Genomic DNA, 57,671 nt, shown 5'->3' with positions numbered 1-57,671 from the left:
TTTTTCTTTTTCACAATTTTCTACTTCACAATAATGACCAAGAAGAGCCAATGAATGATAAAAGTTGAGAATGACAACCTGCATAAAACCAAATGCAGATCCTGCCATATCCTCCGCCAACTTCACTTGTTTCAAAGCCTGGTCATAATCTTTAAAATGGTAAAGTATAATTGTTTTGGCTACATAAAAAATGAATAGCACCGTGCCACTTTTAGCAGCAATTAAACGAGGTAGCATTTGAGATTCATCAAAGCTATTACCAATCAATAAACATTTATCCGTAGATAATCCTTGAAAATTCAAACCTAGTTGTTGCCATACTTGAGAAAAATAGATGGGTATTTCTTGTTTTATTTTTATGCATATATTTATATATATCGCTTGTTGCTGAACAGCTAATTCCAGTTTGTCTGTGGAGAAAAATAGGTAACTACATAGGTTAGCAGCACAATAACCGCCCCACTCAATATCTCCTGTATCCAATCCACTTTGTACCCCTTCTTTTAGGGAAGCAATACTATTTTTAGTATGTTCTTTCCAGGTTCTAATATTGGAATTAAACAAATTGTAAACTCTTGCTTTGAGTTCTCTAGCATCAAACTTATCCAATATCTTTAAAGCAATATTTCCAGCATGATATCCATCGTTTAATTTGCCCATTCCAGATAGTAACAAACCATAAAAAGCATAGGCAAACGAAGATAAAGCTGAATTACCATGTTCAATACAGAGATTGACCATTGTGATGATGATTTGTGGAAAGATTTCTGGCTTGACCATAAAAACAGGCGCACACAGAATTTTTAAAACCTGCATTGCTGATAGTTTATAAGGATCAGTCATCACCAATATTTCTTCAAGTTCAGCTATATTTGGCAATTCTATAACTAAGCTATCATCACCTGGTAAATTTACCAGAAAGATCCCTAACTGTTCTAAAACCATCAGCCCAATTTCGACAGCTTTAACCATCTTTAATTGAGCAATATAAATCTGCATTTGAGCTTCATATACTTTAACCTTGTCAAGCATAGTTTTTGTATTTTGTAGAGCAACTTTAGTCAGATTACTTGAGCGCTCAAAGTTAATATTTAAATATTCTACTTCTATAGTTTCGACATAGAGATTTATTGTTAAGTCATACTGATGCTGCCAACTATCTGCTGCTAAAAGTCCTAAACCTAGATTTAAATATTTAACAGCAGCTTCATAAGCTGTAGCTGATTTAGCCTTATTTACTGCGAGTAGATTGAGTTTAGCCAGTTCATATTTTTCTAACTGGCTGACAATTAGATCAGATCCCATATTTAACTGGTTGACAATCTCAAAAAGATTTTCTCCCAATTTTGCTAGAGTGGTATTTTGGAGAAGAAGCTGACCAATTTTCAAATGGGTAACTTGTTTATCGGCTTCTGGAATTAGAGAATAAGCCGCTTGCTGTACACGGTCATGGAGAAATTTATACCTAAGTGTTACTTGTTTATCCGTCGGTTTCCAGTGTTCATCATCCCTAATAACTGAATCATCTTGATAAAGCTTATAAACTTCATCTTTAGGTAAAATTAACCCTTCTTGTAAAGCTTTCCACAAATTAGCTGCCGTTTCTGATTCTGATTTTTCACAGACGATAGACAAGGTATATAAATCAAATTGATTGCCAATACAAGCTGCTTTTTTTAATATGTTTTTGGTATTGTCTGGCAATTTTTGCAACTGAATTTCTAAAAACTCCACTACATCATTATTTAGGCAAAAAGGCAGTAATTTGGTAATATCATACTGCCAGTATCCTGTATTAAAATTAAATATAATTAATCCATGTTCATGCAAAAATTTCAATAATTGTTTAGTAAAAAAGGGATTGCCTTTAGTTTTAGGTAACACTAATTTTGTTAAAGGTAATGCAATAGATTCCGGACAAGTTAGAGCATCTGCTATCAGATGATTAAGTTGCAACTCATCTAGGGGTTTCAGACTAATTTGATTAATGGTAGCTTTAGATTTGCCGATGTCATCTAAAGTCATCATAAAAGGATGTCGGAAATCAACTTCATTATCCCGATATGCACCAATTAGCAGCAGATATTGCACATCTGTTTCACTAATTAGTAACTGAATCAACCTCAAAGATACCGTGTCTATCCATTGTAAATCATCTAAAACAATCACTAGAGGATGTGATTTAGTTGCCAATACTTTGATTAAGTTAATGAATAGTAAATTAAACCTATTTTGAGAAGCATTACCTGTAAGTTCGACTACTTCTGGTTGTTTGCCAATAATCTTCTCTAATTCAGGGATGATATCAATCATCACCCGTCCTTGTTCTCCCAACGCTGATAATATATTAGTTTTCCAATCTAGTAATTGGGTTGTACTTTCTGCTAATAATTGCCCTATAAGACTGCGGAAGGCTTGGAGGAATGCAGAAAAGGGAATATCTCTTTGGAACTGGTCAAATTTACCAGAAATAAAATAACCTTTTTGTCTGACAATTGGTTTATGAACTTCATGAACAACAGCAGTTTTACCAATGCCAGAAAAGCCAGAAACTAAAATCAATTCTGCATTGCCATTACTGACACGCTCAAAGGCATTTAATAAAGTAGTAATTTCAGTTTCTCTACCATAAAGCCTTTCAGGAATCAGGAAGCGATCACATTTATCTCTCTGTCCTAATTCAAAAGCTTTTATTTCACCTTGGCTTAACCACATTTGCTGACATATTTCTAAGTCATGTCTGATGCCTATAGCTGTTTGATATCTTTTCTCAGCCGTTTTCGCCATTAATCTCACGATAATATCGGCTATAGTTTGAGGAATTTGAGGATTAATTTCTCTCAGATTTATAGGCTCTTTAGCTAGATGACAATGTACTAACTCTAAGGGATTTTTGCTATCAAATGGTAATCTACCTGTAAGTAATTCATAAAAAGTCACACCGAGAGAGTATAAATCTGTGCGATAGTCTATTCCGCGATTCATTCTTCCCGTTTGTTCTGGAGACATATAGGCAAGTGTCCCTGACAAAACATTGGGATTTTTAATTTCGGCGTTTTCTTTAGCCAGGAGGGAAGAAATACTAAAATCTATCAGCTTAATTTGTTTAGTTTCGGGATGAATGAGAATATTTTTAGGCTTGATATCTTGGTGAATAATTTTATTTTCATAAAGGTATTCCAGGGCATTGCTAATTGATATAGCAACAGCTAAAAAATCTTCTAAAGTCAATGATTGAGAGTTAGCATATTGACTTAGACAGACCCCACCAAAATCTTCTAAAATGAGAGCATAACTATTACCATAACGTTCTAAATTATAGCATTTAATAATATTGGGGTGGTTGAGGTTTTGGGCGATCGCATACTGATTTTTCAACAAAATCAGGTCACGAACTTGGGGATACTCTGCGTTAAGGATTTTGATGATAACTGGGGTCTGTGTCTGGTCTTGGTAAGCACGATAAACTATGGTTCTCGTACTGACATAGATAGACTCGGTAATTCTATAACCCGGAATGGTGATCGCAAAAGTGGAAGTCATAAAATTTTTTGACTAAATTTCCGGCGTTGCTGATGACAGATATGAAGAGGTAAATTCACTTGGCTATGTTCAAGAATTAAGAGCAAAGCTTTCCGTAGAATTATCAGTAGTTGTTTAAGAATTTATGCAAGTTGGAAAATATCTTTACATTTATTCAAATTCATTTCCTTGCTTCAGCAAAGTTAAATTTTTAGAGGTGTTATCTTAAGTATTATTCCCAGAAATTTAAATCTTGTGGCTATCATTTAGACAAAAAGCTTTTATAGTCATTTTACGTAAGTGACGATAAAAAAGCAGTTTGCCTTTTACAAGACAAACTGCTGAAAAATATTTGATTAATTTGGGAAAGGGTCGATTAGAACATGCCCATGCCGCCCATGCCGCCCATGCCGCCCATACCGCCCATACCGCCCATACCGCCCATGCCGCCCATGCCGCCCATGCCGCCCATGCCACCAGCATCAGGGCCAGCAGCAGATTTCTTCTCAGGCTTTTCGACGACGAGGGCTTCGGTGGTTAAGACTAGACCAGCAATAGAAGCGGCGTTTTGTAAAGCTGAACGCACAACTTTGGCTGGGTCAATAATGCCTGCGGCAATTAAGTCTTGGAATTCCCCAGTAGCGGCGTTATAGCCGATATTGAAATCACTTTCCTGCACCTTAGAGACGATGACAGTACCTTCAACACCGGCGTTGTCTGCAATTTGCCGTAAGGGAGCTTCTAGTGCGCGGGCGACGATTTCAGCGCCAATTTTTTCTTCAGCATCGAGGCTGTTTTTAATGGCCTCTATCTTGGAAATCAGGTGAATCAGGGTCGTTCCACCACCAGGAACAATACCTTCTTCGACGGCGGCTTTGGTGGCGTTCAGCGCGTCTTCAATCCGCAGTTTGCGGTCTTTGAGTTCGGTTTCGGTGGCTGCACCCACTTTAATTACTGCTACACCGCCAGCTAGCTTGGCGATGCGCTCTTGCAGTTTTTCTGTGTCATAGTCAGAATCAGTTTCTTCCAATTGCTTGCGAATTTGAGCAACTCGCTTTTGCACTTCTGGCTTGGTGCTGCTACCGGCGACAATGATGGTGCTTTCTTTGTCAATCACAATTTTGCTGGCAGTTCCCAGCATTTCTAAAGTTGCGGTATCCAGGTTTAAGCCGATTTCTTCAGAAATTAACTGTCCGTCGGTGAGAATGGCAATATCTTGTAACAAGGCTTTGCGGCGATCGCCAAATCCCGGTGCTTTGATCGCAGCTACAGCCAGCACACCCCGTGCTTTGTTGACTACCAAGGTCGCCAAAGCATCGCCATCCACATCTTCGGCAATGATCAGCAAAGGTTGACTATTACGGGCAACTTTTTCTAGGATCGGTACTAAATCCTGGATGCTGCTGATTTTTTTGTCGGTAATCAGAATGCGGGCGTTTTCAAATTCCACCGTCATCCTGTCGTTGTTGGTGATGAAGTAGGGGGAAATGTAACCCCGGTCAATCTGCATCCCCTCAACTACTTCTAGTTCGGTTGTCAGGGATTTGGATTCTTCAACGGTGATGACGCCGTCTTTGGTGACTCTCTCCATTGCTTCAGCCAGCATATTGCCGACTTCTTCATCATTACCAGCTGAGACAGTGGCGACTTGGGCGATCGCACTTCCTTCTACTGGCTTCGCTAATTTAGCAATTTCCAGCACCAAAGCCTCAACAGTTTTATCGATCCCACGCTTTAAGCTTACTGGGTTAGTACCGGCAGCAACGTTCTTTAACCCTTCTCGAATCAAAGCCTGTGCTAAAACTGTGGCAGTTGTGGTGCCATCCCCAGCAACGTCTTTAGTTTTTGACGCAACTTCCTGAATGAGTCTCGCGCCAGTGTTTTCTAGAGGATCTTCTAATTCAATTTCTTTGGCAACAGTGATACCATCGTTGACAATTTGGGGTGCGCCAAATTTTTTTTCTAAAAGGACATTGCGGCCTTTTGGCCCCAAGGTGATTTTCACCGCATCAGCCAAGGCGTTAACACCCCTCTCAAGGGCCCGCCGCGATTCTTCATTAAATGCAATAATTTTCGCCATGTTTCTTTTCTCTAGCGCTTCCATTAGACAATTTAGCACTCACAGGCAAAGAGTGCTAATCGCCCCAGCCACTCAAGTTAACAAATTGAAATAAAAAAATTGATTAATATACAGTTGATGCTCATGTTGGATACTGGCAGTAATGCTTGAATTGGGAGATGAATCTAGACAACTCCCTTAAGTCCCTCGGTATTGCTAACCCTAGCGGCACCGGCTGGTTGGCGGTAGTATTTACGTTTCTCTTGGCTTGGCTTGTAACGTGGCGTTTAATGCCGACGGTACGCAAATTCGCTTTGCGGGTAGGTTGGGCTGACCAACCCAACGCGCGGCGACTCAACCGAGAACCTTTACCCAATGCAGGAGGTTTGGCTATCTATGCGGGAGTGATTGCCGCATTAGTACTAGCTAGCCTTTTACGACCGATCGAACTCCAAAGCGTATTAGCTCAGGTGCTGACGATTCTATTGGGGGGTTCGATATTAGTACTTGTGGGCTTTATCGATGATCAATTTGGCTTACCCCCCTCGGTTCGCTTATGGGCGCAGATAATCACAGCACTGTTGCTAGTTGCTAATGGCATTAGCATCAAAGTCACTTTTGGCACACCTATCGACTCGCTTCTATCAATGTCCTTGACAGTGTTGTGGGTAGTAGGAATTACCAACGCCATCAACTTGATGGACGGTATGGATGGTTTGGCAGGAGGAATCAGCTTTATTACCGCCATGAGTTTGTTAGGGGTTTCCGCCCAGTTTAATAATCGGGCAGCTGCGACTTTAGTTCTGGCAGCTTTAGGAGGAGCTGCACTGGGCTTTTTGCGCCACAACTTCCACCCCTCACGTATCATTATGGGTGATGCTGGAGCGTACTTTTTCGGCTATGTGCTGGCGGCAACTAGCATTTTAGGCAAACTCCAACAAAACACAGTCTATGCTCTTGTACCCACAGTTTTATTTCTGCTGTTGCCAGTGCTAGACACCACTCAGGTGTTTGTCCGGCGACTCATGGCAGGGAAAAACCCTCTTAGTACCCCAGGCAAAGACCACCTACACCACCGCTTGCTTGCTTGGGGATTCTCCCAACGCCATGCCGCCTTCACCCTTTGGTCAATTACCTTAGTTTGTAACTTGTTGGCAATGAGAATACAAGGTATGACTTTGCCAGTGATGCTGACCTGTGCCATGAGCATTATTATCTTTTTAGGTTTTACTGTCTGGCAAAGAATACGCCAACAGTCCTGAGTGGGGAATCTTGAGTGCTGAGTTCTGAGTTGACAACTGGAAACTTTTTTCCACTAAACACTTTTAATTTTCTTGGCTGACTCAGCACTCAGTAAGTAAGCAATATCTAGGCCATGACCATGCCGCCATCAACGTTAAAGACTTGTCCGGTGATATAGGCGGCTGCGGGATCAGCTGCGAGGAAGCGTACCATGCCAGCAATTTCTTCTGGTGTACCGTAGCGACCTAGAGGTATGTAGTTGAGAATCTCATCGGCTTTGAGATCATTTGTCATGTCGGTGGTGATGAAACCAGGGGCGACGGCGTTCGCGGTAATCCCACGGGAGGCAAGTTCTTTGGCGACGGTTTTGGTAAAGCCGATAACCCCTGCTTTGGCGGCGCTGTAGTTTGCCTGACCGGGATTACCCATTTGTCCAGCAACGGAGGCAATGTTGATAATTCGCCCAGAACGTTGCTTAAGCATAATTTTACTGACAGCTTTTGTACATAAGAACACACCAGTCAGATTTAGGTCTATGACTGCTTTCCATTCTTCCAGTTTCATTCGCAAAAGCAGTGCGTCGCGGGCAATACCAGCATTATTGACTAAGATATCGATGCGCTTGAACTTGTCGGTAACGAGCTTCACAAGTGCGTCTACTTGATCGACTTGGGAAACGTCAGCTTGCAGGGCGATCGCAATTCCTCCTGCTGCCGTAATTTCTTCTACTACTTTGTCAGCAGCAGCGCTAGATTGGGCATAATTTATAACTACCTTTGCCCCTTGTGTGGCTAATTCTAATGCGATCGCTCGCCCAATCCCCCGCGAAGCTCCTGTAATAATTGCAACTTGGTTTTGTAAGCTTTGCAAATTTTCTGGCATCAGTTCCATTAAATTATTCCTCAATATTTTGAATTACTGCGCTAATTATCTTATGGCGATTTGTACCAGTAACTGAGATGATTTCAGATTTTAGCTCGCTATCCTCCAGAAAATAGGCTTTTGAGATAGGCGGCAAAATTGCGAAACAATAAAAACAAGATGATGTTGCACCGATTCTATTTACTAAGAATTACCATTGAAACAATCAATTGAAAATTGGTGTGTGTCAAATGACAACTAAAAAGCAATTCAACAGCTTTGAAGAGATGCTGTCTGGTTCTGATGTACCTGTGTTAGTAGATTTCTATGCTGACTGGTGTGGTCCCTGTCAGATGATGGTGCCAATTTTAGAGAAAGTCAATAATCAACTGAAAGACCGTTTGCGTATTGTCAAAATAGACACTGAAAAGTACACGGAGTTGGCAAGTCAATATCAGATTTCTGCGTTACCAACCTTAGTACTGTTTAAGCAAGGTCAGCCAGTGGAGCGAATTGAAGGTGTAGTGCAAGCAGAGCAGTTGGTGCAACATCTAAAAACGCTCATTTAAAATAAAAATCTCTAGTAGGGCGATCAGGATTTTTATCGCCCTCACCTCGCTATGAATAAAAGCCTTTTCTAATATCCAAGCGGCGTCCAGTGGTTGATAACCACTGGCTCAAACCGAATGGCAATGTATTTAAGAGCGTCGTGCGTTCAAGCAACACCATTCTTTCCTTTTCCACAGGGTAGCAACAACCCAGCCATTTTGCTCTAAGGCATCAGCAACAGCTTTAGATTGTTCTAGCAAAATGCCACTGAAAATAGCCCAAGTGGTGAGTTTGACGATCGCACTCATTTCTGGAACTAACTCAATAATCACATCAGCTAAAATATTGCAGACGATGCCATCCACTGGTTTGTCAATCAGCTGCTGCAAAATCTCTACACTCCCCTCAATCGCCACCAAGCGTTCTGGGTTAATATCGTTGAGTGCGCGATTGCTGCAAGTTGATTGCACCGCCAAAGGGTCAGTATCGATTGCATAAACTTTCTCCGCTCCCAATAGCAACGCCCCAATCGAAAGAATACCGGAACCACAGCCAATATCAGCAATTACCAGACGTTCGGGTTTTTCTCCTCTATCAACGAAAGATTGAGGAACTTGACTCAGCCTCATTTCCAGAGATTCCAAACACAGCTGGGTTGTGGCATGAGTGCCTGTACCAAAGGCTACACCAGGATCAAGCCGAATCACCAGCCGTTCTAAGGATTCTGGTAATGGTAGCCATGCGGGGTTAATCAGGAAGCGATCGCCTACTTCTTGAGGTTGCCAGTATTGTTTCCAACTACTAGACCAATCTTCTTCATCAATCAAGTGCCAGTGTAGGGCAGGAGATAACCGTCCTACACAAAGGGCGTCTTGACGCAGCCGCAGGGACAGGGCCGCTAAATCTAGTAGCTGTGCTTGAAATCTTGGTAGATATCCCTTTACAAAGAAGGAATTACCTTTGGTTTCACTAGCTGTACCACGGCAGCCAAAGTCCTCCAGTCGCCAAAAGATAGAATCTTCTAGGTCTGGCTCACATAAAATCTTGAGTTCCCACCAGGTGTTTGCCATAGAATTTTAGATTTTAGATTTTAGATTTTAGATTGGGGACTAGGTAATGGGTAATGGGTAATGGGTAATGGGTAATTGTTTTTTTCCTCTTCCCCAATCCCCTATTACCCATTACCTATCAAAAATCCAAAATCCAAAATCCAAAATTAAAGTGTTACTGTATACGCATCCCGAATCCCAGGTACTTTAGTAATTTCATCCAAAATACCATCGGGTAAAGGGTCATCTATACTCAGAGCCATTACCGCATCACCACGGACGATTTTGCGACCTACCTGCATACTGGCAATATTCACATTGAAACTGCCGAGTAGGGAACCGAGTTTGCCAATAATTCCTGGCATATCGCGGTGCAGGGTGAACAGCATATATTTGCTGGGGGGGACATTAATCGGGAAACCATCAACGTCAGTGAGGTGGATTTCTTTTTCACCCAACAAAGCACCAGTGACAGAGTGAGTACCCAAAGTCCCTGTAGCTTCCAGATGCAACGAGCCGGCATAATCGCGAGCGGAGGCATCCCGCGTTTCAATTACCCGAATTCCCCTTTCTTTAGCTTCTATGCTGGCATTGACATAATTTACCCGTTCCCGCAGGGCTTGGTAAAGTAGTCCTTTGAGGGATGCTACTACCAAAGGCTGGCTCTTGTTGGTTGCTAGTTCACCTTGCAGTCGGACATTAAGTAATTCTACCCGTCCGCCAGCCAGTTGGCCTACCAAGTTACCCAAGGTTTCTGCTAACTGCATATAGGGTTTGAGTTCTTCCAACACATCGGGGCCGAGTCCAGGAATGTTGACGGCTGAACGCGCTGGTAGTCCCAAAAGGACATCGCGAATTTGTTCGGCGACATCTATAGCTACATTTACTTGGGCTTCTGCGGTGGAGGCTCCCAAATGGGGGGTGAGGATCACTTCTTTACCTAGCGATCGCAAATCAGATTCACCCAGTGGTTCTGACTCGAACACATCTAAGGCTGCACCCGCTATTTTACCCTCTTTAATCGCCGCTGCTAAAGCCGTTTCATCAATGATGCCACCACGGGCGCAGTTAATAATTCGGGCTGTAGGTTTCATCTTCGCCAAGGTTGTGGCGTTGATTAAGTGGGTGGTTTCCGGGGTTTTGGGGATGTGTAGCGTGATATAGTCGGATTGCCGGAAGAGCAAATCTAAATCCACTAACTGACAACCAATCTGTTCGGCCCGGTCTGTGGAGATAAAAGGATCATAAGCTAGCAGTTTCATCCCCATCGTCCTAGCTACAGCCGCAACATGGGAGCCAATTTTACCTAAACCAACAATGCCGAGAGTTTTTTTGTAGACTTCCGCACCAATAAAACTATTACGATCCCATGCACCGCGTTTTACTGAAGCGTTAGCATCAGGAATATGACGAGACAAAGATAGCATCATCGCCAGTGCGTGTTCAGCAGCAGCGATTGTGTTCCCCTCTGGAGAATTTACGACTACAATTCCGTGACGTGTGGCAGCGGGCACATCTACATTATCCACACCCACACCAGCACGACCGATGATTTTTAATTGGGTGCCAGCTTCAATAATTTCTTGAGTGACGCGAGTACCAGAACGGATCATCAGCGCGTCGTACTCACCAATAATTGCCACCAGTTCTGCTGGTTTTAAATTTGTTTTGACATCAACTGTGGCAACTTGGGAAAGAATGTCAATTCCAGCTTGGTCAATAGTATCGGAGACAAGAACCTTGGACATGATTACTTCATTTTAAAGTTACAGGTTTTGCTGTAGACGACCTTTAAGTTTAGTCTTTATCAGTAGCCATTCAGCAAAAATTATTTGTTTGCATATCAATCAAGCTCACCTTCATCCACGCTTCGTAGTGTTGGTAATGAGAACGTCAGTTGAAGGGGTGAATTTGGAGAAGTGCCTCCTAGGAGGAGAAGATCAGTTGCTGTTGGCGCCACCCTCTGGGTAAATATAAACGATAAATCGCCCCAACCCCTAGATATTTATTAATAGTTAAGAGTTAGCAGAATTTTTGAGCGCAAAGCGGCTTTCCTACTTCGGTTATAAGCCTTTATTCTTGACTGGACAGCACCCGATGACGATTAACTAGCCTGTTGGCGATTCTAAACTAGCACAAAATCCTAGAACACCAGAGATTCCACCACAGGTGTATCTGTTAAAGATATAAACCGACAGGAATTAAGGTATAAACACGGTATGGCTTGTTATTACCCAGTTACATACAGCTTAAGATAATTTATGTCACAATTGAGGAAACTGCTATTAATCCTACCGTTGCACAAGCCATAACCTGTCTTAGAGTCTGCCAGATGTTGTCTAACAGCTATAGAAACATCGAACTATTCCGTTTTGACGAACAAACGAAAGTTGTATTCATTTTCGCAGGTGAGGAGCTTCAGATTGATGTACTCCCTGATGGAGCTTGGAGGTTTAATTAGATGTCCAGCCCGAATTTTGAACAAATGACAAACAGAGAACTCAGAGCTTATGCGCTTGCACATCGGGACGAGCTTGAACCTCTGCGTGTATTATACAGTCGTCGTACTCCAGACTCGGAAGCTACATTTTATGGGCCAATGGCGACAGAAGACGGTGTACCAATAGAAGAAAATATTAGGTTAGCTGAGAAGGCTATTCAGAAACGAGCCGCGTCAGACAGACAGCATGATCAAGAGGACTTACCAAGAAAAAAACATCAGAAAAAAACATCCCATTAGCAAGGCACAAGGGGGGAAGAAAGAAATCAAATCAATCAAGAATCTCAAAACCAATAAATTATTGGAAATCCTCACGAGAGGAATATTGCTAGTAATAGGTAATAGTTTTATTTAACTATTATCTATTAGCACCAAAATTTCCCAAAATGTAGACTATTATCTGAAACTACTTAAACATAAGCTTATGACCTTAGCCAAATCTCGATTTTGTTGGTTATCCTTTATTCAATAGCCATTATACCTAAATTAATTAAGCAAAATTACATAATATAGCAGCGGGCTTTTCGGCCCGCACTACAAAATTTACAACAATTCAGGATCAACGCCTAGCTCGCGTAACTTAGCTGCTAATACCTCAGCGCGTTGGCGTTCTTGTTCAGCGCGTTGGTGTTCTTGTTCGGCACGTTGGCGTTCTTGCTCTGCTTGTTCGTTACTCCACAACAGCAAATTGCCTTCCTTATCCCACCACCGCAACCAATTTATAGTTTGACACAATCTTTCACCTTGCCAAATTCCCAGAAATAGCTCTAATTCAGGAATCCAAAAACGTCCATTGCTGTCTGCTAGTTGCAAAGTATATTGTCCATTAAGCTCGTGTCGCACTTCCAAACTTGGTTCATAGGGGTCATAGGTAACGTAAGTAGGAACCTTGAGAACCTGTTCGTAGAAATAGAGCTTACCATAAGGCGGAGTGGAACGAACTGAGAGTTCTCCACCTTCTGTATCTGACAGAAATTCCATCACCACAGCAACAGGTGTGCCTTCTAAGTTTGGGGTATAACTCCGACGCACCACATTAGCGGCTACAGGCTGTACTTGAGGCACATAAAACCAGTCGGGAGCTTTGACGATAATTTTTTTGTTAACTGTGGCGACAAGTCCAAAATTAGAGCCAATCAGCATCTGCGGTTGAATGCGTCCTGTAGCTCCCAAAGCATCGGTGAGTGCCGCCGCCAGAGGCGGTTGCTGAATATTTTCCACTGGGTCATCAGGTAAAATAAAGTCGGCCGGGAGTGCTTCCCAAGTGACAATTGGTTCTTTTTGGATGGGGTGAGTTTGTAGAACCATAGAACTACTCCTAAGTATGTTGCTCTTGCCTTAACATTTAGTTGCATTCTACTATTCTGGGAATTTGCGCTCTTTTACTTCCACAGCATAGTCCTGGACGGCTTTGGTAATTGTCTCTCGCAGATTTGTATAAACTTTGGCAAAGGGTGGCTGCTTTTCTGTCAGTCCGAGTAAATCAGAAGTAACTAAAACCTGACCATCACAGTCGGAGCCTGCACCAATCCCAATAGTGGGAATACGGAGTTTTAGAGTTATCTGCAATGCCAACTCAGCGGGGATATGCTCTAATACTATGGAAAATACACCGGCTTGTTCTAAAGCGATCGCTTCATTTAAAATCCTCAGAGACGCTTCCTGAGTTTTTCCCTGTTGTCGCAAACCCAGTTGATGGACTGATTGGGGTGTCAAACCAACATGACCCATCACCGGAATTCCCGCTTGCACCAACCGCTCCACGGTTTCTAACATTGCGGGATGTCCACCCTCTAACTTTACCGCCTGGGCCCCGGTTTCCTTCAACACCCGCCCAGCCGAGTGCATCGCTTGTTGGACACTTTCTTGATAAGTCAAAAATGGTAAATCTACGACGACTAAAGCGCGTTTCACTGCACGGCGCACAGCTTTGGCATGGTGCAGCATCTCTTCGAGAGTAATTGGCAGCGTGGTTTCATACCCCAGCACTACTGCCATAGAATCCCCCACGAGGATTAAGTCTACACCAGCAGCGTCGAGGATTTGTGCGATCGCATAATCCCAGGCAGTCAAGGCGACAATTGCACGTCCCTGCTGTTTCCATTGAATTAATTGCTGGGTGGTAACTGCCATAGCCAATTTTAGATTTTAGATTTTAGATTTTAGATTTTGGATTGGGTAATTGGTAATGGGTAATTGGTAATTGGTAATTGGAGGAGACAAGAAAGAGACGAATTCCCCAATCCCCATGCCCCTAATCCCCAATCCCCAAGCCTTACTTAACAGCCCGACTAAAAGCAAGATGGGTTTTTGCTCTGCCCATATTCGGCATTACCCAAGCCAGACCTTCGCTGGTACCGACCCACAATTTATTGCCAATGTCAGGTGCAACAGCTAGCACTCGACTAGAAGGAAGTCCAGCAACTTCGTCTAATACAGCTCCTGTGTTTGGATTCAATCGTAACAAACCATTGCTAGTACCAACCCAGACACTATTATCTTTGGCAAAACGGACTGATGTTACATTACTTCCACGCAGGCGAGTTACAGACCGCAGTACAATTCCATTTTTCGGGTTAATTACAAGCAAATTATTCGGCATCCCTGCCCAAATTAATCCTTCGGGGCTGATAGCGAGAGCTTGCACAGTCGCCCCAGGTAAATCAGCGATTCGCTTCATGATCAAAGCATTGGCAGTGTTTACTCGCACCAATCCCTCAAGAGTACCAACCCAGAGTTGACCTTCAGCATCTAAAGTCAGGGCATTGGCGCTGACACCAGGCAGATTTTTGACTGTCGTCATCGTCAAGCCTTGGTCGGGACTAATTAAAGCTAAACCGTTATCAGTTCCCGTCCATAAATAACCCCGCTTGTCAAGCAATAATGACAATACCCGTTTAGAAGGCAACAATAAATTTTGTGCAGTGATTTCATTAGTGCGCGGGTCTACTCTTGTCAATCCCTCATAATTTCCCACCCACAAACGCCCTACTTTATCTTGGGCTAATGCACCAATAGCAATATTCGGTAAGCTAACGCGAGCCACAATTTTCCCAGTATTCGGGTCAATCCGCGATAATCCCCGCCAAGACCCTACCCAAAGATTGCCTGTAAAATCTCCTAGCAAATTGCTTACACGGTAATCAGTTTCAATTTCCCTCTCTTGCACTCCCCGCTGATTAGGTAAGGGGACTACTTGCGGTGGCGGTGGAGCCGCTGGATAAGTAGGGGTAGAACTAGCTGGATTCATGCCAGGGGTTTTTTGTGCTGTTGTCGGCAATTCCATACTTGGCAACGCTATCAACCCCAGCAGGAAAGAAGAAATCAAAAAACTAGTACGCCTGTGAAACAATACCACGGTTATATTTCCTTTGGAGACATTACCCATAACTATTACCTAAACTGGCTTCGGCTTAATTGCAGTGTTCCCTTAAACTGGTATCTTTTTAACGTCATGGGCAATTTTTCGCCAATCTCAGTCACCCAAGCCGCCCAACAGCCCCAAAGGAGAACCCTGACCTCTGAGCTACATACAGTTATTGATAATCATTTGTAAATCATTCTTAACAAAATGTTTAAAACTTTATGTAATAAGAAATTTAAATATTTAAGTTAAAAATTTTCAACGAATAACTTATGCAGTTTCTTGATATATTGTGAGACAAGCTACAAATTTACGAGGTGTGCAATTTTTTATCCTTCGCTTACCACTCTCATAAACCTGTGTCAGTTAAATTATTTCCTTGTCTCTTTCCAGTCAATAGGCAAGATAGAACGACTAAGGATGCTTTGAAGGTGAGCCAGCCAGCTCACTCCCCTAAATACGGCGATTTTCAGGGGATTATCTAAAATCCTGACTGTAAAGTGCAGAAGTTTAGATGGAATTGAGCAGGTTTAGTAGGGTACGAAGAAGAGATAAAAATAACTTGTATTGGTGGGACGAGGGAAAAATACAAACGCTAAGTGTAAGTGGTGCGCCCCTAGAAGGGGAGAACACTGCTGATAAGGAAGGGTTAACCTTGCTGCTAAGTGTTCGTCGCAGAAACATTGCTAACCTCTGCCAAAAGCAACCCATAATCAACAATTTTTCCTAATCTTCCCTCTGTCAATGGGGGAAAAAGCGGGGGCGAAGGGAAATTGCACACCATGTGGTTTGAAAGAAACAAAGAGTGACTTCTGGGAAGAAAAATTATGTCTTACGCTCAAACGAAGACTCAGTCAAAAACTGGGTATCAAGCCGGGGTTAAAGATTACAGACTAACTTATTACACACCTGATTACACTCCTAAAGATACAGACCTTCTAGCAGCATTCCGGATGACACCCCAGCCAGGGGTTCCCCCCGAAGAAGCTGGTGCGGCTGTAGCGGCTGAGTCTTCCACCGGTACATGGACAACAGTGTGGACAGACTTGCTGACCGACCTAGATCGCTATAAAGGTCGTTGCTACGACATCGAACCAGTTCCCGGCGAAGACAACCAGTATATTTGCTACGTTGCCTATCCTTTGGATCTGTTTGAAGAAGGCTCTGTAACCAACGTATTGACCTCCATTGTCGGTAACGTGTTTGGTTTCAAAGCTTTGCGGGCATTGCGTTTGGAAGACATCCGCTTTCCAGTAGCTTACATCAAGACTTTCCAAGGGCCTCCTCACGGTATCCAAGTTGAGCGCGACAAGTTAAACAAATACGGTCGTCCTTTACTGGGTTGTACAATTAAGCCGAAATTGGGTCTGTCAGCTAAGAACTACGGACGCGCTGTATACGAGTGCTTACGCGGTGGTTTGGACTTCACCAAAGACGATGAAAACATCAACTCCGCACCATTCCAAAGATGGCGCGATCGCTTCTTGTTCGTTTCTGAAGCGATCAACAAAGCCCAAGCAGAAACCGGTGAAATCAAAGGTCACTACCTGAACGTCACCGCCCCCACCTGCGAACAAATGTTGCAACGGGCTGAGTTCGCTAAAGAACTCAAACAGCCCATCATCATGCATGACTACCTCACCGCAGGCTTCACCGCCAACACCACATTGGCTCGTTGGTGCCGCGATAACGGTATCCTGCTGCACATTCACCGTGCTATGCACGCTGTAATCGACCGTCAAAAAAACCACGGTATCCACTTCCGTGTATTGGCTAAAGCCCTACGCTTGTCTGGTGGTGACCACATCCACACCGGTACCGTAGTTGGTAAGTTGGAAGGCGAACGCGGCATCACAATGGGCTTCGTTGACCTGTTGCGTGAAAACTACATTGAGCAAGACAAGTCTCGCGGTATCTACTTTACCCAAGACTGGGCTTCTCTACCCGGCGTAATGGCAGTTGCTTCTGGTGGTATCCACGTATGGCACATGCCCGCGTTGGTAGAAATCTTTGGTGATGACTCCGTACTACAATTCGGTGGTGGTACTCTTGGTCACCCTTGGGGTAACGCTCCTGGTGCTACCGCTAACCGCGTCGCCTTGGAAGCAGTTGTTCAAGCTCGTAACGAAGGCCGTAACTTGGCTCGTGAAGGTAACGATATCATCCGCGAAGCTGCCAAGTGGTCTCCTGAATTGGCTGTTGCTTGCGAACTTTGGAAAGAAATCAAGTTCGAGTTTGAAGCAATGGATACCGTCTGATCTGAGTTAAGGGTTAAGAGTTATAGAGTGAAGAGTTAAATTAATTCATAACTCGTAACTCATAATTCTTAACTTTTGTGGGCTGGGGTCAAGCATGAATCTAAAGCAAATTGCGAAGGACACAGCCAAGACTCTCCAAAGCTACTTGACTTATCAGGCGCTAAGGACGGTACTGGCACAACTAGACGAAACAAATCCTCCATTAGCGCTTTGGCTGCATAACTTTTCTGCTGGCAAAGTCCAGGATGGAGAGGCTTATATTGACGAACTGTTTCGAGAAAAGTCAGATTTGGCATTGCGGATTATGACTGTCAGGGAGCACATAGCGGCGGAAGTTACTGATTTCTTACCGGAAATGGTTCGCACTGGCATTCAGCAAGCCAATATGGAACAACGTCGCCAGCATCTAGAACGGGTCACGCAAATTAATTTGTCAAACCCCAGTCCAGAATCAGAACAGCAGACAATCTCAAACCCGAATTTGGATAACTTATCCAATTAGTCGATCAATCTAATAGTAAACAATCGCACTACCTTATCAACAGCTATGCAAACTTTACCAAAAGAGCGTCGTTACGAAACCCTATCTTATCTGCCCCCCCTGTCTGACGCTCAAATTGCCAAGCAGATTCAGTACATTTTGAATCAAGGTTACATTCCAGCAATTGAGTTCAATGAAACTTCTGAACCAACAGAATTATATTGGACAATGTGGAAGCTACCTTTGTTCGGCGCTAAATCTACTCAAGAAGTATTGGGCGAAGTTCAAGGATGCCGTTCTCAATTCAACAACTGCTATATCCGCGTTGTGGGTTTTGACAACATCAAGCAGTGCCAAGTTCTCAGCTTCCTTGTTCACAAACCCAACAAATACTAAAAGCTGATGAGCTAATAGTAATTTCATGAATTAATAAGAGAGGTAGAGTTGTCTATCTCTCTTTTTTTAGATATGGAGGTTAGCTGAGTGTTTGTTTTAAGTTTTTGTTGGAGAATAGAATTGTAGGTTGAGTAGCACACACAAAGCTAAAAGTGGTAATTATTTAATAAATAACTCTTTTAATGCAGCATTAAGCTTGACTTAGAAGCAATCTTTAGATGCTATAAGTAGCAATCATATTGAAATAATAATATATGAACGCTAATCAGCTATCGATTTTTACTGACAATAACCCACCGGAAATATCCTCTGCTGTAAATAGCAGTTTACAAAGCTTGACATCCTATATGGATGTCAAGAATACTATCCCAGTTGATTTACCAAATGGGGCATATATTTCTCTTGATAGACTTTCACCTTTAAAGGTTTACTCCCTTGGCTTTCAACCCGCAAAAACGATTCCTGAAATACCATCTTGGTTTTTACAAAAATATACATCTAAAGGTGAAGTCATCTTAGAACCGTTTGCAGGTTCAGGAACTAGCATTATCGAGGCTTTGAAACTAGGCAGAAACGTTGTTTGGTCGGATAACAACCCTCTTAGTCAGTTAATTTGCAGAGTTAAAACTACTCGTCTACCGCTAATTGATATCTTAGAGGAGTCCTACAAAATTGTTGCAGATGCCAATCTTGAGAAGAGTGTGATTAACAGCGTTGATTTTAGTAATAAAGACTTTTGGTTTCAGAAGCCAGTACAAGAAGGTTTGGAAATTATAAAAAACAGAATATTTTCATCAAAACCAGCTTATCAACCTGTTTTACTACTCGCTTTTGCATCAACTGTCAGAAAATGCTCTGATATGAATGATGGTATGATATTAGCAGCACGTCGTTCTAGTGTTAAAGAAACACCTACAAGAACTCGTGCAGATGTTTTTAAATATTTTAAATATTATCTTGATAAAATTATAGAAGCTCTCGCAGACTGGCATCAGTTAAGTTGGGATAATTCTTGTACCAGAGAAGTATCGTCACAAGATGCACGTAATTTAGATGGAGATTGGTTATGTGATGCCGTTGTGACATCTCCTCCCTATATTAATGCAATTGATTATGTTTGGGCTTCTAAATTTGAGCTACATTGGCTAGATTTTGTGAAGAGTAATCAAGACAGATTGGATTTATATTCAAAGGAAATTGGAACTGAAAGAATTTCTAGCTCAAACTATAAACAGTTGGGACAAACAGGTTATAAGTATCTTGATAATTTAATTGCAGAGATATTTACTGGAGAAAAATATCAAGCTAGTAAAGGACAAAATCAGTTGAGAGCGAGGGTAGTATATAAGTATTTTATGGATATGAAGCAACATTTTTATAGTTGTTATCATAAACTAAAAGCTGGTGGTCATTACTGCTTTGCTGTGGGTGATTTTAGTCGAATTTGTGGAGTTGATATTCCTGTTGCTGATTCGCTAACTGAGTTTGCGGCTACTATCGGTTTTCAAGAAGTTTTCAGATTTCACCTTTTGTTGAAAAATCGTAAGTTGAATATCCCCAGAAATGTTAATTGGGCTGGAACTATCAAACATGATACAATCGTAGTCATACAAAAACATTGATTTAAATTTTGGTTATTGTCAGGTGCTACTTATGCAGCAAGTGATTATCGATAAAACATCTATACACTTGGTTGAACTAATTAAAGCAGCACTCAGTGGCGAGATTATGATCATCTAAAGATAATCAACTTGTTGTCGAGTTAACTCCCGTATTCCTAATTAAATTTTTTGATGCCCCTTTAGCTCGACTTTATCCAAAATTAAGAAATTGGTTTTCCTTACCCGGCAAAAACCCTGGCTTTTTAGCAAATACTTTTTCTATGTCACTGATTTTTGTTCAAGTACAAAAACTAAAACTATCGTCCCATAAGAGTTTCTGCGTCAGGTTTTGGGGTTCGTAAAAATGGATAAAGTCGAGTTTAGAGGATGTTTGAAAAGTATCAAAATTGATCGAGATCCCCCCAACCCACGCCACTTGCTTTAAGCCGGGAAACCCGTCCAACGCAGTGGCTCCCCTTAAAAAGGGGGGCAATAAACTCTTAAAATCCCCCTTTTTAAGGGGGATTTAGGGGGATCTACGAGTGTTATATTTATCACAAATAACTTTTCAAACATCCTCTTAGAATATTTTCACGAATATTCTGTAATACAGACCCGAAAAAACTTAACATCATACTTGATAAGTCCTAGCTAGTGAGAATTTTATGAGTTACTATATTGCTCCCCGCTTTCTCGATAAACTTGGCGTTCATATCACCAAAAACTTCTTGCAACTCCCTGGTGTGCGAGTTCCTTTGATTTTGGGGATTCATGGACGTAAAGGTGAGGGTAAGACTTTTCAATGTGAGTTAGTTTTTGAGAAAATGGGTATCGAGGTGACTCAGATATCTGGTGGAGAATTGGAAAGTCCAGATGCGGGAGATCCAGCGCGTTTGATTCGTTTGCGCTATCGGGAAACGGCAGAACTGATCAAAGTGCGCGGCAAAATGTGTGTGCTGATGATTAACGATTTAGATGCGGGTGCGGGACGCTTTGATGAAGGTACTCAGTATACTGTAAATACTCAGTTGGTAAATGCCACTCTGATGAATATTGCTGATAATCCTACAGATGTGCAGTTACCTGGAAGTTATGACTCTACGCCTTTGCATCGTGTGCCGATTATTGTCACAGGAAACGATTTTTCTACTCTCTATGCGCCGTTAATTCGGGATGGACGGATGGAGAAATTTTACTGGGAACCCAGCCGAGATGACAAGGTGGGGATTGTCGGCGGGATTTTTGCGGAAGATGGACTTTCACAGCGGCAAGTTGAACAGCTAGTTGATACTTTTATCAATCAGTCCGTTGACTTTTTTAGCGCTTTGCGATCGCGCATTTATGACGAACAAATCCGTGAATTCATTCACCAGGTTGGTTTTGAGCGGGTTTCGTTGCGTGTGGTAAACAGCGCAGAAAAGCCACCGGAGTTTAAAAAGCCGGATTTCAGTCTGTCTCACTTAATCGAGGCTGGTAACTTGATAGTAGGCGAACAACAACGGGTGGAAACTTCCCATTTAGTTGATGATTACAATCGCTTAAATAGAGGCAGAAGTTATCAAGCTGCGTCACCTGCTGCTGAGACACCAGTTAGCCAACCGTCAACTAATGGATTTCCAAAACCGGAAGCATCGAATAGCCATTTAACCTTAGAGACACAAGAACAAATCCGGCAAATACTGGCTCAAGGTTACAAAATTGGCATTGAACACGTAGATGCCCGCCGTTTCCGCACGGGTTCTTGGCAAAGTTGCACTAATAGCCACATTGATGCACATTCAGATGCCATATCAACTTTAGAATCTTGTTTGGCGGAATATAGCGGTGAGTATGTGCGTTTGGTAGGAATTGATCCCAAGGCGAAGCGGCGGGTGATAGAGACGATTATTCAGCGTCCGGATGGGAAAAATTGAGGCGAAAATGGCGTCCCGCGCCCTGAGTAAGGGACTTCCAAGTAAAAAAATATGCCACTAGCTCTTGTGGGGTGGGCTTCTAGCCCGCCTAGTTTATTGGATAATTTATTTGTTGGAGTTCCCGGAATTACTGCGAAACTAATTTAAATAGAAATATGACCAAGTTGATTGAATACGAAGAAGCCAGCGACGAAGTGCGTGCCGTATATGACGACATCCGCGCCACCCGCCAAACTGAATATATCAATAACTTCTGGAAATCTATCGCCAACCATCCCCCGACTCTGCGGCGAACCTGGGAAACATTGAAGGAAGTGATGGCTAGTCCTGGTGAAATTGATCCACTGATGCGCGAACTGATTTACATCGCCGTGAGTGTGACAAATGGTTGTGATTACTGCATCGCCTCACACACGGCGGCGGCTCGTGCTAAGGGGATGAGTGATACTATGTTAGGTGAATTGTTGGCGATCGCAGCTACAGCAAATATGACTAATCGCCTAGCTAACGGCTATCAGATTCCGGTGGATGAGGTCTTTAAAACCTAGAACAAAAAAGAAAACTCCGATTTGATATTCCAGCGTTTACCATCGTGAAGCAGTAGCGTTAAATTATCAGCCGTAAATTCAAAATGCAACTGACGTTGCCGAAATTCTGGCCAAGCAGCGTGAAAGTTGCGCTTTGTTAAGTCCCGAAACGCCACTGTCATGTGGGGTGCAAAGGGACGGCTTTGAGAAACTTGATCAACAATTCCCAGAGTCCTTGCCAAATACGCCATTAAATTTGCTTGCAAAGTTAGAAGTGCTTGACTTTTAACCACATTAATGTAGATGACGCGAGGGGCAAAGGCATCAAACCCGCTGAGTGTAATTGATACTGATTGTTGCCCACTGGCAAACTCTTTGAGGGATGATTCTAGAACTGAAACGTTGGCATCTGCCCATTCAAAGGGCGGTTGCAGAGTAATGTGGGGTGGAGACTTTTGTGCGCCGCAACTGGCATACTGTTCGGCAAAATGCTGCTTGACTTGGTTGGCGTAGTCTTGAATGTCTTGTGGTGGTAAGAGGGCGATGAAAAAGCGGCTCATTCGATTTGGGATTTGGGGATTCGGGTTAAAATGAGGCGGCTATAAAGGAGCCAATTATTTGATCTCAATCCCAATCTAAAATCTAAAATCGATATGCCTTGGTTTGTAAAGATTGAAGAAGGCAAAGTGGATAAACCCACCTTTGACCAATATGTCCCCGCCCATAAAGCTTATGTTCAAGAGTTGATTGCCAAAGGACACAAAGCAAGTTCAGGTTATTGGGCGCAGCACCGAGGTGGGATGCTACTGTTTGAGGCGGCATCAATGGATGAAGCTGAAGCGATAGTGGCTCGTGATCCATTGGTACACAACGGTTGTGTCGATTATCAGCTTTATGAATGGCGAATTGTTGTTGAATAACACACACAAACTGAGTTTTGGTGTTATACTGTTAGCAGACCTGGATCTATGCGATCTCAACGCCCAAACTTTGTCAGGACCGGAAGGTAGCAGCAATACGGGATGCTTGTGGTAGGCGTAGTCTCCGGGTCGCCCTATTTGTAGGAGCAGTCAGCAGCAATGCCTGGTTTTGGAGATCTTGTTCAAAAAGCTTTTTACCTCGGTGTCGGGTTAGCTTCTTACGCGGGTGAGAAAGCAGGGGGAAAATTAGCCGAAGTGCGATCGCAAGTCCAAAAGCTGGCGGATGAAATGGTGGCAAAAGGCGAAATGAACACAGATGAAGCCCGCCGCTTCGTCGAAGACATGATGAAACAAGCCCAACAGCCCCAAACATCTGCTGAAACCCCAGAAAAAACATCCCCTTCTGAACCTCGCCGCATCGAAATCTTAGAAGATGACGAAGAACCAACGGTGAAAAACACCGCACCGGATAATGTAGACCAACTACGCCAACAAGTGCTAGAACTGCGAGATGAGTTAAATCGACTGCAACGGGATCAGTAAAAAGCGATTTTTTACCCTGAGCATCAGCAAAGGTCGGCACTTTGTAATCGGCGCAATCACACAAACTGGTTTAATATACATTGCCTAGGGTGTTCTCTAGTGCTTCAAGCCAGGTAGCACTGAGCGTCCTGTTTATAGCCAGTAAAGGCGGCAAATTTATGGAACAGTGGCAAAAAGATTTAATTGAGATGATCGAAACGGTGGCTGGTGAGGTAGACCGCTTCTTCCTAGATATGGGTGATGCGGTAGATGCCTTTTTTGAGTTAACTGAAGAAATAACCGAGGAATTACAAAAGAATATTGTCACTGAAGTTGACCAGTATTTACAAGAATGGGCAGAACCAATTTTGGAAATTTACTGGGAACTGGAAGAAGTCGTGACAGATGGAGATCCGGGTTTTCCTTACGAAGTTGAAGCTACACTAGAAAAAAATCCTGCTTGCATCGGTTGCAGTAACTACCACGGTCAAGTTTATGGTGGTAACTTGTTAGTTTGTGGAATGCATCCCCACGGCTGGGATGATCAGAGTTGTCCCGACTGGGAGAAGGAGTTAAGTTAATAGTGGTGAATATCTGTATTTTCCTTGACTAACTTATGAGTAACTCCTCACCGGAAACTTTATCCCAGCCAAGCCAAGAAATGAAGTATGGCGAACGCGAGATTGCAGAAGGACAACTAATTACTTTTCCAAATCCGCGCGTGGGTAGGCGATATGACGTTAATATTACCTTGCCGGAATTTACCTGTAAATGTCCGTTTTCTGGTTATCCTGACTTTGCGACGATTTACATTAGCTATGTGCCTGATGAGCGGGTGGTGGAATTAAAGGCGCTGAAACTTTATATTAATAGTTATCGCGATCGCTATATTTCTCACGAAGAAACCGCTAATCAAATTTTAGATGATTTTGTCGCCGCTTGTGACCCGTTGGCAGTAACGGTGAAAACAGATTTTACTCCCCGTGGGAATGTGCATACGGTTGTAGAGGTAAAGCATCAGAAGTAGGGGAGATTTTAACCGCAAATCCTCTTCCCTGCAAGGCCAAGGTATACACACAAGTTATCCGATTATCCAAAAGCCTTGAAAAACCTCACCCTGTCCTAACAGACATCCCTCTCCTTGCGAAGGAGAGGGACAGGTTTTGCGTAGCATAACCAGGGTGAGGTTTTGTTTGCAGCAAATCCTCTTCCCTGCAAGGCCACGGTGTACACACAAGTTATCCGATTATCCAAAAGCCTTAAAAAACCTCACCCTGTCCTAACGGACATCCCTCTCCTTCACAAGGAGAGGGACAGGTTGTGCGTAGCATAACCAGGGTGAGGTTTTGTTTGCACTGTTCGATTACGTATATAATCTTCTCTAGAAACTATTAATACTACTCGGACGCTCCAGATGGCAACTACTTCTAATGTACAGGTAACGATTTCTCTGGCTGCGTTGAGTTCAGACAATGATGAATTGCAAACAGCAGCAGAGAATTTACGCCCGCAGCTAGAAGAAGTGGATGGAGTAGAAAACGTAGAGTTGGTAAAAGTTGCACAAACTCCAGAGAATGCAAAAGCTTTAGGTGGCTTTTTGTGGGGGTTGTTAAGTGCAGAGGTTAATCCAGCGAATATCAAAACTTTGTTTGGGTTTTTAGGCGATCGCTTTAGCAACAAACCAATTAAACTGGTATTGAAAGCCCCTGATGGTAGAGAACTCAACCTCGAAGCCAGTAGTCGAGTGGAGTTTGAATTCGCGATGCAGCAAGCCCAAGATTTTCTGAAAAATACTAAATAATCTAGATGGCGAAGATAGCATTGCTGATAGGGGTGAGCGAGTATGAGCCAGAATTACCGCCACTACCAAACGCTGTTAATGATGTCGAAGCAATGCAGCGAGTATTGTTAAACCCAGAAATGGGAGGCTTCGACAAGGCTGAGGTGTTGAAAAATCCCCAACGCCAGGTAATGGAAGATGCTATTTATGAGTTGTATGCCAATCGCCAAAAAGAAGATTTGCTGCTTTTGTATTTCTCTGGACATGGCATAACTGAGGACACAGGTGATTTTTACTTCTCCACTCGCTTCACCCGGAAAGATGGGGGAAAACTAAGACCAACCACAGCCGTAGCCGCGAGAAATGTACATCTTTGGATGAACCAAAGTAAGTCAAGGCGAATGGTGGTAATTTTAGATTGCTGCTTTAGTGCTGCTTTTGCGAAAGGTTTGACAGCTAAAGATAGCGGTACCATCAACCTGGAACAGCATTTAGGGGGTGAGGGAAGAGCAATTCTCACCGCTGCTACTTCTACACAATATGCATTTGAGCAGGAAGGGTTGGAACTTTCGGTTTACACTCACTACCTAGTTGAGGGAATTGAGAACGGTGCAGCGGACAAAGATGGAGATGGTTTGATTGCGGTGGATGAGTTGCATGGGTACGCTAGCAGCAAGGTGAGAGAAGCATCGCCAGCAATGACACCAGAATTCTATCCTTTTAAGGATGGTTATCGGATTTTTCTGGCAAAGTCGCCCAAGGATGACCCTAAACTAAAGTATCGTCAGGAAGTGGAACGGCGAATTAATCAGGGTAAGTTTAACGTAATTGCCCGTCGTCTGTTGAATTCTTTACGTCTCACTTTGAATATCGCTCCTGAGGTTGCTGATGCGATTGAAGCTGAAGTTCAACAACCGTATAGGGAATATCAGCGGAAGTTGGAAGAGTATGAAGCGACGCTGATGGAAGCAATTGAAGATGAGGGAAGGTTGAGTGAAAGAACCCTTAATGATTTGAGAGATTATCAGCAACATTTAGGGTTGAGGGATGAAGATGTAGCACCAATTGAAAAACGGTTAATTGGTCAGGAAAAAGACCCCACCCCCAACCCCTCCCCGCAAGCGAGGAGGGGGGAAATTAATCACGATATTTCCATCAACTCATCTCCGCAAACGGTGAGGGGGGACATTAATAACGCTACTTCCATCAACTCATCTCCGCAAACGGGGAGGGGGGAAGTTAAGAGTGGGGAGAGTTTAGCGAATCAGTTTGAATTTGATGTGGTGACTGTGAATGGTCAGGGGAAAATTATTAATAGTCGTCGGGGAAAAGCGGAGTTTTTCACAGAAGACTTGGGTAATGGTGTGATTCTGGATATGGTGGCGATTCCTGGGGGTCAATTTTTCATGGGTTCCCCAGAGAATGAGCTAGAACGAAGAGATAATGAAAGTCCACAACATAAAGTCACCATTCAACCCTTTTTCCTGGGGAAATATCCTGTAACTCAGAGTCAATGGAAAGTAGTTGCGGCTTTACCAAAGGTGAAAATTGATTTAAATTCAGACCCATCTCATTTTAAAGGGGCTAACCGACCTGTTGAACAGGTGTCTTGGAATGATGCAATAGAGTTTTGTGCCAGACTGTCTCACAAGACAGGGAAAATATATCGCTTACCCAGTGAAGCAGAATGGGAATATGCTTGTCGGGCGGGAACTACTACCCCGTTTTATTTTGGTGAAACTATTTCCACTGAGTTAGCCAATTACAATAGTAACTACATTTACGGTTCGGGTTCAAAAGGTAAATATCTTGAGCAAACAACAGATGTAGGAAAATTTCCGCCCAATGCTTTCGGTTTATACGATATGCATGGTAATGTATGGGAATGGTGCCAAGATGGGTGGCACAAAAATTATATAGATGCGCCAACTGACGGTAGCGTGTGGGCAAACGATAATGATAATCGGATGCTGCGCGGTAGTTCTTGGTTCGGCATTCCTCGCTATTGCCGTTCGGCGTTTCGGCTCGACTTCTATGCGGGCGACAGGAAATCCTTCAACGGTTTTCGGGTTGCGTGTTCTGCTGCGTAGACTTAGCAAAAGAGCCAGGGCGAATGGAATTCGCGGCTACACAAACAAAGTCCACCTCCGTGGACTAAGGAAAAATTGAGGGTTTGAAACCCACGGAGGTGGTCACTGAGCCTGCCGAAGTGTGGGTTTTGCCTGTGTAGACGCGGTTTCTAACCGCCCTTTTAACTGTGCCTTTACCGCGTATGCGTGTTGGTACAATTGGGATATTGTTACTTCTGCGTGACCAAGTTCGCTGTTGGGGTTGCTGGCTGGGAACTCAACTGATCTAAAATCTGCAACACCTCTCGCTCAAAAGCCACTTGGGCGCGATTGGTCTTACCACCAATATACAAGCGATCGCCTTTTTGCAAAGCCCAAATTTGGGAATGAGAGAAATAACTCATCACCACACCCAGCATTAGCAAGGCAAAACCGCCGTAAACCAAGGGTATACCGGGGTCAACTTTAATTTGTAAGCCAGTGCTACCGACGACTTCGTGAATTGTTAAATTGACGCCATTGATTTTCGCAGACATCCCCGCACGGATAGTACTAGTCAGCTTACCTTGAGCATCATAAATCAACACCATGCCTTGCAAGTCTTTTGCTAGAACAGAAACACCTTCACTCAAATCCGGTTTCGTGGGAATCCAAGTTCCCCAAATTCTGCCTTTACCGTTGGTGTTCAATTGTGCCATCGGTAGCTGAATAATTGGGCTTTTGTTAAATTGGACTTTAATGCCGGCAATTCCCCAATCAGTCTGATAGAAAGTTACGCCATTGTAGCGCAGAGGTTCGTTGACAAAAATCTTCTTGTGGTCAACTTCTTTTCCCTCTTTATCCAACACAGACATATCTGAATAAAACTGGTCAATTCCCCCTGTGGGTGTGTAGTCAATCCAAAACCGATTAACTCGCAACGACCAATCTTTGAGAATGTCTTTAGATGCCCAAGGGCCAGCATCAATGATATTTTTCACTTCAAATGTATTGCCGCTGGCAACCATTTCTTGAGCGACAAACCCTGTCATTGCCCCCAAAATTCCCCCTAGGAGGATTGTGACGATGCCAATATGGACAATTATCGGGCCGATCCGTCCGACTAAGCCTTTACGGGCATAAAGTATATCATCTTTTTCTTGAAAAATTTTATAACGCTGCTTCTGCAACATTGGGGTGAGGGCATTGAGGGAACCGGTATCGAGTTCTGCACTCAAAGCTAATTTTTGAAATTGCCGGGGTTCTTCGTAATATTTCCAACGTTGGGCAGCTTTTAAAGCTGGTAATTGGCGGGTAAAAGTGCAGGCAGTTAAGCTAGTGCCAAATAAGATGAGTAAGGAGAGAAACCACCAGGTGCGATATACATGGTCTAAACCGACTACCTGAATTACCTTCCAACTTAGGAAACCAAAGAGGGCGGGATGTTCTGGGTAGTTAGATTGGTAATATGCGGGTGATTGACCTTGTTCGATGACGGTGCCGCTGATGCTGAAGAGGGCGATAATCAGCAAAAGGGCGATCGCTAATTTTAGATTTGTGAGTACAGGTAATATCTCCCGCCGCAAGTACCGCCCAGGTACTAACCACCAACTTAATTCTTGAGACGCTGAATTTTCTGAAGTCATTAGTTAAAAACTTCCCAGGGGAATGCGAGAAATTAAGGAAAATACACCAAATCCGACCAACAGCACGCCACTAACTGGGTTTATCCAACCAGACCAGCGGCGCAATTCCAATAGCTTTTTAATGGAAGCAGTAAAAGTACCTGCCAAAATTAAGGGCGCAACATATCCGGCTGTGTAGGAAAGTAGCAGCACAGCGCCTAAAATTAAATCTTGTGTATTGGCAACCCAACCGAGTAAACTGGCTAAAACAGGCGTACTGCAAGGGGAAGCGACTAAACCGAAAGTTAGTCCGATTAAGTAGGAACGCAGTCCTGTCGGTAAATCTGGGGAAATCCAATTTGTTTCACCCAGGGATGGAAATTGCAGAGGTAGTGCTTCTAATAAGTTCAACCCCATGAGGATGGCGATGATGCTGACAATAATTGGTAAACCAATTCCTACTTGACCGTAGACTTTACCAACTAAACCTGCTATAATTCCCATCCCTGCCAATGTAGTTGCTAATCCCAAAGCAAACCAGGTTGATTGGGCAGCGGCTTGTAGACGGCTTTTTGCTTCATAACCGCCGATATAGCCGATGGTAATTGGCAGCATAGAAAGCATACAGGGGGTGAGGCTGGTAAGCAAGCCAGCTACAAAAATGACGCCAATGCTAACGACGCTGAGGTGTGTCAGTTGGTTAGAGACAAGGGTATTGGCGAATTGTTCTAGTTCGTAAATTCGGGTTTGCAGGGTCTCAAGCATGGGTATTCATGAGCGGAAATGCTTACTCTGATTGAATTTTAGCTTATTTTGGGCGGCTTATGTGTCAGAGAGGGGGTTTTGTCTGTTGGAGTAAATTTGCGATCGCCTTAACTAAATTATCAGGATCGACTGGCTTAGAAACATGGCCTTGAAAACCCGCTTCAAACGCTCGTTCTCGGTCGATTTCCCCGGCATAGGCAGTCAAGGCAATTGCGGGAATCTGCCCACCCTCCCCCGGTGTCAGCTTTCTCACTTGGCTGATCAACATATATCCATCAAAGTCTGGCATGCCAATATCCGAGAGCAGTATATCTGGTAGATACTGGGTTAAGGCAGCTAGTGCCTCCCTAGCATTCGGGACGGCAATCACATTTGCCTGTTCCTGCTCTAGCAAAAAGACAATAAACTCCCGCGTATCAGTATCATCATCCACGACTAAAACCTTGACACCATTCAAATCTGGGGATGATTCAGACTTTGTACTTTCTCTGGGAGGCTGTGGTTGCATCGGCATTAGGGGTAGCCTAACGACAAAAGTTGCCCCCTGATCTTCACCCTCGCTTTTTGCCTCGACTGTTCCCCCATGCAGTTCAATTAATTGCCGGACAATGGCTAGCCCTAAACCCAAGCCGCCAAACTTTCTTGTTGTGGTGCTGTTTTCTTGGCGGAAGCAGTCAAACACATAGGGTAGGAATTCCGGATTAATTCCCCTGCCCGTATCTTTAACTACAATCTGGGCAAAAGAGTCGATGCGTTCTAAGCAAATATCCACCCGTCCCCCGCCCGGTGTGAATTTGACAGCGTTTGACAACAGGTTCCAGAAAATTTGCTGCAATCGGCTGGAGTCACCCAGAACTTTCCCTAGATTGGGTTCAAAGGTGGTGTGTATTTTAATTGATTTAGCCTCAGCAGACAAACGGACTGTCTCCAATGCGGCTTGAATTGTTGATGTTAGATTAACTGGGTAGATATTCAGGCTCAGTTTACCCTGTAGAATCCGGGAAACATCTAGTAAGTCTTCAATTAATTGGGTTTGTACTTGGGCATTGCGCTCGATGGTTTCTAAAGCGCGGTCAGTTGTTTTGGCGTCTAACTTTTGTTTGCGAAGCAGCGTTGCCCAACCTAGAATCGGATTGAGTGGCGATCGCAATTCGTGAGAAAGAACTGCCAAAAACTCATCTTTAATTCGATTGGTGGCTTCTGCTGTTTCTCTGGCAATTTGCTCTGCCTCGTATAAACGGGCGCGTTCAATCGCCTGAGCACACTGTTGTGCCAGTGCCAACACTAAAGCACGGTCATTTTGGTTAAACTCCTGATTTTCTGTGAAACTTAGAGACATTCCCCCGACGGCTCGTCCCTTGACCATCAGTGGAATTGAAATCCAATGGTTGTAATTATGTTGAGCATAAAACTTAGCCAGATGTGGATAACGAGCAACCCGTGTGATTTCTGGCTCTTGCCAAATAGGCTGGCCGGTTCTGACTGCCTCTGCCAGTGGTACAGATGCATTGATCGAGAATCGACGCCAAGCATCTACTAATTCCTGTTTGTAACCAATTGCCCGCACAATTTCCAGTTCGGTGGAATTTTCGGTAAGTAATGCGACTAGAGCAGATTTAGCCCCCAAGCTTTCCATACCTTGCTGGGCGATAACTTCAGCAACTTGTGTTGGGGTTAAAGATTCAGAAAGTGCAGCGGTAACAGCTTGAAGACGAGCTGTGCGAGATGCAGCTTGCACCGCCACCTGTTGGGAATACTGTGCTTCTTGGTAAAGTCGAGCATTATCAACGGCTATAGCAGCACGACGCGCTAGTTCTTCGGCTAACATCAGGTCATTACTGTCATAACTACGATGATCATCTGAAGACACTAAAGTAATAGTCCCCAAAACCTGCCCACGGGCGATGAGTGGTACACACATTCCAGATTTCGGAGTTAGCTGTTGCAGAAGTTTTAAGTATTCAATATCAATAGCTGATGATTGCATCTGGTTGGCAGAGACAACAGCGGCAAGTTGTGACTTGCCTGTGCTGATTACCTCAGCAATACCGCCAGATTGTGCCAAATTCAGAGGAAAATTTCGTAGATGTTCTACTAATTCCTGTTTCGACGAATCAGCATGGGCAACTGCAACCCGACAAGTTGATTGATTGTCAGCGACAATATCAACTACGCACCAATCTGCGATCGCTCTCACCGCCAAACGAGCTACGCTATTTAAAGTGATCTCGTACTCTAATGATGAAGCTAAAATATCGCTAGCTTCAGCCAGAAAGCTCTGCCTCTCCTGATTTCGCTGACGCTCAGTAATATCTCTTGAGGATGATTGAATTTCTAAAATTTCTTGAGTTTGCGAATCGCGGATAGCTCTGACAGTTGCTTCCATCCAGATATACTGTCCGTTTTTGTGTCGAGCACGATGAGTAATGGTATAAGTATTCGGTAAATCTGCATTAACTGGGTAGCTAATAGCAAAATTAGCTAGGTCATCTGGGTGAACTAACTCACTACTAGCACTACCTACTATTTCCTCAGGTTCGTAGCCTAAGATTGTGTAGCAGGCAGGTGAAATGTACAAAAGAATTCCATCTACTGTATGCAGCGAAATAATATCAGATGAATTCTCAGCTAGCAATCGAAACCGCGCCTCACTCTCTCGTAATGCCGCCGATGCAGCTTGTCTCGCTAACCTCTCCTCATTTTGCTTGCGCTCGGTGATATCCGCAAGAAAGACTGATACTCCATGTGCTGAAGGGTAGATACGGTTCTCAAACCAACGCTGATTGGAATCATAAAACTGCTGGAATTGGATAGATTTTTGCTCTGTTACTGCACGATGTACTTCTGCGTAAAACTGACTTTCTACCAGATCTGGAAACAATTCCCAAATACACTTACCCAGTAGGTCTTGCTGAGGAATTCCGACAACTTTTACTACTACATCATTAACATAGGTATAGCGCCACTTGCGGTCTAGTGCTAAAAACTGCTCGTTGATCGTAGACAGAATGTGATCTAAGCTTGTATCTGCTGCTTCCTCTTCAGGCATGGGCATACTTATCTCGTGATCACCAGTGAAGAAATTGTCAGTTATATCTGCTTTCACATCAGAATTCACAGTTTCTCTCCTGAAATTAGGATATCTGTTTTACCTCTTTTATGGTGATTTGTTCCAGGTTTGTTACGGGCACTGAGACAATTACGCTGAACTGTTATAGCAATCCTCCTTAATGAGATGCCAGAACCAGAACTTTTCAGAATCCGGCTCTCACAGGAGGTGTTCGTCAATCAAACAGGACTGCTATAATTTTTAGGCTTTGGCAAAATGGCTTGGAATTGCGTTTGGTTGAGAGGAGCAAAATAAAGCTCAACTTCCAGGTTGGGATAGCGATCGCGAATTGACCAATAAGCTCGATTCAGATAATCTGTATGTACTTGTAACTCTCGCTCTGGATTTTTACTTAAATTGGCGTCAATCATCATTGCATAAGCACCACAGTCCTGATGGTCGAGAATAATTACTTTATTAATATGATGAAGTTGATAAGATATATCTAGCTGATCCCAAAACGCTTCGGCATCAGATGGATGAGGAAACCCAGTTACAGCCAGGGAAGCACCTGCTAAAGCTGTCCAGTCATACTCCTCACGTAAATTTTTATCCGCTAGAAACCGCCGCTCGGCTGTCATAAACCGAAAGTCGATACAACTGAGCACTAAAGCTTTCGCTTGATGAGTTGCGGCTTTAGCCGGTGCGGCTGATTGCAGAACAGTTAAGGCTACTGCTCCGGGGAGGAGAGATTTCAGAAAGTGTCGGCGACTAAAGTCTGTTTGGCTACAAAGACAGCGGCCAATTTGGCAAAGATTGATAGTAGGCTTCATTTTTTCTCGGTTGATTTAGGGGGCTCCAAATAATTTTACCTCGCTGGTGAGTCAAGTTTTATCTGTGCTTTTCAATTGGATTACGGCAACTTATAGCTAGCAACCCGCACAGTTAATAGCCCCTGACGCGGATTTTGGCTAAATATAAATGCTCCTTCTTCCTTTTCGCCATCAGACAAAAAATCAATTTGTTGCTCTCCTGTTTCAACAACTTTATCAGCAATTTGTAACTCAGCAATAATTTGCACTGATTCAGCAGTTTCACCACCAGTATTAACTATTTCAAAGGGAACATAAAAATTACCATCAATTTCTCGAATTATTTGTTTTTTATGCACCGACAAAATAGGAGGTTGATTTTTTTCATTTAGCCACATATACCCTACTAAGCTAATCACGACTGCGAGAATAGATAAAGCAATCCCGAATGTTATCCACTCAGCTAGAGAACGTTCTGCTTCTGGTTCTGTTTCCATCATATTGCTAACCTACCCGCCGCGCCGCCAATAGTTGCAGGTAATCCCAATACTAAAGTATGTTCTAACCACATCATCCATGGGTCTGCAAAAGTTAATTTTTGGAAAAAAAACAGCATTACTACACTTGCTAGCAAAGATACTAAATAAGATATGGTAGTTTCACTTAATGGACGCTGAAAAATCCCCTTTTGCTGTCTGCGTTTTTGTTGGTCTGAAAAACCAGCTTGAAAGACAATAGCGTAGGAAATCACTAAAGATGCAGCCATTAACGCCAATAACCAAGGGGGTGAAATTGCAGCTGCTAACATAGGAACTTCATCGGTTGGTGCAATATTAAAGGCAATCACAATTGCACCAATGAGAGTTGCACCTAAATCAGCAAATGTGGCATGCCAACCGTTTGGCGTATGTTTGCTGTTATCGTTACCTTTCTGGGTGATTGATGAATTATCTTGATTACCTTCTTGGAGAACCTGGTTGGCTAATGCCACACCTAGGGTAAATGGTAGACCTTCAAATACAACTTTACCCAGGGATTCTCTCAAGGATGTTTCTGGCGTAATTTCTTGCAATAACCACAACATAAATGCAGAACAAACAAATCCAATTGCCATTGCCTCTACAGTATCTATGACTGCTTCATCAACTCGCCAGTTATTTCTGCGTTTACGAAAACCCTCTGTATAATTGAGTAAAAAAACTACAATAAACATTAAGGCCATCGCTACTAAAATCAATCTTGGTTTTGCTAGGGAGCCAATCCACCATACTTCCATAGTATATATTAGTGGAATACCAAATAAAAAACCTCCACAAGTACCACGCAAAATATCATTTATTTCTTGTCTCCAAGTATTTTTATAACGTTTTTTAGCCACTACTAATATGTACCTGATGATTAAGTATGGGAATTTTACCAAAGTGTCTGTGACTGTGGCTCATTCTTAGGGGATAGTATTGCTAATCTTACCTGTATTAATAGTTTTAATACTTGTATATATGTTACAAAATAAAGTGTGGAATGTGGGTTAGAACAACTTAAACAGCAGGTAGACTTGTATTCACATACCCAACATTTTGTCAATGCGTAAGTCCTAGAGACTTTGCATACAACGTTTCTAGATTATGGGTGATTTGCCTGATATCAATATAATGTGGCGATCGCTCTCTTCCCGAACCTATACCCCAGAAAAAATCCTAAAACTTCTCAAACCCTTTTCAGGCAATGACTTTTATCTTTGAGTAGATTATTAATGCTGATCTATAGATAGAAAGTTCGTGGTGAGAGAATAATCTATGAAGTATTTGTTGAGAGTTAAATTAATAGCCAAAAGTCGTCAAGTCAAATTATCTAACAGATGTGGCGTCTTGATTTTAAATATTTAATTTTCAACACTAATGTAGAAGATATAATACACTTCCTGACTGGCTTTGGCTATATCTAATTCTGCTCTTCACGGGTTCTCTTCATCCAGTTTAGACAACCAAGCGATCGCTAAAAAGTGAGACAGGGAGAAAAATGATGCACAAAACCTTCGCAACCATTGACGGCAATGAAGCTGTTGCCCGTGTTGCTTACAAGTTAAATGAGGTGATTGCCATTTATCCCATTACCCCCTCTTCAGCAATGGGCGAATGGGCGGATGCTTGGGCGAGTGAAGGTCGTCCTAACCTTTGGGGTACTGTTCCCAGTGTCACCCAGATGCAAAGTGAAGGCGGCGCTGCTGCTGCTGTGCATGGGGCATTGCAAACGGGTGCTTTGAGTACAACTTTCACCGCGTCTCAGGGATTATTATTGATGATCCCGAACCTCTACAAAATTGCTGGTGAACTGACTAGCGCTGTAATTCATGTGGCGGCGCGTTCTTTAGCAACTCACGCTTTATCAATTTTCGGTGATCATAGTGATGTGATGGCAGCGCGTGCTTCTGGCTGGGCCTTGCTGTGTTCGGCTTCGGTGCAGGAAAGTCAAGATTTTGCCCTGATAGCCCATGCAGCGACTTTAGAAGCGCGGGTGCCGTTTATGCACTTCTTTGATGGGTTCAGAACATCCCATGAAGTACAAAAAGTTAAACTGTTGTCAGATGAAGATTTGCTCAAGCTTATTCCCCAATCTCTAATATCCGCCCACCGTTCCCGTGCTTTAACTCCAGACCGTCCAGTATTGCGCGGTACGGCTCAAAATCCTGATGTTTACTTTCAATCTCGCGAAGGTGCAAACCTTTACTACCAAGCTTGTCCCGCCATTGTCCAGAAAATTATGGATCAATTTGGCGATCGCACCGGTAGATATTACAAAATATATGAATACCACGGCGCACCGGATGCTGAACGCTTGATTGTGATTATGGGTTCCGGTTGTGAAGCCGTCCAAGAAACCGTAGATTACCTCAATCACCAAGGGGAAAAAGTCGGTTTAGTCAAAGTGCGACTGTACCGCCCCTTTGATGTCCAAAGCTTTGTAGCCACATTACCTGCTAGTGTAAAAGCGATCGCCGTTCTTGACCGCACCAAAGAACCAGGTAGCGCCGGCGAACCATTATATTTAGATGTAGTTACAGCTTTATATGAAGCCTGGGGAGACCAGCAGATGGCGCAAATTCTCCTCAACCTTGACTCAGAAATCAGCCCTCCTAAAGTTGTCGGTGGGCGTTATGGTCTTTCTTCCAAAGAATTTACCCCCGCAATGGTGAAGGGCATCTTCGATAATCTTGCCCAAATCAAACCCAAAAACCACTTTACCATCGGCATCAATGACGATGTTTCTTACACATCCCTCAACTTTGATGCCAAATTCTCCACCGAAGCAGATAACGTTGTCCGGGCAATGTTCTACGGCTTAGGTTCTGATGGTACCGTAGGCGCAAACAAAAATTCCATTAAGATTATTGGCGAAGAAACCGACAACAACGCCCAAGGTTACTTTGTCTATGATTCCAAAAAATCTGGCTCAATGACCGTTTCTCACCTGCGCTTTGGACCCCAAGCAATTCACTCCACCTACCTCATAGACCAAGCTAACTTTATTGGTTGTCATCACTGGGGATTTATCGAACGCATAGATATATTGAAAGCTGCTGTTCCTGGAGCAACTTTTTTACTCAACAGTCCATACAACGCAGATATGGTTTGGGAACATCTGCCGCTGAGAGTGCAGCAGCAAATTATTGATCAGCAACTCAAATTTTACGTAATCAACGCCAGCGAAGTTGCCCGGAATAGTGGTATGGGCGGACGGATTAACACGATTATGCAGGTGTGTTTCTTTGCTTTAGCGGGGGTATTGCCACAAAAAGAAGCAATTAGCAAAATTAAACAAGCGATTGAAAAGACTTATGGCAAAAAAGGCCCAGAAGTTATTCGGATGAACTTGCAAGCGGTAGACAACACCCTAGAAAATTTGCATGAAGTCAAGCTGAAATATGGGGCGAATTTTCTCCCCAAAATCCCAAATTCTCTTTCCATCAGCGCCCCAGAATTTGTGCGGGAAGTTTTGGGTAAAATCATGACTTGGGAAGGTGATGATTTACCAGTGAGTGCATTACCCGCTGATGGCACCTTTCCTAGTGGTACCGCCAAATGGGAAAAACGCAACGTGGCGGCAGAGATACCTGTGTGGGATGCTGATGTCTGCGTTCAGTGCGGTAAATGTGTGATGGTTTGTCCCCATAGCGCCATCCGTGCCAAAGCTTATCAACCGGCTGAGTTAGCGAATGCACCCATAACCTTTAAGTCAACCGCTGCTAAAGACAAGGACTTTGCTAACCAAAAATTTACTATTCAGGTGGCACCAGAAGACTGCACAGGGTGCGCTATTTGTGTAAATGTCTGCCCAGCCAAAAATAAATCTGAGCGATCGCTAAAGGCGATTAATATGGCAGATTGTACGGGTGGTGTAGGGGAACAAGAGCGAAAAAACTGGGATTTCTTCTTAAGTTTGCCCAATCCTGACCGACGAGAGTTGAAATTAAACCAGATTCGCCAACAACAACTGCAAGAACCGTTGTTTGAATTTTCTGGCGCTTGTGCTGGTTGTGGTGAGACACCTTATCTAAAGTTATTATCGCAATTATTTGGCGATCGCGCCCTGATTGCCAACGCTACCGGCTGTTCCTCAATCTACGGCGGCAATTTACCCACCACCCCCTGGACAAAAAACGCCGAAGGACGCGGCCCCGCTTGGTCAAATAGCCTCTTTGAAGATAACGCCGAATTTGGTTTTGGCTATCGTCTCTCCCTAGACAAACAAGCCGAATTTGCCACAGAACTGCTACAACAATTAAGCGGTGAATTAGATGAAAACCTGGTCAACTCTATCCTCAAAGCCGAACAAAAATCTGAAGCTGACATTTGGGAACAGCGAGAACGAGTAGCAAAACTATTAACCTCTGTAGAGACGTTACATGCAACGTTTCTACAAAATGATGATTTAAAGGCGAAAATCCAAAATCTCAAATCCCTTGCAGACTATTTGGTAAGAAAAAGCGTTTGGATTGTTGGTGGTGACGGTTGGGCTTATGACATCGACTTTGGCGGTATCGATCATGTACTTTCCACTGGCCGCAACGTCAACATTCTGGTGATGGATACTGAGGTTTATTCTAACACTGGCGGTCAAGCTTCCAAAGCCACCCCAAGGGCAGCAGTCGCTAAATATGCCACTGGTGGCAAGCCTGCGTCTAAAAAAGACCTTGGTTTGATTGCCATGACCTACGGAAATGTTTACGTAGCAAGTGTAGCATTAGGTGCTAGAGATGAACATACTCTCAAGGCATTTTTAGAAGCAGAAGCCTACAACGGCCCATCATTAATTATTGCTTACAGCCATTGCATCGCCCACGGCATCAACATGACCACAGGAATGAATCACCAAAAAGCATTGACAGAATCAGGGCGTTGGTTGCTGTATCGCTATAATCCCGATTTGCAGACACAGGGAAAAAATCCCTTACAATTGGATATGAAAGCACCTACTCAGTCGGTCGAGCAGTCAATGTACCAAGAAAACCGCTTCAAAATGCTCACCAAGAGTAAGCCAGAAGTTGCCAAACATTTATTATCACAAGCCCAAGCAGAAGTAGATGCACGCTGGCAAATGTATCAATATTTGGCAAATAGGTAATTGAGATCAGGATTTAGAAGATTAGAGGATTAGCAGGATTAATTTAATAATTATTATTAATCCTCATCATCCTTTCATCATTAAATCCTGATTTTAACTATTACCTATTATCAGATCATCAATCACAAATTTTCATTCTTGATATCTTCTAAATAAGAGTTAAGAAACTCTCGCCTATTCAAGACTCTTCTGGTTGATGGGTTTGACTGGTTCTGCTATACCTGATATTTGTTTTCTCTACAGCTTGCGTTAGATTTTCAAAATTGCATTTATATAATTCCAGAAGTTTATTAAACTGGTCAATTCTTAACTTAGGAATTGTTCTACCTTTTTCCCAGTTTCTCACAGTTGATTCACCTATACCAATTTGACTGGCAACGTCAACCGTTCTCAGTTTTTGGCTTTCTCGTAACTCCTTCATATCCATGCTTTAAGTCATTCTTATTTAAATTACGTTAACCCGTTGACGCTTGGAAAAAGCGAGTGTAAAATGAAACTTGAAAGGCGCTGCCCTCTCCCGCCAAGAAGAAATGCAGCGCCTAGCGTTAACCAATTCAAGGTTGAGTTTATTATGGCAAAATTTAGAGCCAGACTTCAACAGACTACTGCTGTAGGAATGACATTTTTTGTATCTTGTTCATTGTTTGCACCTCCAGCTAATGCCAACCCTGCTATTCTTGCACCCGCAGCTTTTTGTGCTGGTACGGCAGGTATAGGGTGTGTTATTGTGGGTGTCGTAGCTATTGGTGGTATCACTTATTACGTCTGGGAATATGGTGGAGGTAAGCGGGTAATAGCTGATGCTGATGGTAATATCAGACGAATAATTGATAACCCAGATAATCCAGGTGAGGTTGGCATCTGGGAAGATCCACTTGATACTGCCAGTGAACCTAAAGCAGAAAGTATTTGTAAAGCCAGAGCAGCAAAGCTAGGGGCAAGTTATACCAAACGGCGAGATCCAGTCACTAGAAAATGGATTTGTGTATTTACAGGAGGAACAGGTAAATGAGTAATACTCATTTTGTGGAGATGGCTTGCAATGACTGTGAAGAAATACCACCTCTCAATGGTGGTGTGGTTTTAACTATGCCAATATCCATGAATCAAGCAGTGGAAAAACTTCTAGAAACAGGTATGTGCTGCGGCAATGGAGACTTTAACCACACATACACGACTGGTTGTTATGGTAACAAAAATCAAATTTGGGATTTTAGTCACTATGAAACTTACGAACCTACAGATTCAAATCTTCCATCAATGGTAATTTTGCGATATCGTCCACGTAATCCAGATGCAGCAAAGTTGTTTTTCGGTAATGCAGGTAAATAAACTATGCGGTCTTGATAAGCTGAACGTCATCTAAATTTGATAATTCCGATTTCCAGCGATTTTCAGGTAAATAGACCACACCGTAGGGACACAGCACTGCTGTGTCCCTACGATAGATGTAGTTCAAATAGACGAAAACTGCTGTAATCAAAACAGGTAGTGCGGGCATCTTGCCCGCGAGCAATCTGATTATGGGAATTTTGTAAGAAATTGCGAAGCTCAACGATTGATCAAACTCAGGTAATCATCAATTTCTTCGTAGCTGTCTAGTTGTTTCTCTTCGTCTGGATTGAGTGGAGAAATTTGTTGTTTCGCTAATAAATCTTCAATACGAGTCTGCACGCTGCTAGAGGCTTTAAAAATTGGTATTCCTTCTTGTAACTCAATGCTGATTGCACCCTCTAAAGGTAAGGTGGCGGGTAGATTGTGAAGCGTTGGCAGCAAAGGAATTGTCATAGTTAAATCTATGAAATATTGTGAGTGATTATAGCGCACATCTCACCGCCGAAACCAAGTGCGTAACCAGCGCCACAAACGATGTAACAAACCCCAAAACCCACGACGAGAAACTACAGGTGCTCTTGGTTGAGAAAGACGCTCAATTGCATTGTTGCAAATTTGTACTTTAGCATCAATTCCCATTGTCTGATATAGTTCACAGGCATTGCGATAAGCACCTAATGCGTCTGATTCTCGATTTAATCTTTCTAACGATAGACCCAAATTAAGCCAAGCATTTGCTTCACCATTAAGATCACCTATCTCTTTAGCTATTTGCATAGACCTTTGCTGAAATTGAATTACTTGCTGGTAATTCCCTAAATGTCCGTGAATAGTACCTAAATTTCCTAAGCAGGCACTTTTAAGATTAAGATCACCTATCTCCCCAGCTATTTGTAGCGATCGCTGGTAGTAGTTAATTGCCTGCTTATAGTCGGCCAGGAGGTTGTATGCATTACCTAAATTAAGTAAGGCGTTACCTTCTTTACTACGATCACCTATTTCCCTATTTATTTGTAAAGATTGCTGGAAAAAATGAATTGCCTGTAGATACTGCCCCAAGCAATCGTAAGCATTACCCAAATTCCCTAAACAAGTTGATTCACCAGAGCGATCATCTATCTCCTTAAATATATGTAAAGATTGCTGGAGAAAATCAATTGCTTGTTGATACTGCTCCCAGTTGTTGTAAACAGCACCCAAATTGTTTAAGGAAAAACCTTCACCAGAGCGATCGCCCATTTCCCTATTTATTTGTAAAGATTGCTGGTAGTAGTCTATCGCCTGCTGATATTGCCCCAATGAGTTATGAGCATTACCTAAACCTATTATAGAACTACCCTCACCATAGCGATCGCCTATCTTCTTAGCTATCTGCAAAGATTTCTGATGGTAAGTGATCGCCTGCTGATATTGCCCCAATGAGTTATGAGCATTGCCTAAAATAGTAAAAACTACCCGATAATTATCTTTCTCTCTTTCCTGATTTTTCTCCCAAGCTGCTATTAATTGATCGTATAAATTAACTTGGATAGCGTAGTAACCGCGTAATGTCAAAAAATTATCACATTTTCTCAAGATATCAAAGGCCAAGGCATAATTTTCTAGTTCATACCTGTGATAGAAAATTTCTAAATATTCCTTGATATCTTCTTTAGTCTGCCAGGGTGGTTGTTTAACATTCAAAAGAAAGTAATTAATAGCTCGCTGATGCGCCTCTATCTGCTCACCAGCCTTATACCGCACATACTCCAACACCACAGGCTGAAACTCAAACCGCCGCCTTTCATCAAGTTTCTCTAACAACAGAGAACGCTTAACCAAGTTTCTCAGTTCTCCCTCAATCTCTACTTCCGAACTTCCCGGCAAAACAGCCACAGCCGCAGCACTATCAACAGCACCACGATAAACGCTGATATTGAGCAATAAAGCCTTTTGCAACTCACTCAATCGCTCAAAACTGGCATCCAACACCAACACCATCCCCACATTTTCTAGCCGATGTTGACCAATTACCTTACTATCTGTCAACAACTGCGACAAATTCCCCAAACCTAAATCTGCTAAACGTCTTAAATCTGGGTCTTGAGGATATACTTCTTTTAACAAATCTGCTACCAATCTCAACAGCAGGGGATGCCCATCTACCAATTTCACAAACTCCCCTAAATCCCCCTGAATACCTAACTCTCTTAACAGCGCTTCCCCTTCTTCTACTTTCAAACCTTTCAAGGGTAGCCATGTAAATTTTGGTAATTCCGGTCTTTCCCTAGTGGTGACTATTACCTTACTATTGCCGCCATATTCCACCCAAGCATTGAAAAAGTCCCCGTAGAACTGACTTCCCCACTGTCTATCTAGTTGTAATAAACTCTCCAGATTATCAATAATTAATAAATATTGCCCAGATTTCAGACATTTAACCAGCGCCTCCAATAACTTAGTTTCTTCTTCTGGAACCCGAAAGCCAAATTCTGTGAGAACTTGACGCGCTAAATCGCTAAAACCTGCCCCATAACTAACATCTGCCCAAAAGCGCTTAGGCAAACCTTCGATTTCTTCATAAATTTTTGCTGCTAACATCGATTTCCCAGTACCACCGATGCCTTCAATGCCAATTAAGAAAGTATTTTTATCAGTTAACCATTGCCCCAATTTGGCGATTTCTTCTTCTCGTCCCTGCCAGTAAGCCAAAGTTTTTGGGGGATTTCCCGCTTTGAGAAACCCAGGCGATTCTGCTTTGGTGCTACCTTCTAAATGAACAACAATTTGCAACTGCTCTGTTGTCAGATTAAAATTCTCTGCATCAACATGACCAACTTGAGTTAATTTACTCTCATCGTTAGCAGTTGCCTCCATTTTGATGCTTTTCGGACTAGGGGAGTTAGTTTCTTCCACCATTGCTTACAGCAAGTAAAAATTATTGTTGATATTTCCCCTCGTTCCCTGGCTCTGCCGGGGAATGCCTTCATGAGGCTCTGCCTCAAGTAAAAATACTGAGACGGAGCCTCAAAGTCTGCATTCCCAGCCGGAGGCTAGGAACGAGTTATCTAACGCAAAATGCCAATCAAAAATTCCCCTCGTTCCCTGGCTCTGCCGGGGAATGCCTTCATGAGGCTCTGCCTCAAGAAAAAATACTGAGGCGGAGCCTCAAAGTCTGCATTCCCAGCCGGAGGCTAGGAACGAGTCATCTAACGCAAAATGTCAATCAAAAATTTACCTCATCTGCTTCAATTTTACCGACTTGCTTAAATGTACTATTGTCATAAGACTCGCCACTTATCTGAATATTGTCACCAGTCGGTTGTGCAGATTCTGATTGCAAAATCTTGGCTATTTCTTCTGCAAGTGCTGTATCAGCTTCCAAAATTTTCTTCAGTTGCACCCGCAAACTCGCTTGTAAATCTTCATCTTCTGGCTTTTGCGCTACATCCGCAGCTGCTTCTTTAGCCGCTTCCTTGGCCTCTACTTTCGGCTGTAACTTAGCCCAGATAGCTTTTCCCTTATTCCAACCATCCTCACCTAGTTTTTGAGATGCACCTTCTACCACTTTATTACCCACATTCAGCAAAAACGGCAGACAGGGGGCGAGCAATTTAACGATTAAGGCGATATCCATCAATTTATGCGGTTTAACTACAGTTAGTTATACAAGAGTATGTTATCGCATTCCTAACGGGCTGAGGGTTAAGGCTAAATTAGGCATATTTAAGGGGCGGTTAGGTTGGTAAATTGTGGTTTTTTGTCACAAATAAATATTTGTGAAACCCGCCCCTGAATTTAGTATGAAATAGCTGCGGATAGTAACCGATTCAAAATGACTTTGCCCTTTCCATCAGTTACTTGTAAGCGAATCACATTAGAGTCGCTAGGACGCCACACAATTTCATACTTAAGTTTATTATTACGCCAAGTGTAGACTTGACGTTGTTTAGTCCCTGAAGTTGTAGCCCCAACTAAGGTGATATTAGAGCCATTCTTCAGATTTTTGCCTTTGTAGTAATAGGCATTATCCTGAAATGACAGAAGTACTTGCCATTCTTTATCAAGAAATTCGCCCTGAGGGTAATCGTATTTACCAGCAGCTACAGCGTGGCTACTAATAGCAACATCAGCAATGGTTGGTACAGAAAGACCCAAAATTGCAGCTACAGCAATAGCTTTGAAATTCATAAATTTAGTTTTTATCAAGTTTAATTGCTGTTAATATCATACAATATGTATCTGAATGCATAAATATATCTTCATTAAAAAATAAAACATTTAATACCATTTCTTCATGAAGATTCGCGTAATTAGCCTGCGTAGGCAGGCTTTGTTCTGGTTGCCCCAGACTTTAGGTTCGTTTAGTTATCATTCGTCATCGCCTACGCCCCACTATAGCCCATCACCCACCCAGTCAGTAGCGCATTCAAATCTCCCCCTAAACGATGAAAATCCTGCCACCTGGAGTTCTTTTACGATACCTTTGTCACCGGGGAATGTCTGATGGGAATCTCAATCACTAACTCAGCTCCCTTTCCAGGTTCAGAGATACACTCTATCTTGCCGTGATGTTTATCCACTACAATTTGATAGCTGATTGATAATCCCAACCCTACACCTTGTCCCACTTCTTTAGTAGTGAAGAAGGGGTCAAATAGCCTTTGTTTAACACTGGCACTTATCCCTAGTCCATTATCTTTAATAGAGATAGCTACCCAATCAGAATTTACTACCTGAGTACTGATAATTATCCTACTCGGATGATTGTTGATTTCTGCCTTTGTTCGTTGTTGGTTGAAGTTGTCCAAAGACTCAATGCTATTAATCAAGATATTCATAAACACCTGATTTAATTGCCCTGCATAACATTCAACAAGAGGCAAGTCACCATAATTTTTGATAATTTCAATACCAGAATGCTTGGCTTTAGTTTGAAGACGACTTTGCAAAATTAGCAGAGTACTATCGATTCCCTCATGAATATTCACAGGTTTTATCCCAGACTCATCTAGCCGAGAGAAGTTACGCAATGTCAGCACAAGTTCGCGGATGCGCTGGGTACCAATTTTCATAGAAGACAGTGATTTAGGGATGTCTTCTATCATAAAATCGAGGTCAATATTTGCCAAAAATTCATCTATCTCTGGCGCTGTATTCGGATATATTTTTTGGTAAAGGTTGATTAACGTGAATAAATTCTGGGTGTACTCATTAATGTGAGTCAGGTTGCCGTGAATAAAGCTAATAGGGTTATTGATTTCGTGGGCTACACCTGCTACCATCTGTCCTATACTGGACATTTTTTCCGTTTGAATTAGTTGACTTTGTGTAAGTTTTAGCTCACGCAGTGTTTCTTGCAAACGCAGATTTTGTTCATTTAATTCCTGAGTTCTTTCTAGTACTTTCTCTTCTAAATTTCCATAAAGTCGCGCATTTTCGAGAGAGATAGCTGCTTGAGAAGATATGAGTTCTAAGATTTTTAGCCTCTCAGAAGTAAATGCCCCCACAATTAAAGTATTTTCCAAATAAAGAATACCGAGGAGTTTACCTTGATTCAGAATAGGAGTACATAATATAGATTTAGGTTGATATTGGATAATATAGGGATCGGCAGCGAAATTTGTCTCAGTTGTAGCATCGTTAATCAAGAGATATTCTCTCGTATGAGAGACATAATTAATAATACTTACTGGCAGATTTTGACTGTTGATAATTGGTGTAGATTGTAGTTCATGTTGTTGATGAGTTTGGGATTGAACTGCCAGGATCAAATTGCCCTCTTGCTCTAAAATCAATGAAGCTTTTTCTGCTCCTACATTCTCTAAAATCACTTGCATTAAGGTATGCAGTAATTTATCAACCTGAACTTCTGAAGAAATGGCTAGTGATGCTTTGGTAACAGTTTCTAAATCTAACATAGCTGAAATACCTGTACTGCTGGATTCAGCTATTAAGTTGGTAGTTATATCAGTTATATTACTCTGAGTAATGCTAATTGTTTTTTGATTGATGATAGTGGCAAGTAACTGAGGATAGGAATTTTCTAAATTTTCAACTTTCGCTTTAGCCCCCCAACTGGCATAACCGTAATAAGCTTCTATCAGGTAGGTTTGGGCAATTTTTGCCTTACCACAGGCAAGGTAAAACTTAGCAGCAAGTTCATTAGCTAGTGCTTCTTCTTGGATATATTCATTTTCTTTCGCTCCGAGAATTGCTTGGTCATAAAGCTCCATAGCCTGCCAATTATGACCTAAAACTCTGGCTTTCTCCGCTGCTACTAATTCATATTTATGTTTGTAGTTACATGGTGCATGTTCTGCCCAGATTTTCATTTTATTTTGATTTTGTGCTACTTGTTTGAGGTATTGCTTGCGTTCAGAGGGTGAGGCATGGTTGAACTGAGCGAGGAGTGCCAGAGAATGGTAATAGTTGTTTACAGAATAAATTAAGAAACCTGGATCACTTTCTTGATGTTGTTGTACAAATAGCGACATTTTTATCGCACCTTCAAAACATTGAAAGTGATAGTTTAGCAGACCTTTCAAAAAATAAATATAGTTTAATAGAGAAGCATTATTTTGAAGTATAGGCATCATTTCCAACTCATTAAATGCCTCACCCACTAAAGCAAATTTTTCCGATGATTTTCCTTGGCAATTTAAAATAGACTGTCTGATAGCACTGATAGTTAAAGCAATTGCGTCCATTTTTAAGCTTTGTGTCAGTTCAACGAAATTCAGCACTTTTCGCTCAAGTACTTCCAGATTTTCCCCACTTAAAAACAGGTGGATAGCTAAGTCTAAATTAGTATAGCTAGCATATTCTATGTCTCCGCTTTCTAAACCACTTTGTAGTCCCTCTACTAGCGGTATAATTGTTGTTTTAACAGGTTCTTTAAAGTGTCGGATCATGCTATTGAATACAAAAGAAACTTTACATTTGAGTGAATTAGCACTGATTTTGTCCAGCAATTCTAGTCCTAATAGTCCGAATTGATAGCCTTTTTCAATATCCTCAAATTTGTCACACAACATAGCACCATAAAAACTGTAGCCCATAGCAGCAACCTCCGAGTTGCCATGTTTTATCGAAAGCTTGACCATTGCCAAAATAGCTAGTGGAAAGTATAGAGAACCTGCTTGACTAGCAGTAGAAACCAAAGTTCCTAAGAATTGTATAGCGGCTAGTTTATAGGGGTCAGTCATGGTTGGCAAAGTAGCTAAATCCTCAATTCGTTTGCCAAATAACGTCATTTTTGTCTGTACTACTGCTGCAAAAATATGCAGCATTGTAGGTTTATTAGGCAGTGGATTTCCTAAGTTTTTGAGCGCTTGAACACCAATTTCTACAGCTTCTTGATGGCGATTTTGAGCAATATAAGCCTGGATTTGAATTTTATAAAGCCGCGCTTGATGTAAAATCGTCTTGGCTTGTTGCAAGGTGAGATTAGCTAACTCTTTGGACTTCTCAAAGTTAGCGTTTAAGTATTCGGCTTCCACTGTTTCCACATAAAGATCCAGTGTTAGATCATACGCATGTTGCCAACTATCTGCTGCTAGCAGTGCTAAACCCACATGCAAATATCTAATAGCCGCTTCGTAAGCTGTAGCTGATTTGGCTTTCTGACCTGCCATTAAATTGAGTTTAGCTAGTTCATATTTTTCTGACTGACTTGTAATTAAGTCAGTACCAATATTTAGCTGGTTTACCACTTCAAAAATATTTTCTTCTAATTCTGCTGGATTTGTATTTTTTAAGATAATTTGACCAATTTTTAGGTGAGTCGCTTTTATCTCAGTTGCTGGAATTAAAGCATAAGCTGCTTGCTGTACACGGTCATGGAGAAACTTATAATAAACTGTCAGATGCCTGTTGTCTTTTATCAAGTTTTCATCATTGTTCAGGGCTGACTCACCCTGAAAAAGTTTGTAAACTTCATTTGTTGGTAAAATTAGTCCTTCTTGCAATGCTTTCCACAAGTGGGATGCCGTTTTAGCTTGTGATTGTTCTGAGACTATAGATAAGGTATATAAATCAAATTGGTTACCAATACAAGCTGCTATTTTTAAAATATTCTGTGTAGTTTTTGGCAATTTTTGTAACTGAAGGCTTAGGAGCTTAACAACATCATTGTTCGGATATAAATCCTGAATTTCTGGAAGATTATATTGCCAGTAACCAGCTTCAAAATCAAAATTAATTAACCCATTTTCATACAATAATTTGAGTAATTGATTGGTAAAAAACGGGTTGCCTTTGGTTTTATTCAATACTAATTTAGTTAAAGGTATTGCTCTGGATTCTGAGCAACTGAGCGTATCTGCTATCAGATGATTGAGGTTAAGTTCATTCAGCGGGTTTAGGGTAATTTGGTTGACTGTGGCATGAACTTTACGGATATCATCTAAAACCATCATAAAAGGATGTCCGGGACTGACTTCGTTATCCCGGTATGCACCAATCAGCAGTAGGTATTGAGTATTTACCTCGCTCATTAATAATTGAATTAACTTCAAAGATGCTGAGTCTGCCCATTGTAAATCATCTAAGAAAATCACTAAGGGATGATCTTTTCTGGCTAACACTTGGATAAATTTGCCAAATATCAGATTAAACCTATTTTGAGAAGCAATCCCTGTAATTTCCGCAACTTCTGGTTGCTTGCCAATAATCTTTTCTAGTTCGGGTATCACATCAATTATCACCTTTCCTTGTTCTCCCAATGCTGATAAGATTTTATTTTTCCAATCCAGCAATTGGTCTGTACTTTCTGTTAGCAGTTGCCCCATGAGGCTACGGAAGGCTTGTACAAATGCGAAAAAGGGAATATCTCGCTGTAATTGGTCGTATTTACCAGAGATGAAATAACCTTTTTGGCGGACAATTGGTTTATGAACTTCGTTGACGACAGCAGTTTTGCCTATGCCAGAAAACCCGGCAATTAATATTAATTCTATCTGGCCACAACTAACGCGATCAAAGGCACTTAATAATGTGGCAACTTCACTTTGTCTGCCATAAAGTTTTTCGGGAATTAGGAAGCGATTACTTTGATCTCGTTGTGCTAATTCAAAAGCTTCAATTTTACCTTGACTTAACAAAGGTTGTTGGCAAATTTCCAAGTCATATCTAATGCCTCTAGCTGTTTGATATCGCTTCTCAGCCGTTTTTGCCATTAACTTGGTGATGATATCGGCAATAGCTTGGGGAAGTTTGGGATTAACTACCCTCGGATTTATGGGTTCTTTAGCAAGATGGCAATGTACCAACTCTAGAGGATTAGTACTATTAAAAGGTAATTGTCCTGTGAGTAACTCATAAAAGGTGACACCGAGGGAGTAAAAGTCGGTGCGGTAGTCAATTCCTCGATTCATTCTGCCCGTTTGTTCTGGCGACATATAGGCGAGTGTCCCTGACAAACTATTCGGATTTGTGATTTCGGTATTTTCTTTAGGTAAGAGTGAAGATATGCTAAAGTCTATTATTTTAACTTGCTTTGTTTCTGGATTAATAAGAATATTCTTGGGCTTGATATCTTTATGAATAATTTTATTATGATAGAGAAATTCTAGGGCATGAGTAATGGCAATAGCAATAACTAGAAAATCTTCTAGATTCAAAACCTGAGAGTTTGCATATTGACTTAGCGAGATGCCCCCAAAGTCTTCTAAAATTAATGCATAACTATTGCCATAAGGTTCTAGACTGTAGCATTTAATAATATTGGGATGGTCGATATTTTGGGCGATTGCATACTGATTTCTAAACAAAATCAGGTCATTAAATTTGGGATACTGTGTGCTGAGGATTTTGATAATTACTGGGGTCTGTGTCTTTTTTTGGTGAGCACGATAAACTGTAGTTCTAGCGCTAGCATGGATTGCTTCGATAATTCTATAACCCGGAAGTGCGATCGCAGAGACGGTAGTCTTAATCATACGGCTGCTTTGCTGGCTTTAATATAAGCTACACTACCAGGGTAATATTGCTAAATATAGTTACAGAAAATATAGAATCTCTAAGTAGATTCCCTGGGTATGGCGAAGAGACTGAAGGAATATCTTCTGTAGAGTTATCGGCTTTAATTGAGATATTTATGCAAATTGGCAGATAAATTTACATTACTTCAGATTTCAGCTTGAACAGCAAGGAGCCTCTCACCTACCCGCAAGGGAGGTGACGAGAGGAATTGCGAGACAAAAACGAAACGTCCCTTGACCCTTCGGGTTCGCCAGTCACCTGCGACGGGAAACCCGTCTTCAGTGCTGGACTCACCACATCAATCTGCTATTCCTTGACCGGGAGAGGGACAGTTGAGTTTTTGTCAATTTCTTTATTCGGCAGTCGGTCAATCCAGTCCTCAACTATCTGCGTCACGGTTTTGTCTTTGTTTGCTGCATACTGCCTTATTTTGTTTAATCTACGCTCGGACATCCTTACATTTAATCTAGTAGTTTTCATGATTTGTCTACCCATTGTTGTCACTTCTATGTTATCATGTCTATAACAGAAGGTGAGAAACAAGTGAGAACGGCATACCAATACAAGCTACGTCCAACAAAACAACAAGCGCAAGAAATAGACCGATGGTTGTCTATGTGTTGCGCTCAATATAACTATTTGCTGGCAGATAGATTTAATTGGTATGAGCAAAATCGTTGTCCCATAAATGCTTGTCCGCTTGTTTGCCATCTTCCAGAACTACGAGATAATCCCGAATACTTTGGACAAAAAAGAACACTACCTAAGTTAAAAGAGACGCATCCTCATTACAAAGATGTTTATTCCGACGTTTTGCAGGATGTTGTCAAACGAGTGAAAACAACTTTTGACCGATTCTTGAAGGGTGATAACAACGGAAAACGTAGCGGTAAACCAAGATTTAAACCTCGTAGTCGATACAGAACTTTCTTGTACCCAAGGATTAAGCCAGATTGTATTGCTAATAGTAGAATTTCTTTACCAAAATTAGGGCAAATCAAACTTATTTTGCATCGTCCTATTCCAGATGGTTTTAAAATCAAAACTGCTTCGGTTACTAAAAAAGCTGATGGTTACTATATAACTCTAAGCCTAGAAAATTCAACAGTTCCCGAAATTAAACCAGATATCAATTCTGGATTGATATCTGGAATTGATATGGGATTGAAAGAATTTTTGACTACTTCCGAAGGTGAAAGTGTTGCAATTCCCCAACATTACCGCAAAGCACAGAGACGATTACGGGTTATTCAAAAACGTGTATCTCGCAGAAAGAAAGGAAGTAATCGTAGACAAAAAGCAGTAAAACAACTAGGCAAACAACATAAAAAAGTTGCTGATAAACGCAAAGATTTCCACTTTAAAACAGCAAAACAGTTGCTGTCAAAACATGATGTTGTAGTTCACGAAGACCTCAATATCAAAGGACTTTCAAAATCCAGACTAGCTAAATCTATACTTGATGCTGGATGGTCAAGCTTCCTGTCGATACTATCAAACAAAGCCGAAAATGCTGGTTTGTTGGTAATTGCTGTGAATGCTTCTGGTACGAGTCAAGATTGCTCTAATTGTGGAGAGAAAGTACCTAAAAAGTTGCATGAAAGATGGCATGACTGCCCTAATTGTGGATGCAGTCTAGACCGTGACCATAACGCAGCGATAAATATAAAAAACAGAGCGGCGGGGCATCCCGTTCTTAAAGCCAAGAGTCTCCTAAGCAATAGCCGGATTGTCTTGGAAGCCTACACTGTACTCTTAGAGTCAGTGTAGGAATATGTCACTAACGTAACATCAGTACTTTATAGCGCCTGTTCTACAGGAGATTGCCGGATGGGAATCTTAATGACAAACTCTGCACCCTGCCCCGACGCGGACACACAGCGCAGTTGCCCGCGATGCTTATCGACGACGATTTGATAACAGATCGATAACCCTAACCCTGTACCTTTACCGACGGGTTTTGTGGTGAAGAAGGGATCAAATAGCTTTTGCTTGAGGTTTTCGGCAATGCCGATACCGTTGTCGGCAATTCGGATATTGACGCAATTGTCTGCTAGAACTTGAGTTTGAATCCGGATTGACAGCGTGTTTTGCACTCTTCTCTGTTTCTGCTCAAATTTATGTGCTTCTAACTCCCGTAAGGCATCAATCGCGTTACTCAGAATATTCATGAATACTTGATTTAGTTGGCCTGCGTAGCACTCGACAAGCGGGAGGGAACTATACTCTTTAATCACTTGGATGGCTGTATGGTTACCAACAGCTTTCAGCCGATGATTCAGGATTAGTAGCGTGTTGTCGATGCCTTCATGGATATCTACAGGCTTCATCTCTGCCTCATGCAATCGGGAGAAGTTCCGCATTGACAGGACAATCTGGCGGATGCGTTCAGTTCCTACTCGCATGGAAGAAAGTAGATTCAAAAGGTCTTCACGGATAAAATCTAGTTCTATTTTGTGGATGAAATTTTGGATTTGCCCTGATGGTTGAGGATATTCTTGCTGATAAAGGTCTACTAGATGTAATAAGTCTCCTGTGTACTGTTTTGCATAGTGAAGGTTGCTAAAAATGAAGCTGACGGGGTTGTTGACTTCATGGGCAATACCTGCGACCATTTGCCCTAAACTGGACATTTTTTCTGCCTGAATCAGTTGAGACTGGGTATGCTGAAGTTCCCGCAAGGCGGCTTGTAGCTGCTGATGCTCTGTTCTGAGTTGTGTTTCTGATTGTCTTAAAGATTTTTCGGCAAAAAGCCGATCGCTAATTTCTCGTTTGAGTGCAAAATTTACATCTGAGAGTTCAGCGGTTCGTTGCTCAACTTTTTGTTCTAACTGGGATGCTAGATCACAGAGTGCCTTTTCTGCCCGGAGGCGATCGCAAATTTCACTCTCCAGCGCCAATTTTGTGGCTTCTAAGCGGGCAGGACTGGGCAAGGCCAGGGCTACAGGTAATAGTGCCAGCACCATAAATGCGATCGCTATTCCCACTATCACTGTCAAAATCTTCAGGAACTCGGAAATCCAGGTGTTGGGATACCATATCTGCCAAGTCTGGATCACATAAGCGGTACCACAGATACTCAAAAACACCCCAAACACTAGAAACATCCAATGAAACGGTACATCCCGCCCTTTGTAGATGGCATAAACTAGCACAGGTGGTAGCAAAAAATAGGCAATGACGATCAGGTTTGGTAGGTTGTCCAAAATCATGACTGGGACTTTTCCAGTAAGGAATAACCTTCAGCTTATAATTGACAAAGATTATCATAAACTGCCCAATCTGCCAAGCTTACAAGTCCCAAATACAAAAGAACAGGCGATAAATTGATGGATTTTAGCTCTGCCTTACCAACCTTTGTGATCACTTTGCGGGAAGGAGTTGAAGCTGCCTTAGTGGTGGGAATTGTCTTGGCTTACCTGAAAAAAGCTCACCAGAGACGTTTGCAGTCTTGGGTCTACGGCGGAATCATCGCTGGTATTCTTGCAAGTGGTTTAGTAGGAATAATTTTTAGTTGGGTAATTCAAAGCTTGAGTACCACCAATCAGCAATATGCGCCTGTGATTGAGCCACTGATGGAAGGAGTGTTTAATCTGATGGCGATCGCACTTTTGAGTTGGATGCTGATCTGGATGACTCAGAACTCTCAGCGAATGAAACAGGAGTTGGAAGGAGCGCTCGGATCTGCCTTAAAACAAGAAAGTGGGGCTGGCTGGGGGATTTTTGCTCTCGTGTTCTTTGCTGTATTGCGGGAGGGATTTGAAACGGTGTTGTTCATCGCCGGCAACTTCAACCAAGGTTTGGCTCCTACCTTAGGTGCGATCGCCGGGATTATAACTGCCACCTGCATTGGTGTACTTATCTTTAAATGGGGTGTCAGGCTAAATATTCGCCGTTTTTTCACTGTTATGGGAGTGCTGCTACTTTTGATTATTGCTGGACTGGTAGTAACAGCGCTTGCCAGGTTTGATGCCGCAGCGATCGCCTTAGGGTATACTGATCGCAATTCAGAAGCAGTCTGTTTCTACTATCAACGTTTTGCTAAACCACTAGATCGGAATTGTATCTTGGGTCCGATGATTTGGAACACTAGCAAAGTCTTACCAGCAGAAGGTTTTCCTGGCATATTCCTCAATGCTTTGTTTGGCTATACCGACAGGCTCTATTTAGTGCAAGCAATCAGCTATTGTGTATTTTTAACTACAGTTGGGGGCATTTATTTCCAGGGTATTAAGGCGAAAAACTAATTTTAATTGTTCTAAAAGTTCAGTGCTAATCGGTGATGTTGCCAGAATTGGATGCTTAATTCCTCCCCAGATACTCCCAGTGCAGACACGATGGGAAACTAACAATTCAGAAATTTGATTAGAGATTAAAACCTGCGGTGGTGCAAGTTGACCGAGCGATCGCGCGATCTTGTAGTGATAAGATTGTGATAAAGCCTGATCTAGTTGTTGGGCAATGGTTTCTGGGGTTTCTTTTGCCCAATCTAGTAAGAGAATGTAGTGCGGGGGATTGGCAACAGGCACCAAGCTTTTAAAATTGGTTCCTTGCAAGTTAATGCTATTCAAAGCCTGATGTACAAAGGTTTCTTGCAACTTTTCGCCCACTAAATCGCTGATAACTTGATGTCGTCCCAGAAACTCTAAACAAGGGGTTTGGTGATAGTAATGAGTGACGCGGATGCGATCGCCAATTCGATAACGATACAAACCTCCCTTCTGGGACAAAATAATCGTGTATGTCTGTCCAATATTGAGTTCGTGTAACCCATACAGAAAACCAGCATCATTCTCAAACTCAAAAAAAACTTCATCGAGAACCGGAACATAACCCTGCGCGGCAATCAACGGAATTGTCATCGGGGCTTCAGTTGCCAGTAATCCTTTACCCTGAACGAACACACCCGGAAATTGCGATCTCAATCCCTTAGCCTGATCCGCTGCATTGGCACTATCCCAGCAAGAAATCAGCTTCAAGTTTGGCCATAGTTGCATCCAGGGAATATTGCTTTGGCTCAAGAGTTGGAGACGATAATCTGACATCCGGTTGTGTAATTCGGCTCGCAATAACTCCTGATTTTCCTGAATGTATTTTAGGTGTACTTGCAGAAAACTAGGACTCCAAATAGAAATAATTTCCAGTTTCTCAGTTTGCAATAATGCCAAAGAAAGCCGATGTTTAAACAGGTGCGCGTCGTGCAAATCCTCAAGTCCATCTGGCATCACCAACCAGAAACGCAACAACCAACGCAACCAACCATCTAGGTAATCGAGATCGTTCTGTAAACATGAGGCATCAGCTACATTTAATTGAGGCGAGATACAGGCGTAAAGCTTGCCAGTAGAGAATTTAGGCCCATGTAAAATTAAATCATGGGCCCATACACAAAACATCTGATTAAACGATCGCCGCAAAGACTGAGTGTAGGGAATGAATTTCGCTCCCCCACTGCTTCCAGAGGTTTTTTCATAAAACAAAATCGGTTCGGGAGTCAGGGCAATTTGCTGCTGTTTGTGGGGATTTACAATCCACTGGGACAGTGCGTCGTAATCAACAATCGGGACGCGCTGCCAATCTGCAAGAGAATGAATCCCCAAAGCTTTGCCGTATTCACTCTTGATGAGGCGATCGCAAATATCCCGTTGCACAGATGTCTGCATTAACTCTGGGTTATCCAAAGCTTGATGAAATCGCTTTGCTGTTGGTGCGAGGATTTGCCCAAAAAGCTGAATAATCGGACGCATTATTGCACCTGCTGGTTAGGATAAAGGTTTGTGGCAACTGATAAATAACTGCCATCGCTAATGACTACACCGGGAGCAAGATGAGATCCGGCTCCCACAAAGACATTGTTGCCAATCTTGACTTTTTTGACATACAACATTAAGTCCTGCTTCCGGGGTTTGATAATATGGGAATAGATGCCGACACGATGTCCGACAACGACGCGATCGCCAATTGAGAGCAAACCGCGATCGGCAATCTCCAATCCTGGTGTCCAGTAAACATTTCGCCCCACTCTAGCACCCCACAACCGCAACCAACAGGAAAATGCCCCCGGAATCAGCCGCAGCACTGCCTCCAACGCTGGAATTGCAATATAAATTGCCTGAATTTGATGACTACCCCACCAAGGAATATAATCTTTACCACCGAGATAACTAACACCCTCCCGCACAGGATACACCCATTGATGTAAGCGATAAACTAGCACCGGCAACCCATAAATAGAAACCAACACAGCTAAAATGCTAAAGATGCTTGGTGAATAAGCAAAGTAGACTAATGCTGTCCCAGTTAATAGCAATATCATGGTTGGAAAAAATAAAAGAATCGTACTTAAAACTGTCATGAAAATGGAAAGAAGATTTTTTGTTTCCAGGTTAATGAGATGGGAATTCCTATCGTAGATGGTAAATCTGGGCTTTCGTAATAAGTTCCATGTAACTTGTCCCAAATTTTTAGATTAGCACCATAATTAGCATGGGGAAAATCACGGCAATGATGCCAGGCATGATCTTGCGGTAAGATTAACCAGAGAGACAGAAATCCATATAGCCAGCTATTTTCAGAAATCATCAAGCGGCTATGTCGCCATAAATCTAGTGCAGAAGTTAAACTGACTCCAAGTAAATAACCTGTCGGATCAGCTAATAGATATAAAAACAACGTGTGTATCCATAGATAAACAATTAGCAAACTCGTCCAAACTGTGTTGCGAGAGGTTCCTAATACATCCATCTGAGTAACAGTATGATGTACTTGATGCAGTTGCCAAAAGGATTTACTATGCAATAACCGATGATTCCAATAATACAAGTAATCCACTACAACAAAACTCAGAATAAAAGTCAAAATTGGTGATAATTTTAAATATCCCTGTTGATTGGGTAATAAATATTGGT

The 57,671-nt window shown here is 42.4% G+C and carries 47 protein-coding genes and 1 other RNA gene (2 of these 48 only partly in view); 22 read left to right on the top strand and 26 right to left on the bottom strand.

Features of this window, described 5'->3' with window-relative positions; genetic code table 11:
• Both CYLST_RS09775 and groL read right to left on the bottom strand, forming a co-directional pair.
• On the bottom strand, nt 1–3,543 hold the 5' portion of the coding sequence (locus CYLST_RS09775) for a trifunctional serine/threonine-protein kinase/ATP-binding protein/sensor histidine kinase (protein ID WP_015207555.1). Its footprint begins 1,869 nt before the window's first position; 3,543 of the gene's 5,412 nt are visible here — the first part of the coding sequence; the start codon lies at nt 3,541–3,543; its stop codon lies off the left edge, out of view.
• A gap of 355 nt (nt 3,544–3,898) precedes the next feature.
• Nucleotides 3,899–5,602 (bottom strand): chaperonin GroEL, encoded by a 1,704-nt coding sequence (groL, locus tag CYLST_RS09770; protein WP_063823481.1) that lies wholly within the window; start codon nt 5,600–5,602, stop codon nt 3,899–3,901.
• Nucleotides 5,603–5,760: 158 nt separating this feature from the next.
• Between groL and CYLST_RS09765 the strand changes: the two genes are divergently transcribed.
• Entirely contained in the window at nt 5,761–6,843 is a 1,083-nt protein-coding gene (locus CYLST_RS09765) for an MraY family glycosyltransferase (RefSeq protein ID WP_015207553.1), read from the top strand.
• 106 nt (nt 6,844–6,949) lie between these two features.
• On the opposite strand, the gene fabG is transcribed toward CYLST_RS09765, so the two are convergent.
• The gene (fabG, locus tag CYLST_RS09760; RefSeq protein WP_015207552.1) at nt 6,950–7,714 is read right to left on the bottom strand and encodes a 3-oxoacyl-[acyl-carrier-protein] reductase; all 765 of its coding nucleotides are present in this window, start codon (nt 7,712–7,714) and stop codon (nt 6,950–6,952) included.
• A gap of 221 nt (nt 7,715–7,935) precedes the next feature.
• Between fabG and trxA the strand changes: the two genes are divergently transcribed.
• Complete coding sequence (trxA, locus tag CYLST_RS09755; protein ID WP_015207551.1) at nt 7,936–8,253, top strand: thioredoxin; 318 nt, start codon at nt 7,936–7,938, stop codon at nt 8,251–8,253.
• 129 nt (nt 8,254–8,382) lie between these two features.
• Here trxA and prmA read toward each other — a convergent pair whose 3' ends face one another.
• Together prmA and serA are read right to left on the bottom strand one after the other, a co-directional pair.
• Nucleotides 8,383–9,303, bottom strand: coding sequence for a 50S ribosomal protein L11 methyltransferase (gene prmA, locus CYLST_RS09750; RefSeq protein WP_015207550.1), 921 nt, complete (start codon nt 9,301–9,303; stop codon nt 8,383–8,385).
• A 146-nt stretch (nt 9,304–9,449) separates the two neighbouring features.
• Nucleotides 9,450–11,030 carry a phosphoglycerate dehydrogenase gene (serA, locus tag CYLST_RS09745; protein ID WP_015207549.1) on the bottom strand — a complete coding sequence of 527 codons (1,581 nt, stop codon included), beginning with the start codon at nt 11,028–11,030 and terminating at the stop codon, nt 9,450–9,452.
• A gap of 476 nt (nt 11,031–11,506) precedes the next feature.
• Between serA and CYLST_RS36765 the strand changes: the two genes are divergently transcribed.
• Together CYLST_RS36765 and CYLST_RS09735 are read left to right on the top strand one after the other, a co-directional pair.
• Nucleotides 11,507–11,743: a DUF6888 family protein gene (locus tag CYLST_RS36765; RefSeq protein ID WP_085960587.1), complete on the top strand. Its 237-nt coding sequence runs from the start codon at nt 11,507–11,509 to the stop codon at nt 11,741–11,743.
• A complete protein-coding gene (locus tag CYLST_RS09735; protein ID WP_015207547.1) occupies nt 11,744–12,022 on the top strand; it encodes a DUF6887 family protein in 279 nt (92 codons plus the stop codon).
• 303 nt (nt 12,023–12,325) lie between these two features.
• Here the strand turns inward: CYLST_RS09735 and CYLST_RS09730 are convergent, their stop codons facing one another.
• From CYLST_RS09730 to CYLST_RS09720, 3 genes are all read right to left on the bottom strand, one after another.
• A complete protein-coding gene (locus CYLST_RS09730) occupies nt 12,326–13,090 on the bottom strand; it encodes a Uma2 family endonuclease (protein WP_015207546.1) in 765 nt (254 codons plus the stop codon).
• Between the two features lie 51 nt (nt 13,091–13,141).
• Nucleotides 13,142–13,915, bottom strand: a complete 774-nt coding sequence (gene panB / locus CYLST_RS09725; RefSeq protein WP_015207545.1) for a 3-methyl-2-oxobutanoate hydroxymethyltransferase — start codon at nt 13,913–13,915, stop codon at nt 13,142–13,144.
• A 142-nt stretch (nt 13,916–14,057) separates the two neighbouring features.
• Complete coding sequence (locus CYLST_RS09720) at nt 14,058–15,170, bottom strand: ligand-binding sensor domain-containing protein (RefSeq protein ID WP_015207544.1); 1,113 nt, start codon at nt 15,168–15,170, stop codon at nt 14,058–14,060.
• A gap of 803 nt (nt 15,171–15,973) precedes the next feature.
• Between CYLST_RS09720 and CYLST_RS09710 the strand changes: the two genes are divergently transcribed.
• The 6 genes from CYLST_RS09710 to CYLST_RS09685 all read left to right on the top strand — a co-directional run bounded on the left by CYLST_RS09710 (nt 15,974) and on the right by CYLST_RS09685 (nt 22,343).
• Nucleotides 15,974–17,404, top strand: coding sequence for a form I ribulose bisphosphate carboxylase large subunit (locus tag CYLST_RS09710; RefSeq protein ID WP_015207543.1), 1,431 nt, complete (start codon nt 15,974–15,976; stop codon nt 17,402–17,404).
• A 94-nt stretch (nt 17,405–17,498) separates the two neighbouring features.
• Nucleotides 17,499–17,906 carry a RuBisCO chaperone RbcX gene (rcbX, locus tag CYLST_RS09705; protein WP_015207542.1) on the top strand — a complete coding sequence of 136 codons (408 nt, stop codon included), beginning with the start codon at nt 17,499–17,501 and terminating at the stop codon, nt 17,904–17,906.
• A gap of 45 nt (nt 17,907–17,951) precedes the next feature.
• The gene (locus CYLST_RS09700) at nt 17,952–18,281 is read left to right on the top strand and encodes a ribulose bisphosphate carboxylase small subunit (RefSeq protein ID WP_015207541.1); all 330 of its coding nucleotides are present in this window, start codon (nt 17,952–17,954) and stop codon (nt 18,279–18,281) included.
• Between the two features lie 254 nt (nt 18,282–18,535).
• Nucleotides 18,536–19,903, top strand: a complete 1,368-nt coding sequence (locus CYLST_RS09695) for a DNA methylase (RefSeq protein ID WP_015207540.1) — start codon at nt 18,536–18,538, stop codon at nt 19,901–19,903.
• A gap of 644 nt (nt 19,904–20,547) precedes the next feature.
• Complete coding sequence (locus CYLST_RS09690; protein ID WP_015207539.1) at nt 20,548–21,795, top strand: RuBisCO small subunit-like domain-containing protein; 1,248 nt, start codon at nt 20,548–20,550, stop codon at nt 21,793–21,795.
• A gap of 155 nt (nt 21,796–21,950) precedes the next feature.
• On the top strand, nt 21,951–22,343 hold the full coding sequence (locus tag CYLST_RS09685) for a carboxymuconolactone decarboxylase family protein (protein ID WP_015207538.1): 393 nt from the start codon (nt 21,951–21,953) through the stop codon (nt 22,341–22,343).
• Here CYLST_RS09685 and CYLST_RS09680 read toward each other — a convergent pair.
• On the bottom strand, nt 22,340–22,882 hold the full coding sequence (locus CYLST_RS09680; protein WP_015207537.1) for a 2'-5' RNA ligase family protein: 543 nt from the start codon (nt 22,880–22,882) through the stop codon (nt 22,340–22,342). The two genes, CYLST_RS09685 and CYLST_RS09680, sit on opposite strands and share 4 nt — an antisense overlap.
• A 93-nt stretch (nt 22,883–22,975) precedes the next feature.
• On the opposite strand from CYLST_RS09680, the gene CYLST_RS09675 reads away from it, so the two are divergent.
• The 7 genes from CYLST_RS09675 (at nt 22,976) to CYLST_RS09650 (ending at nt 27,634) form a co-directional block, all read left to right on the top strand.
• The gene (locus CYLST_RS09675) at nt 22,976–23,242 is read left to right on the top strand and encodes a YciI family protein (protein WP_015207536.1); all 267 of its coding nucleotides are present in this window, start codon (nt 22,976–22,978) and stop codon (nt 23,240–23,242) included.
• Nucleotides 23,243–23,279: 37 nt separating this feature from the next.
• Nucleotides 23,280–23,376: signal recognition particle sRNA small type (gene ffs / locus CYLST_RS32580), an RNA gene on the top strand.
• A 25-nt stretch (nt 23,377–23,401) separates the two neighbouring features.
• A complete protein-coding gene (locus tag CYLST_RS09670; RefSeq protein ID WP_015207535.1) occupies nt 23,402–23,785 on the top strand; it encodes a phasin family protein in 384 nt (127 codons plus the stop codon).
• A 158-nt stretch (nt 23,786–23,943) separates the two neighbouring features.
• Entirely contained in the window at nt 23,944–24,345 is a 402-nt protein-coding gene (locus tag CYLST_RS09665; RefSeq protein ID WP_015207534.1) for a hypothetical protein, read from the top strand.
• 35 nt (nt 24,346–24,380) lie between these two features.
• The gene (queF, locus tag CYLST_RS09660) at nt 24,381–24,791 is read left to right on the top strand and encodes a preQ(1) synthase (RefSeq protein ID WP_015207533.1); all 411 of its coding nucleotides are present in this window, start codon (nt 24,381–24,383) and stop codon (nt 24,789–24,791) included.
• A 387-nt stretch (nt 24,792–25,178) separates the two neighbouring features.
• The gene (locus CYLST_RS09655; RefSeq protein ID WP_015207532.1) at nt 25,179–25,565 is read left to right on the top strand and encodes an ACT domain-containing protein; all 387 of its coding nucleotides are present in this window, start codon (nt 25,179–25,181) and stop codon (nt 25,563–25,565) included.
• Between the two features lie 5 nt (nt 25,566–25,570).
• On the top strand, nt 25,571–27,634 hold the full coding sequence (locus tag CYLST_RS09650) for a caspase, EACC1-associated type (RefSeq protein WP_015207531.1): 2,064 nt from the start codon (nt 25,571–25,573) through the stop codon (nt 27,632–27,634).
• 209 nt (nt 27,635–27,843) lie between these two features.
• Here the strand turns inward: CYLST_RS09650 and CYLST_RS09645 are convergent, their stop codons facing one another.
• From CYLST_RS09645 to CYLST_RS09620, 6 genes are all read right to left on the bottom strand, one after another.
• Entirely contained in the window at nt 27,844–29,238 is a 1,395-nt protein-coding gene (locus CYLST_RS09645; RefSeq protein ID WP_015207530.1) for a cytochrome c biogenesis protein, read from the bottom strand.
• Between the two features lie 3 nt (nt 29,239–29,241).
• Nucleotides 29,242–29,982 (bottom strand): cytochrome c biogenesis protein CcdA, encoded by a 741-nt coding sequence (locus CYLST_RS09640; RefSeq protein WP_015207529.1) that lies wholly within the window; start codon nt 29,980–29,982, stop codon nt 29,242–29,244.
• A gap of 64 nt (nt 29,983–30,046) precedes the next feature.
• Complete coding sequence (locus tag CYLST_RS09635) at nt 30,047–33,100, bottom strand: PAS domain S-box protein (protein WP_015207528.1); 3,054 nt, start codon at nt 33,098–33,100, stop codon at nt 30,047–30,049.
• Nucleotides 33,101–33,270: 170 nt separating this feature from the next.
• Nucleotides 33,271–33,864: a carbonic anhydrase gene (locus CYLST_RS09630; protein WP_015207527.1), complete on the bottom strand. Its 594-nt coding sequence runs from the start codon at nt 33,862–33,864 to the stop codon at nt 33,271–33,273.
• A gap of 80 nt (nt 33,865–33,944) precedes the next feature.
• A complete protein-coding gene (locus CYLST_RS09625; RefSeq protein WP_015207526.1) occupies nt 33,945–34,343 on the bottom strand; it encodes a TIGR02588 family protein in 399 nt (132 codons plus the stop codon).
• The gene (locus CYLST_RS09620) at nt 34,340–35,221 is read right to left on the bottom strand and encodes a TIGR02587 family membrane protein (protein WP_015207525.1); all 882 of its coding nucleotides are present in this window, start codon (nt 35,219–35,221) and stop codon (nt 34,340–34,342) included. Before CYLST_RS09620 ends, CYLST_RS09625 begins: the two co-directional genes overlap by 4 nt.
• A gap of 644 nt (nt 35,222–35,865) precedes the next feature.
• Here CYLST_RS09620 and nifJ point away from each other — a divergent pair.
• Nucleotides 35,866–39,465: a pyruvate:ferredoxin (flavodoxin) oxidoreductase gene (nifJ, locus tag CYLST_RS09615; RefSeq protein WP_015207524.1), complete on the top strand. Its 3,600-nt coding sequence runs from the start codon at nt 35,866–35,868 to the stop codon at nt 39,463–39,465.
• Nucleotides 39,466–39,643: 178 nt separating this feature from the next.
• Here the strand turns inward: nifJ and CYLST_RS09610 are convergent, their stop codons facing one another.
• Nucleotides 39,644–39,886 carry a helix-turn-helix domain-containing protein gene (locus CYLST_RS09610; RefSeq protein WP_245587484.1) on the bottom strand — a complete coding sequence of 81 codons (243 nt, stop codon included), beginning with the start codon at nt 39,884–39,886 and terminating at the stop codon, nt 39,644–39,646.
• A 150-nt stretch (nt 39,887–40,036) separates the two neighbouring features.
• Between CYLST_RS09610 and CYLST_RS09605 the strand changes: the two genes are divergently transcribed.
• Together CYLST_RS09605 and CYLST_RS09600 are read left to right on the top strand one after the other, a co-directional pair.
• Nucleotides 40,037–40,477: a hypothetical protein gene (locus CYLST_RS09605; RefSeq protein WP_015207522.1), complete on the top strand. Its 441-nt coding sequence runs from the start codon at nt 40,037–40,039 to the stop codon at nt 40,475–40,477.
• Entirely contained in the window at nt 40,474–40,797 is a 324-nt protein-coding gene (locus CYLST_RS09600; RefSeq protein WP_015207521.1) for a hypothetical protein, read from the top strand. The genes CYLST_RS09605 and CYLST_RS09600 overlap by 4 nt, the downstream gene beginning before the upstream one ends.
• Before the next feature lie 219 nt (nt 40,798–41,016).
• On the opposite strand, the gene CYLST_RS09595 is transcribed toward CYLST_RS09600, so the two are convergent.
• The 6 genes from CYLST_RS09595 to CYLST_RS36530 form a co-directional block, all read right to left on the bottom strand.
• On the bottom strand, nt 41,017–41,253 hold the full coding sequence (locus CYLST_RS09595; protein WP_015207519.1) for a hypothetical protein: 237 nt from the start codon (nt 41,251–41,253) through the stop codon (nt 41,017–41,019).
• A gap of 42 nt (nt 41,254–41,295) precedes the next feature.
• Nucleotides 41,296–43,698: a tetratricopeptide repeat protein gene (locus CYLST_RS09590; RefSeq protein ID WP_015207518.1), complete on the bottom strand. Its 2,403-nt coding sequence runs from the start codon at nt 43,696–43,698 to the stop codon at nt 41,296–41,298.
• 307 nt (nt 43,699–44,005) lie between these two features.
• Nucleotides 44,006–44,416, bottom strand: coding sequence for a hypothetical protein (locus CYLST_RS09585; protein ID WP_015207517.1), 411 nt, complete (start codon nt 44,414–44,416; stop codon nt 44,006–44,008).
• 161 nt (nt 44,417–44,577) lie between these two features.
• Nucleotides 44,578–44,970 carry a hypothetical protein gene (locus CYLST_RS09580; protein WP_015207516.1) on the bottom strand — a complete coding sequence of 131 codons (393 nt, stop codon included), beginning with the start codon at nt 44,968–44,970 and terminating at the stop codon, nt 44,578–44,580.
• Between the two features lie 284 nt (nt 44,971–45,254).
• The gene (locus CYLST_RS09575; protein ID WP_015207515.1) at nt 45,255–50,720 is read right to left on the bottom strand and encodes a trifunctional serine/threonine-protein kinase/ATP-binding protein/sensor histidine kinase; all 5,466 of its coding nucleotides are present in this window, start codon (nt 50,718–50,720) and stop codon (nt 45,255–45,257) included.
• Between the two features lie 349 nt (nt 50,721–51,069).
• On the bottom strand, nt 51,070–51,243 hold the full coding sequence (locus CYLST_RS36530; protein WP_342663876.1) for a DUF6364 family protein: 174 nt from the start codon (nt 51,241–51,243) through the stop codon (nt 51,070–51,072).
• A 63-nt stretch (nt 51,244–51,306) separates the two neighbouring features.
• Between CYLST_RS36530 and CYLST_RS09565 the strand changes: the two genes are divergently transcribed.
• Nucleotides 51,307–52,533: an RNA-guided endonuclease InsQ/TnpB family protein gene (locus CYLST_RS09565; protein WP_041233550.1), complete on the top strand. Its 1,227-nt coding sequence runs from the start codon at nt 51,307–51,309 to the stop codon at nt 52,531–52,533.
• A 29-nt stretch (nt 52,534–52,562) separates the two neighbouring features.
• Here the strand turns inward: CYLST_RS09565 and CYLST_RS09560 are convergent, their stop codons facing one another.
• On the bottom strand, nt 52,563–53,975 hold the full coding sequence (locus CYLST_RS09560) for a sensor histidine kinase (protein WP_015207513.1): 1,413 nt from the start codon (nt 53,973–53,975) through the stop codon (nt 52,563–52,565).
• Between the two features lie 117 nt (nt 53,976–54,092).
• Between CYLST_RS09560 and CYLST_RS09555 the strand changes: the two genes are divergently transcribed.
• Nucleotides 54,093–55,010: an FTR1 family iron permease gene (locus tag CYLST_RS09555; protein WP_015207512.1), complete on the top strand. Its 918-nt coding sequence runs from the start codon at nt 54,093–54,095 to the stop codon at nt 55,008–55,010.
• Here CYLST_RS09555 and CYLST_RS09550 read toward each other — a convergent pair.
• The 3 genes in view from CYLST_RS09550 to CYLST_RS09540 are tightly spaced (each overlapping or abutting the next) and all read right to left on the bottom strand, a layout consistent with a single transcriptional unit that may run on beyond the window.
• A complete protein-coding gene (locus tag CYLST_RS09550) occupies nt 54,960–56,510 on the bottom strand; it encodes a GH3 family acyl-acid amido synthetase (protein WP_015207511.1) in 1,551 nt (516 codons plus the stop codon). The two genes, CYLST_RS09555 and CYLST_RS09550, sit on opposite strands and share 51 nt — an antisense overlap.
• Nucleotides 56,510–57,118, bottom strand: coding sequence for a DapH/DapD/GlmU-related protein (locus tag CYLST_RS09545; protein WP_015207510.1), 609 nt, complete (start codon nt 57,116–57,118; stop codon nt 56,510–56,512). The genes CYLST_RS09550 and CYLST_RS09545 overlap by 1 nt, the downstream gene beginning before the upstream one ends.
• Nucleotides 57,115–57,671 carry the 3' portion of a sterol desaturase family protein gene (locus tag CYLST_RS09540; protein ID WP_015207509.1) on the bottom strand. The gene runs 190 nt beyond the window's last position, so 557 of the gene's 747 nt are visible here — the last part of the coding sequence; its start codon lies beyond the right edge, outside the window; it ends in the stop codon at nt 57,115–57,117. Before CYLST_RS09540 ends, CYLST_RS09545 begins: the two co-directional genes overlap by 4 nt.

The sequence above is a fragment of the Cylindrospermum stagnale PCC 7417 genome, from assembly GCF_000317535.1.
Taxonomy (GTDB): domain Bacteria; phylum Cyanobacteriota; class Cyanobacteriia; order Cyanobacteriales; family Nostocaceae; genus Cylindrospermum; species Cylindrospermum stagnale.
The sequence above is the reverse complement of the archived record's forward strand: the minus strand, read 5'-3'. Positions and strand labels throughout refer to the sequence as shown.

Excerpts from the sequence above, each read along its gene's own strand:
- groL (WP_063823481.1), bottom strand. The coding sequence starts at position 5,602 with ATGGCGAAAATTATTGCATTTAATGAAGAATCGCGGCGGGCCCTTGAG.
- CYLST_RS09765 (WP_015207553.1), top strand. The coding sequence starts at position 5,761 with ATGAATCTAGACAACTCCCTTAAGTCCCTCGGTATTGCTAACCCTAGC.
- fabG (WP_015207552.1), bottom strand. The coding sequence starts at position 7,714 with ATGGAACTGATGCCAGAAAATTTGCAAAGCTTACAAAACCAAGTTGCA.
- trxA (WP_015207551.1), top strand. The coding sequence starts at position 7,936 with ATGACAACTAAAAAGCAATTCAACAGCTTTGAAGAGATGCTGTCTGGT.
- prmA (WP_015207550.1), bottom strand. The coding sequence starts at position 9,303 with ATGGCAAACACCTGGTGGGAACTCAAGATTTTATGTGAGCCAGACCTA.
- serA (WP_015207549.1), bottom strand. The coding sequence starts at position 11,030 with ATGTCCAAGGTTCTTGTCTCCGATACTATTGACCAAGCTGGAATTGAC.
- CYLST_RS09735 (WP_015207547.1), top strand. The coding sequence starts at position 11,744 with ATGTCCAGCCCGAATTTTGAACAAATGACAAACAGAGAACTCAGAGCT.
- CYLST_RS09730 (WP_015207546.1), bottom strand. The coding sequence starts at position 13,090 with ATGGTTCTACAAACTCACCCCATCCAAAAAGAACCAATTGTCACTTGG.
- panB (WP_015207545.1), bottom strand. The coding sequence starts at position 13,915 with ATGGCAGTTACCACCCAGCAATTAATTCAATGGAAACAGCAGGGACGT.
- CYLST_RS09720 (WP_015207544.1), bottom strand. The coding sequence starts at position 15,170 with ATGGGTAATGTCTCCAAAGGAAATATAACCGTGGTATTGTTTCACAGG.
- CYLST_RS09710 (WP_015207543.1), top strand. The coding sequence starts at position 15,974 with ATGTCTTACGCTCAAACGAAGACTCAGTCAAAAACTGGGTATCAAGCC.
- rcbX (WP_015207542.1), top strand. The coding sequence starts at position 17,499 with ATGAATCTAAAGCAAATTGCGAAGGACACAGCCAAGACTCTCCAAAGC.
- CYLST_RS09700 (WP_015207541.1), top strand. The coding sequence starts at position 17,952 with ATGCAAACTTTACCAAAAGAGCGTCGTTACGAAACCCTATCTTATCTG.
- CYLST_RS09695 (WP_015207540.1), top strand. The coding sequence starts at position 18,536 with ATGAACGCTAATCAGCTATCGATTTTTACTGACAATAACCCACCGGAA.
- CYLST_RS09690 (WP_015207539.1), top strand. The coding sequence starts at position 20,548 with ATGAGTTACTATATTGCTCCCCGCTTTCTCGATAAACTTGGCGTTCAT.
- CYLST_RS09685 (WP_015207538.1), top strand. The coding sequence starts at position 21,951 with ATGACCAAGTTGATTGAATACGAAGAAGCCAGCGACGAAGTGCGTGCC.
- CYLST_RS09680 (WP_015207537.1), bottom strand. The coding sequence starts at position 22,882 with ATGAGCCGCTTTTTCATCGCCCTCTTACCACCACAAGACATTCAAGAC.
- CYLST_RS09675 (WP_015207536.1), top strand. The coding sequence starts at position 22,976 with ATGCCTTGGTTTGTAAAGATTGAAGAAGGCAAAGTGGATAAACCCACC.
- CYLST_RS09670 (WP_015207535.1), top strand. The coding sequence starts at position 23,402 with ATGCCTGGTTTTGGAGATCTTGTTCAAAAAGCTTTTTACCTCGGTGTC.
- CYLST_RS09665 (WP_015207534.1), top strand. The coding sequence starts at position 23,944 with ATGGAACAGTGGCAAAAAGATTTAATTGAGATGATCGAAACGGTGGCT.
- queF (WP_015207533.1), top strand. The coding sequence starts at position 24,381 with ATGAGTAACTCCTCACCGGAAACTTTATCCCAGCCAAGCCAAGAAATG.
- CYLST_RS09655 (WP_015207532.1), top strand. The coding sequence starts at position 25,179 with ATGGCAACTACTTCTAATGTACAGGTAACGATTTCTCTGGCTGCGTTG.
- CYLST_RS09650 (WP_015207531.1), top strand. The coding sequence starts at position 25,571 with ATGGCGAAGATAGCATTGCTGATAGGGGTGAGCGAGTATGAGCCAGAA.
- CYLST_RS09645 (WP_015207530.1), bottom strand. The coding sequence starts at position 29,238 with ATGACTTCAGAAAATTCAGCGTCTCAAGAATTAAGTTGGTGGTTAGTA.
- CYLST_RS09640 (WP_015207529.1), bottom strand. The coding sequence starts at position 29,982 with ATGCTTGAGACCCTGCAAACCCGAATTTACGAACTAGAACAATTCGCC.
- CYLST_RS09630 (WP_015207527.1), bottom strand. The coding sequence starts at position 33,864 with ATGAAGCCTACTATCAATCTTTGCCAAATTGGCCGCTGTCTTTGTAGC.
- CYLST_RS09625 (WP_015207526.1), bottom strand. The coding sequence starts at position 34,343 with ATGATGGAAACAGAACCAGAAGCAGAACGTTCTCTAGCTGAGTGGATA.
- nifJ (WP_015207524.1), top strand. The coding sequence starts at position 35,866 with ATGCACAAAACCTTCGCAACCATTGACGGCAATGAAGCTGTTGCCCGT.
- CYLST_RS09610 (WP_245587484.1), bottom strand. The coding sequence starts at position 39,886 with ATGAAGGAGTTACGAGAAAGCCAAAAACTGAGAACGGTTGACGTTGCC.
- CYLST_RS09605 (WP_015207522.1), top strand. The coding sequence starts at position 40,037 with ATGGCAAAATTTAGAGCCAGACTTCAACAGACTACTGCTGTAGGAATG.
- CYLST_RS09600 (WP_015207521.1), top strand. The coding sequence starts at position 40,474 with ATGAGTAATACTCATTTTGTGGAGATGGCTTGCAATGACTGTGAAGAA.
- CYLST_RS09595 (WP_015207519.1), bottom strand. The coding sequence starts at position 41,253 with ATGACAATTCCTTTGCTGCCAACGCTTCACAATCTACCCGCCACCTTA.
- CYLST_RS09590 (WP_015207518.1), bottom strand. The coding sequence starts at position 43,698 with ATGGTGGAAGAAACTAACTCCCCTAGTCCGAAAAGCATCAAAATGGAG.
- CYLST_RS09585 (WP_015207517.1), bottom strand. The coding sequence starts at position 44,416 with ATGGATATCGCCTTAATCGTTAAATTGCTCGCCCCCTGTCTGCCGTTT.
- CYLST_RS09580 (WP_015207516.1), bottom strand. The coding sequence starts at position 44,970 with ATGAATTTCAAAGCTATTGCTGTAGCTGCAATTTTGGGTCTTTCTGTA.
- CYLST_RS09575 (WP_015207515.1), bottom strand. The coding sequence starts at position 50,720 with ATGATTAAGACTACCGTCTCTGCGATCGCACTTCCGGGTTATAGAATT.
- CYLST_RS36530 (WP_342663876.1), bottom strand. The coding sequence starts at position 51,243 with ATGAAAACTACTAGATTAAATGTAAGGATGTCCGAGCGTAGATTAAAC.
- CYLST_RS09560 (WP_015207513.1), bottom strand. The coding sequence starts at position 53,975 with ATGATTTTGGACAACCTACCAAACCTGATCGTCATTGCCTATTTTTTG.
- CYLST_RS09555 (WP_015207512.1), top strand. The coding sequence starts at position 54,093 with ATGGATTTTAGCTCTGCCTTACCAACCTTTGTGATCACTTTGCGGGAA.
- CYLST_RS09550 (WP_015207511.1), bottom strand. The coding sequence starts at position 56,510 with ATGCGTCCGATTATTCAGCTTTTTGGGCAAATCCTCGCACCAACAGCA.
- CYLST_RS09545 (WP_015207510.1), bottom strand. The coding sequence starts at position 57,118 with ATGACAGTTTTAAGTACGATTCTTTTATTTTTTCCAACCATGATATTG.